The 53,613-nt window shown below is 66.6% G+C and carries 54 protein-coding genes (2 of these 54 running past the window's edge); 27 read left to right on the top strand and 27 right to left on the bottom strand.

Annotation, left to right across the window (positions count from 1 at the left end):
* Positions 1-558 carry the 3' portion of a methylated-DNA--[protein]-cysteine S-methyltransferase gene (locus BLM15_RS16875; RefSeq protein WP_126116225.1) on the top strand. It extends 348 nt beyond the left edge of the window, so the window shows 558 of its 906 coding nt (coding positions 349-906); the start codon falls outside the window, past its left edge; it ends in the stop codon at positions 556-558.
* 8 nt (positions 559-566) lie between these two features.
* Here BLM15_RS16875 and BLM15_RS16870 read toward each other — a convergent pair whose 3' ends face one another.
* Entirely contained in the window at positions 567-1,469 is a 903-nt protein-coding gene (locus tag BLM15_RS16870) for a hypothetical protein (protein ID WP_126113839.1), read from the bottom strand.
* A 458-nt stretch (positions 1,470-1,927) separates the two neighbouring features.
* Here BLM15_RS16870 and dnaK point away from each other — a divergent pair, with 458 nt between their 5' ends.
* Entirely contained in the window at positions 1,928-3,850 is a 1,923-nt protein-coding gene (dnaK, locus tag BLM15_RS16865) for a molecular chaperone DnaK (protein WP_126113838.1), read from the top strand.
* A 131-nt stretch (positions 3,851-3,981) separates the two neighbouring features.
* On the top strand, positions 3,982-5,112 hold the full coding sequence (gene dnaJ, locus BLM15_RS16860; protein ID WP_126113837.1) for a molecular chaperone DnaJ: 1,131 nt from the start codon (positions 3,982-3,984) through the stop codon (positions 5,110-5,112).
* A 59-nt stretch (positions 5,113-5,171) separates the two neighbouring features.
* Here dnaJ and BLM15_RS16855 read toward each other — a convergent pair whose 3' ends face one another.
* Both BLM15_RS16855 and BLM15_RS16850 read right to left on the bottom strand, forming a co-directional pair.
* On the bottom strand, positions 5,172-5,363 hold the full coding sequence (locus BLM15_RS16855) for a CsbD family protein (protein WP_126113836.1): 192 nt from the start codon (positions 5,361-5,363) through the stop codon (positions 5,172-5,174).
* An 88-nt stretch (positions 5,364-5,451) separates the two neighbouring features.
* Complete coding sequence (locus BLM15_RS16850; RefSeq protein ID WP_126113835.1) at positions 5,452-6,273, bottom strand: helix-turn-helix domain-containing protein; 822 nt, start codon at positions 6,271-6,273, stop codon at positions 5,452-5,454.
* 134 nt (positions 6,274-6,407) lie between these two features.
* Here BLM15_RS16850 and BLM15_RS16845 point away from each other — a divergent pair, with 134 nt between their 5' ends.
* Both BLM15_RS16845 and BLM15_RS16840 read left to right on the top strand, forming a co-directional pair.
* Positions 6,408-6,827, top strand: a complete 420-nt coding sequence (locus BLM15_RS16845) for a hypothetical protein (RefSeq protein WP_126113834.1) — start codon at positions 6,408-6,410, stop codon at positions 6,825-6,827.
* A gap of 135 nt (positions 6,828-6,962) precedes the next feature.
* Entirely contained in the window at positions 6,963-9,164 is a 2,202-nt protein-coding gene (locus BLM15_RS16840) for an esterase-like activity of phytase family protein (protein ID WP_126113833.1), read from the top strand.
* A 101-nt stretch (positions 9,165-9,265) separates the two neighbouring features.
* On the opposite strand, the gene BLM15_RS16835 is transcribed toward BLM15_RS16840, so the two are convergent.
* On the bottom strand, positions 9,266-10,498 hold the full coding sequence (locus BLM15_RS16835; protein ID WP_126113832.1) for an argininosuccinate synthase: 1,233 nt from the start codon (positions 10,496-10,498) through the stop codon (positions 9,266-9,268).
* A 255-nt stretch (positions 10,499-10,753) separates the two neighbouring features.
* Here BLM15_RS16835 and BLM15_RS16830 point away from each other — a divergent pair, with 255 nt between their 5' ends.
* On the top strand, positions 10,754-11,362 hold the full coding sequence (locus tag BLM15_RS16830; protein ID WP_126113831.1) for a 2-hydroxychromene-2-carboxylate isomerase: 609 nt from the start codon (positions 10,754-10,756) through the stop codon (positions 11,360-11,362).
* Here the strand turns inward: BLM15_RS16830 and BLM15_RS16825 are convergent.
* The 5 genes from BLM15_RS16825 to BLM15_RS16805 form a co-directional block, all read right to left on the bottom strand.
* Complete coding sequence (locus BLM15_RS16825; RefSeq protein WP_126113830.1) at positions 11,359-12,429, bottom strand: M48 family metallopeptidase; 1,071 nt, start codon at positions 12,427-12,429, stop codon at positions 11,359-11,361. The two genes, BLM15_RS16830 and BLM15_RS16825, sit on opposite strands and share 4 nt — an antisense overlap.
* Positions 12,430-12,466: 37 nt before the next feature.
* Positions 12,467-13,024 carry a LemA family protein gene (locus BLM15_RS16820; protein WP_126113829.1) on the bottom strand — a complete coding sequence of 186 codons (558 nt, stop codon included), beginning with the start codon at positions 13,022-13,024 and terminating at the stop codon, positions 12,467-12,469.
* 97 nt (positions 13,025-13,121) lie between these two features.
* Entirely contained in the window at positions 13,122-14,363 is a 1,242-nt protein-coding gene (locus BLM15_RS16815; RefSeq protein ID WP_126113828.1) for an MFS transporter, read from the bottom strand.
* Positions 14,360-14,731, bottom strand: a complete 372-nt coding sequence (locus tag BLM15_RS16810; protein WP_126113827.1) for a hypothetical protein — start codon at positions 14,729-14,731, stop codon at positions 14,360-14,362. Before BLM15_RS16810 ends, BLM15_RS16815 begins: the two co-directional genes overlap by 4 nt.
* A gap of 2 nt (positions 14,732-14,733) precedes the next feature.
* Entirely contained in the window at positions 14,734-16,974 is a 2,241-nt protein-coding gene (locus tag BLM15_RS16805; protein ID WP_126113826.1) for a TonB-dependent receptor, read from the bottom strand.
* Positions 16,975-17,243: 269 nt separating this feature from the next.
* Between BLM15_RS16805 and BLM15_RS16800 the strand changes: the two genes are divergently transcribed.
* Positions 17,244-18,227, top strand: a complete 984-nt coding sequence (locus tag BLM15_RS16800) for a helix-turn-helix transcriptional regulator (RefSeq protein ID WP_164547543.1) — start codon at positions 17,244-17,246, stop codon at positions 18,225-18,227.
* 6 nt (positions 18,228-18,233) lie between these two features.
* Here BLM15_RS16800 and maiA read toward each other — a convergent pair whose 3' ends face one another.
* The 3 genes from maiA to BLM15_RS16785 are packed head-to-tail and all read right to left on the bottom strand — an operon-like array spanning position 18,234 to position 20,851.
* Positions 18,234-18,869, bottom strand: coding sequence for a maleylacetoacetate isomerase (gene maiA, locus BLM15_RS16795; RefSeq protein ID WP_126113824.1), 636 nt, complete (start codon positions 18,867-18,869; stop codon positions 18,234-18,236).
* Between the two features lie 38 nt (positions 18,870-18,907).
* Entirely contained in the window at positions 18,908-20,620 is a 1,713-nt protein-coding gene (locus BLM15_RS16790) for a cytochrome c biogenesis protein DipZ (RefSeq protein ID WP_126113823.1), read from the bottom strand.
* A 21-nt stretch (positions 20,621-20,641) separates the two neighbouring features.
* Positions 20,642-20,851: a hypothetical protein gene (locus tag BLM15_RS16785; RefSeq protein WP_126113822.1), complete on the bottom strand. Its 210-nt coding sequence runs from the start codon at positions 20,849-20,851 to the stop codon at positions 20,642-20,644.
* Positions 20,852-20,985: 134 nt separating this feature from the next.
* On the opposite strand from BLM15_RS16785, the gene BLM15_RS16780 reads away from it, so the two are divergent.
* From BLM15_RS16780 to BLM15_RS16760, 5 genes are all read left to right on the top strand, one after another.
* Positions 20,986-21,465 carry a MarR family winged helix-turn-helix transcriptional regulator gene (locus BLM15_RS16780; RefSeq protein ID WP_126116224.1) on the top strand — a complete coding sequence of 160 codons (480 nt, stop codon included), beginning with the start codon at positions 20,986-20,988 and terminating at the stop codon, positions 21,463-21,465.
* An 80-nt stretch (positions 21,466-21,545) separates the two neighbouring features.
* Entirely contained in the window at positions 21,546-23,075 is a 1,530-nt protein-coding gene (locus tag BLM15_RS16775; protein WP_126113821.1) for an ATP-binding protein, read from the top strand.
* Complete coding sequence (locus BLM15_RS16770) at positions 23,068-23,811, top strand: response regulator (protein ID WP_126113820.1); 744 nt, start codon at positions 23,068-23,070, stop codon at positions 23,809-23,811. The genes BLM15_RS16775 and BLM15_RS16770 overlap by 8 nt, the downstream gene beginning before the upstream one ends.
* Before the next feature lie 199 nt (positions 23,812-24,010).
* On the top strand, positions 24,011-24,583 hold the full coding sequence (locus BLM15_RS16765; protein ID WP_126116223.1) for a TRAP transporter small permease subunit: 573 nt from the start codon (positions 24,011-24,013) through the stop codon (positions 24,581-24,583).
* A complete protein-coding gene (locus tag BLM15_RS16760; RefSeq protein ID WP_126113819.1) occupies positions 24,580-26,004 on the top strand; it encodes a TRAP transporter large permease in 1,425 nt (474 codons plus the stop codon). The genes BLM15_RS16765 and BLM15_RS16760 overlap by 4 nt, the downstream gene beginning before the upstream one ends.
* Positions 26,005-26,084: 80 nt before the next feature.
* Here the strand turns inward: BLM15_RS16760 and BLM15_RS16755 are convergent, their stop codons facing one another.
* Entirely contained in the window at positions 26,085-27,092 is a 1,008-nt protein-coding gene (locus BLM15_RS16755; RefSeq protein ID WP_126113818.1) for an LLM class flavin-dependent oxidoreductase, read from the bottom strand.
* A 394-nt stretch (positions 27,093-27,486) separates the two neighbouring features.
* Between BLM15_RS16755 and rpsA the strand changes: the two genes are divergently transcribed.
* Together rpsA and BLM15_RS16745 are read left to right on the top strand one after the other, a co-directional pair.
* Positions 27,487-29,193 carry a 30S ribosomal protein S1 gene (rpsA, locus tag BLM15_RS16750; protein ID WP_126113817.1) on the top strand — a complete coding sequence of 569 codons (1,707 nt, stop codon included), beginning with the start codon at positions 27,487-27,489 and terminating at the stop codon, positions 29,191-29,193.
* Positions 29,194-29,282: 89 nt separating this feature from the next.
* Positions 29,283-30,572: an Hsp70 family protein gene (locus tag BLM15_RS16745; protein ID WP_236846329.1), complete on the top strand. Its 1,290-nt coding sequence runs from the start codon at positions 29,283-29,285 to the stop codon at positions 30,570-30,572.
* Between the two features lie 6 nt (positions 30,573-30,578).
* On the opposite strand, the gene BLM15_RS16740 is transcribed toward BLM15_RS16745, so the two are convergent.
* A complete protein-coding gene (locus BLM15_RS16740; RefSeq protein WP_126113816.1) occupies positions 30,579-30,953 on the bottom strand; it encodes a cupin domain-containing protein in 375 nt (124 codons plus the stop codon).
* Between the two features lie 163 nt (positions 30,954-31,116).
* Here BLM15_RS16740 and sppA point away from each other — a divergent pair, with 163 nt between their 5' ends.
* The 4 genes from sppA to lhpI are packed head-to-tail and all read left to right on the top strand — an operon-like array spanning position 31,117 to position 33,710.
* A complete protein-coding gene (gene sppA, locus BLM15_RS16735; RefSeq protein WP_126113815.1) occupies positions 31,117-32,085 on the top strand; it encodes a signal peptide peptidase SppA in 969 nt (322 codons plus the stop codon).
* A 28-nt stretch (positions 32,086-32,113) separates the two neighbouring features.
* Positions 32,114-32,401, top strand: coding sequence for an integration host factor subunit beta (gene ihfB / locus BLM15_RS16730; RefSeq protein ID WP_126113814.1), 288 nt, complete (start codon positions 32,114-32,116; stop codon positions 32,399-32,401).
* 18 nt (positions 32,402-32,419) lie between these two features.
* The gene (locus BLM15_RS16725) at positions 32,420-32,755 is read left to right on the top strand and encodes a LapA family protein (RefSeq protein ID WP_126113813.1); all 336 of its coding nucleotides are present in this window, start codon (positions 32,420-32,422) and stop codon (positions 32,753-32,755) included.
* A gap of 10 nt (positions 32,756-32,765) precedes the next feature.
* The gene (gene lhpI / locus BLM15_RS16720) at positions 32,766-33,710 is read left to right on the top strand and encodes a bifunctional Delta(1)-pyrroline-2-carboxylate/Delta(1)-piperideine-2-carboxylate reductase (protein ID WP_126113812.1); all 945 of its coding nucleotides are present in this window, start codon (positions 32,766-32,768) and stop codon (positions 33,708-33,710) included.
* A gap of 33 nt (positions 33,711-33,743) precedes the next feature.
* On the opposite strand, the gene BLM15_RS16715 is transcribed toward lhpI, so the two are convergent.
* Entirely contained in the window at positions 33,744-33,917 is a 174-nt protein-coding gene (locus BLM15_RS16715) for a DUF3309 family protein (RefSeq protein ID WP_126113811.1), read from the bottom strand.
* 87 nt (positions 33,918-34,004) lie between these two features.
* Positions 34,005-34,991 carry a Bug family tripartite tricarboxylate transporter substrate binding protein gene (locus tag BLM15_RS16710; protein ID WP_164547542.1) on the bottom strand — a complete coding sequence of 329 codons (987 nt, stop codon included), beginning with the start codon at positions 34,989-34,991 and terminating at the stop codon, positions 34,005-34,007.
* A 149-nt stretch (positions 34,992-35,140) separates the two neighbouring features.
* Here BLM15_RS16710 and mepA point away from each other — a divergent pair, with 149 nt between their 5' ends.
* A complete protein-coding gene (gene mepA / locus BLM15_RS16705) occupies positions 35,141-36,082 on the top strand; it encodes a penicillin-insensitive murein endopeptidase (protein WP_126113809.1) in 942 nt (313 codons plus the stop codon).
* A gap of 104 nt (positions 36,083-36,186) precedes the next feature.
* Complete coding sequence (locus BLM15_RS16700; RefSeq protein WP_126113808.1) at positions 36,187-36,885, top strand: alpha/beta hydrolase; 699 nt, start codon at positions 36,187-36,189, stop codon at positions 36,883-36,885.
* Between the two features lie 57 nt (positions 36,886-36,942).
* On the opposite strand, the gene BLM15_RS16695 is transcribed toward BLM15_RS16700, so the two are convergent.
* Both BLM15_RS16695 and BLM15_RS16690 read right to left on the bottom strand, forming a co-directional pair.
* Positions 36,943-38,076 (bottom strand): extensin-like domain-containing protein, encoded by a 1,134-nt coding sequence (locus BLM15_RS16695; protein WP_126113807.1) that lies wholly within the window; start codon positions 38,074-38,076, stop codon positions 36,943-36,945.
* 118 nt (positions 38,077-38,194) lie between these two features.
* Positions 38,195-38,644, bottom strand: coding sequence for a DUF2306 domain-containing protein (locus BLM15_RS16690; RefSeq protein WP_206438529.1), 450 nt, complete (start codon positions 38,642-38,644; stop codon positions 38,195-38,197).
* A gap of 178 nt (positions 38,645-38,822) precedes the next feature.
* On the opposite strand from BLM15_RS16690, the gene BLM15_RS16685 reads away from it, so the two are divergent.
* Positions 38,823-39,527: a glutathione S-transferase N-terminal domain-containing protein gene (locus BLM15_RS16685; protein ID WP_126113806.1), complete on the top strand. Its 705-nt coding sequence runs from the start codon at positions 38,823-38,825 to the stop codon at positions 39,525-39,527.
* A 21-nt stretch (positions 39,528-39,548) separates the two neighbouring features.
* Here the strand turns inward: BLM15_RS16685 and BLM15_RS16680 are convergent, their stop codons facing one another.
* Genes BLM15_RS16680 through BLM15_RS16660 form a run of 5 tightly spaced genes read right to left on the bottom strand, consistent with a single transcriptional unit; the run spans position 39,549 to position 43,951 of the window.
* On the bottom strand, positions 39,549-40,439 hold the full coding sequence (locus BLM15_RS16680; RefSeq protein ID WP_164547541.1) for an NAD-dependent epimerase/dehydratase family protein: 891 nt from the start codon (positions 40,437-40,439) through the stop codon (positions 39,549-39,551).
* 4 nt (positions 40,440-40,443) lie between these two features.
* Positions 40,444-41,226: an ABC transporter ATP-binding protein gene (locus tag BLM15_RS16675; protein ID WP_126113804.1), complete on the bottom strand. Its 783-nt coding sequence runs from the start codon at positions 41,224-41,226 to the stop codon at positions 40,444-40,446.
* A gap of 16 nt (positions 41,227-41,242) precedes the next feature.
* Complete coding sequence (locus BLM15_RS16670) at positions 41,243-42,235, bottom strand: ABC transporter substrate-binding protein (RefSeq protein ID WP_126113803.1); 993 nt, start codon at positions 42,233-42,235, stop codon at positions 41,243-41,245.
* Positions 42,236-42,290: 55 nt separating this feature from the next.
* A complete protein-coding gene (locus BLM15_RS16665) occupies positions 42,291-43,106 on the bottom strand; it encodes an ABC transporter permease (RefSeq protein WP_126113802.1) in 816 nt (271 codons plus the stop codon).
* Positions 43,103-43,951, bottom strand: coding sequence for an IclR family transcriptional regulator (locus BLM15_RS16660; protein WP_126113801.1), 849 nt, complete (start codon positions 43,949-43,951; stop codon positions 43,103-43,105). Before BLM15_RS16660 ends, BLM15_RS16665 begins: the two co-directional genes overlap by 4 nt.
* A gap of 120 nt (positions 43,952-44,071) precedes the next feature.
* Between BLM15_RS16660 and BLM15_RS16655 the strand changes: the two genes are divergently transcribed.
* The 3 genes from BLM15_RS16655 (at position 44,072) to BLM15_RS16645 (ending at position 46,917) form a co-directional block, all read left to right on the top strand.
* Complete coding sequence (locus BLM15_RS16655; protein ID WP_126113800.1) at positions 44,072-44,770, top strand: hypothetical protein; 699 nt, start codon at positions 44,072-44,074, stop codon at positions 44,768-44,770.
* A complete protein-coding gene (locus BLM15_RS16650; protein ID WP_126113799.1) occupies positions 44,770-45,549 on the top strand; it encodes an SDR family NAD(P)-dependent oxidoreductase in 780 nt (259 codons plus the stop codon). Before BLM15_RS16655 ends, BLM15_RS16650 begins: the two co-directional genes overlap by 1 nt.
* A 123-nt stretch (positions 45,550-45,672) precedes the next feature.
* Entirely contained in the window at positions 45,673-46,917 is a 1,245-nt protein-coding gene (locus BLM15_RS16645) for an amidase (protein WP_126113798.1), read from the top strand.
* Between the two features lie 466 nt (positions 46,918-47,383).
* Here the strand turns inward: BLM15_RS16645 and BLM15_RS16640 are convergent, their stop codons facing one another.
* Positions 47,384-47,692, bottom strand: a complete 309-nt coding sequence (locus BLM15_RS16640; RefSeq protein ID WP_126113797.1) for a hypothetical protein — start codon at positions 47,690-47,692, stop codon at positions 47,384-47,386.
* A gap of 182 nt (positions 47,693-47,874) precedes the next feature.
* Here BLM15_RS16640 and BLM15_RS16635 point away from each other — a divergent pair, with 182 nt between their 5' ends.
* The 3 genes from BLM15_RS16635 to BLM15_RS16625 all read left to right on the top strand — a co-directional run bounded on the left by BLM15_RS16635 (position 47,875) and on the right by BLM15_RS16625 (position 50,422).
* Positions 47,875-48,846, top strand: a complete 972-nt coding sequence (locus BLM15_RS16635; protein ID WP_126113796.1) for a TIM44-like domain-containing protein — start codon at positions 47,875-47,877, stop codon at positions 48,844-48,846.
* 143 nt (positions 48,847-48,989) lie between these two features.
* Positions 48,990-49,796 carry a 4-hydroxy-tetrahydrodipicolinate reductase gene (gene dapB / locus BLM15_RS16630; protein WP_126116220.1) on the top strand — a complete coding sequence of 269 codons (807 nt, stop codon included), beginning with the start codon at positions 48,990-48,992 and terminating at the stop codon, positions 49,794-49,796.
* On the top strand, positions 49,796-50,422 hold the full coding sequence (locus BLM15_RS16625; protein ID WP_206438528.1) for an alpha-ketoglutarate-dependent dioxygenase AlkB: 627 nt from the start codon (positions 49,796-49,798) through the stop codon (positions 50,420-50,422). The genes dapB and BLM15_RS16625 overlap by 1 nt, the downstream gene beginning before the upstream one ends.
* Here BLM15_RS16625 and BLM15_RS16620 read toward each other — a convergent pair.
* The 3 genes from BLM15_RS16620 to BLM15_RS16610 form a co-directional block, all read right to left on the bottom strand.
* Positions 50,414-51,046 (bottom strand): trimeric intracellular cation channel family protein, encoded by a 633-nt coding sequence (locus BLM15_RS16620; RefSeq protein ID WP_126113794.1) that lies wholly within the window; start codon positions 51,044-51,046, stop codon positions 50,414-50,416. The two genes, BLM15_RS16625 and BLM15_RS16620, sit on opposite strands and share 9 nt — an antisense overlap.
* Before the next feature lie 3 nt (positions 51,047-51,049).
* Positions 51,050-51,673 (bottom strand): nucleotide exchange factor GrpE, encoded by a 624-nt coding sequence (gene grpE, locus BLM15_RS16615; RefSeq protein ID WP_126113793.1) that lies wholly within the window; start codon positions 51,671-51,673, stop codon positions 51,050-51,052.
* A 95-nt stretch (positions 51,674-51,768) separates the two neighbouring features.
* Positions 51,769-53,613 carry the 3' portion of a [protein-PII] uridylyltransferase gene (locus BLM15_RS16610; protein ID WP_442859462.1) on the bottom strand. The gene runs 921 nt beyond the window's last position, so 1,845 of the gene's 2,766 nt are visible here — the last part of the coding sequence; the start codon falls outside the window, past its right edge; its stop codon occupies positions 51,769-51,771.

The raw sequence follows: 53,613 nt of genomic DNA, 5'->3' as shown, positions 1-53,613 counted from the left end.
GGCGGCGAGGGTTTGCGACTGTCCTATGGCTTCCACACCTCGCCCTTCGGCGAAGCGCTGATCGTGGTGACAGAGCGTGGCCTCGCCGGTCTCGGCTGGGTCTCGAACAGCCTCGACGGCGGCAAGGTCATCGGCGGCCGGGCCGAGGCACTGGCCGACATGATGCGGCGCTGGCCGCATGCGGATTACCGTTTCGATCCGCAGGCGACGAAACCCTATGCCGCCCGCATCTTCGAGCCGGGTAGCTGGTCGCCGCAGACGCCGCTGCGCGTCGTGTTGATCGGCACCGATTTCGAAGTTCGTGTCTGGGAGACGCTGCTGCGGATTCCGGTTGGCTGCGCCACCACCTATGGCGACGTCGCCGGTCATATCGGCAAGCCCTCGGCGGCCCGCGCGGTCGGCGCGGCGGTCGGCAAGAACCCGATCTCGTTTGTCGTTCCTTGCCACCGCGTCATCGGCAAGTCGGGTGCGCTCACCGGCTATCATTGGGGCCTGACGCGCAAGCGCGCCATCCTCGGCTGGGAAGCCGGGCAGGTCGCAAGCGGCCAGGCCGCCTGAGCCGAAATCTACTGAATGGCTGGAGCGGGTGCCGCAGCAGGTGGGGGCGCCCGTCTCGCCGTGGCCGGACGCGGTTTCGCCGTCTCGGGCTTCGGCTCGGGCAGGCCGAGCCGGGAGCGGATCGAGGCGGCCCGAGCCTCGGTCACGCGAGCGCCGCAGAAACCATGCGAGCCCTCGCGCTGGAAGTCGCGGCAGATCTGCTCGCGCTCCGAGGAGAAGCCGGCCTGCTCGCGCGCGATGGACCTCTGCTCCGGCAGATCAGCCTTGGCCGAGAGCGCGCGAAAACCCTCTCGGACAGCTGTCTCCGCCTTGCTGCGCTCGCCGTCGATCTCCTTGGCGCGGGCGGGAAGCGTGCGCACATCCGGTCCCCAGACGCCGCGAGGATCGATACGGCAGGCGGCAGCTTCAATCACGCAGGGCTGCTCGGGCTCGACCACCAGGAAAGCGCCCTCGAGCACGTCGAAGACGATCGGGCAGGCGGGGGCCTCGAGCTTGTAGCGCGCCAGCCCCGCCGGCTTGCCGAGCGAGGTCACCGGCACAGGCGCGTCGCCGAACGAGATCGCACAGGGTTCGGTGAGGTTGCTCGACTGGAAGCCCTCGGCACGCAGTTTCAGGCCATAGCCACTGCCGGTCTTCTCCAGCGTTGCTTCGCCGAAACCGCCATTACGGCGCAAGGTCTTGCCAAGGATTGAGTCTTCGCCTGGGATCTTGATCGCCGGCATGGTGCGCGGGCGCGGCGTTGCCGGCCCGCTGGTGGAAGCTGGTGCCGACTGCTGGGCGCCGGGCGCATTGAAGGGCTGGGCACCCGGCAACTGCAGCGGCTGCGCCAGAGCCCCGCTCGCAAGGCCGAGCCAGGCCAGCGCTGCGCCGGCGGCGAGACGATGGGCGGTCGGGCGGCGAGTCGTGGTCACGGCTGGTTCCCGTTGGCGCAAGGTTCTTTTGAATGAATTGGCCGAGCTTGCTGCGCAAGAGCACGAAGGCAACACTTATCCAGAATGGTCAGTCCTGCGAATTCTGTGCAGGACATCGCTCAAAGCCGATTCTTAATCCGGCTCCGTGCCTTGCAAGCAGGGCGTCACCCTCCCTATATACGCCGCCAAGCGGTGGTTTTGATGACCATCGGGGCCGGATTGCGCCAGGCACGAGCATTGACATGCGAGCGCTGAAACGCGGGACCGGTCGATCTTTATTCTAACCGGCGGCCGAACCGGGCCGGGGCCAGCGCCTCGTTCCGTCACTTCGCTGCCAGACGTGGATATCCCGGGTTCGTTCGCCGCGGAAGGTGGGGGCGACCTGGGGCCATGGGCCGGAGGACGGCGCCTCGTGCGCGGGCTTCCGGCGATCTGCTAAATCGAAAGGGATCCCATCCATGGGTAAAGTAATCGGTATCGACCTCGGAACGACCAATTCCTGCGTTGCAGTGATGGAAGGGTCGACGCCCAAGGTCATCGAGAATTCGGAAGGCGCCCGCACCACGCCGTCCATCGTCGCCATCACGGATGACGGCGAGCGTCTGGTCGGCCAGCCGGCGAAGCGCCAGGCGGTCACCAATCCGGAGCGCACCTTTTTTGCCATCAAGCGCCTGATCGGGCGCACTTTCGACGATCCGATGACCAAGAAGGACATCGATCTCGTCCCCTACAAGATCAAGAAGGCCCCCTCTGGCGACGCCTGGGTCGAGGCCGACGGCAAGGACTATTCGCCCTCGCAGATCTCCGCCTTCACGCTGACGAAGATGAAGGAGACCGCGGAGGCCTATCTCGGCCAGCCGGTCACCCAGGCGGTCATCACCGTCCCTGCCTATTTCAACGACGCCCAGCGCCAGGCCACCAAGGATGCCGGCCGCATCGCCGGCCTTGAGGTGCTGCGCATCATCAACGAGCCGACCGCGGCTGCGCTCGCCTACGGCCTCGACAAGAAGCAGGCCGGCACCATCGCGGTTTATGACCTCGGCGGCGGCACCTTCGACGTCTCGGTCCTCGAGATCGGCGACGGCGTCTTCGAGGTGAAGTCGACCAATGGCGACACCTTCCTCGGCGGCGAGGACTTCGACATGCGCCTGGTCGAGTACCTGGCGGAGGAGTTCAAGCGCGAGCAGGGCATCGACCTGAAGAAGGACAAGCTTGCTCTGCAGCGCCTGAAGGAAGCTGCCGAAAAGGCCAAGATCGAGCTCTCGACCACCGCGCAGACCGAGATCAACCTGCCCTACATCACGGCGGATGCCTCTGGTCCCAAGCACCTCGCCATCAAGCTTTCGCGCGCCAAGTTCGAGAGCCTGGTCGATGACCTGATCCAGCGCACCATCGAGCCTTGCCGCAAGGCGCTCAAGGATGCCGGACTGTCGGCGGGCCAGATCGACGAGGTCGTCCTGGTCGGCGGCATGACCCGCATGCCGAAGGTCCAGGAGGTGGTGAAGCAGTTCTTCGGCAAGGAGCCGCACAAGGGCGTCAACCCTGACGAGGTCGTCGCCATCGGCGCCGCGATCCAGGCCGGCGTGCTGCAGGGCGATGTCAAGGACGTGCTGCTGCTCGACGTGACTCCGCTGTCGCTCGGCATCGAGACGCTGGGTGGCGTGTTCACGCGCCTGATCGACCGTAACACCACGATCCCGACCAAGAAGAGCCAGGTCTTCTCCACCGCCGAGGACAATCAGGGCGCGGTGACGATCCGGGTCTTCCAGGGCGAGCGCGAGATGGCGGCCGACAACAAGATGCTCGGCCAGTTCGACCTGATGGGCATTCCGCCGGCTCCGCGCGGCATGCCGCAGATCGAGGTGACCTTCGACATCGACGCCAACGGCATCGTCTCGGTGACGGCGAAGGACAAGGCCACCAACAAGGAGCAGCAGATCAAGATCCAGGCTTCGGGCGGTCTCTCCGAGGCCGAGATCCAGAAGATGGTCAAGGACGCCGAGGCGAACGCTGCCGACGACAAGAAGCGTCGCGAGGTGGTCGAGGCCAAGAACCAGGGCGAGAGCCTCGTGCATTCGACCGAGAAGTCGCTGAAGGACTATGGCGACAAGGTTTCGGAAGCCGACAGGGGCGCGATCGAGACCGCGCTCGAAGCCCTCAGGACTGCGTTGACCGGTGAGGACGTCGAGGCGATCTCGTCGCGTACCAACGAGGTGATGCAGGCGTCGATGAAGCTCGGCGAGGCGATGTATGCCGCCAGCCAGGCCGAAGCGAACGCTCCCGAGGGCGCCGCTGCCGAGGAGCCGAAGAAGGACGACGTCATCGACGCCGACTTCAAGGACGTCAGCGACGACAAGGGCGACAAGAAGAAGAGCGCCTGAACGCGCTCGTCATCGACCGTGACGGAATGGCCGGGCTTGACCCGGCCATTCCATTAAGGCGATGGCGTCGGCAGGACATGACTCGCCGGCCTGTGCAGAAGGCGCAGGGCGGCGCAGGGGCAGCTGGTTGAATGTCGAAGCGCGACTATTACGAGATACTCGGGGTCTCCCGGACAGTGACGGAAGTCGAGCTCAAGGGCTCCTTCCGCAAGCTCGCCATGCAGCATCACCCGGACAAGAATCCGGGCGACAAGCAGGCCGAGATCAAGTTCAAGGAGATCAACGAGGCTTATCAGATCCTCTCGGATGGCCAGAAGCGCGCGGCCTATGACCGCTATGGTCATCAGGCCTTCGAGAACGGCGGCGGGGGCGGCGGCCCGGCGGACATGTCGGATTTCATGTCCGACATCTTCGAATCCTTCTTCGGCGAGGGTCGTGGCCGCGGCCCGCGCGGCGCCAATGCCCGCGAGCGCGGCGCCGATCTGCGCTATAATCTCGAGATCGGCCTCGAAGACGCCTATGCCGGCAAGAACGAGACCATCCGTGTGCCGACTTCGATGGCCTGCGAGGTCTGCTCCGGCACCGGCGCCAAGGCGGGCTCGAAGTCGCGCCAGTGCCCGACCTGCGGCGGCCATGGCCGCGTTCGCGCCAGCCAGGGTTTCTTCTCGGTCGAGCGCACCTGCCCGACCTGCAATGGCCGCGGCGAGATCATCGACGATCCCTGCACCGGCTGCCAGGGTGCCGGCCGCGTCACGCGCGAGCGTACGCTCTCAGTCAACATCCCGGCCGGCGTCGAGGACGGCACCCGCATTCGCCTCGCCGGCGAAGGCGAGGCGGGCTTGCGCGGTGGGCCAGCGGGCGACCTCTACATCTTCCTTTCGATCAAGCCGCACGCGATCTTCCAGCGCGACGGCGCCGATCTGTTCTGCCGCGTGCCGATCGGCCTGACCTCGGCCGCGCTCGGCGGCGAGATCGAGGTCCCGACGCTGAACGGTGAAAAGGCCCGGGTGAAAATCCCCGAGGGCACCCAGACCGGCAAGCAGTTCCGCCTCAAGGCCAAGGGCATGAGTGTGCTGCGCTCGCGCGAGATGGGCGATCTCTACATCCAGGTCCTGGTCGAGACGCCGCAGAAGCTGACCGCCCGCCAGCGCGAACTGCTGATGGAGTTCGAGCGTGAGAGTTCGGGCGCCACCCATCCCGAGACCGCCGGCTTCTTCGGCCGGGTCAAGGATTTCCTCGGCGGCCTAGGCGGCGCGGCCTGATACGAAAAAACGGGCGCCTTGCGGCGCCCGCCTTTTTCTGATCGTGGCCGACCTTGCGGTCAGGCCTTGTCGATCACTTTCTTGACGGCGTCTTTGGTCTTGCCGATCGCCTGCTGGGCTTCGCCCTTGCGTTCCTGCGCGATGCCCTCGGCCTGCAGCCCGGGCTTGTTCAGCGCCTTGCCGGCGGCCTGCTTGACGTTGCCGGCGGTTTCGTTGGCCATGCCCTTGATCTTGTCGGCGGTGCTGCCCATGGACGTTTTCCTTTTCGAATGACGCGAATTCGGCGCGGTAGCGCCGGTTCGGTGGAAGAACGTTGCCGCCAACTTTTGGTTCCGCCGCTCAGGCGGGCGCATTTGCCTCCGCGATTGCCCGCAGAGCTTGGCCTGTCGCCTCGTCTGCCGGGAAGAACGTCTCCAGCGCCAGCTCGGACAGTGTGACATCGACCGGCGTGCCGAACACGGTCGTGGTCGAGATCAGCGAGAGCACGGTCTCGCCCAGCCGCAGCTTCAAAGGCACGACGATTGGCGGTTCCGCCTCATCATGCGCCTTGCCCTTTGTCGTCGGCGCGGCCGGGACGGGATAGCTCAGCAACTCAGTCAGCAGCTCGGCGAGCAGCGGGTCGGCCGTGGCGCGGATCTGCTGGCGCAGCCTTGCGATGAGATGGCCGCGCCATTCGGTGAGGTTGATGATCGCCGGGGCGAGCCCGCGCGGATGCAGGCTGAGCCTGAGCACATTGACCGGCGGGTGCAGCAGGTCGGCGTCCTCGACCAGCGTCAGCAGCGGCGCGATCATCGCGTTCGCCGCGAGCAGGGTCCAATGCCTGTCGACCGCCACCGCAGGGTAAGGCTCGTGCCCCTTGAGCAGGAGATCGATCGCGCTACGCGCCGCCTGCAGGCTCGGGTCCTCCAGCGAGCGTTCGAGATAGACCGGCGCATAGCCGGCCGAGAGCAGGAGCGCGTTGCGCTCGCGCAATGGCACGCCGAGATGCTCGGCGAGGAGCAGGACCATGTCCCGGCTCGGGACCGAGCGGCCGCTCTCGACGAAGCTGAGATGCTTCTGCGAGATCTCGGCTTCGAGCGCGAGGTCGAGCTGGCTGAGACGGCGCAGCTGGCGCCAATCGCGGATGAGATGCCCGATCGCGGGCTGCTGGTGCTTGTTCATGGCAGGCAAGCTAGCCGCAGCCGGGGCGCCTTCCAATTACCTCTCGCTTAATCGACGGGCCGCTCAGGCTTCGTCAGCATGGCTCCCATCAGCAACCGCCCCGGACAAGACGGGGCCTGAACCGGAGAACAGTCATGGCTTTCATCCAGTCCTCGCGTTTCCTGCGCAACGCCCTCGCTCTCGATGCCGCCGCCTGCGCCGGAACCGGCCTGCTGCTCAGCGTTGGCGCCGGCTCGCTCTCCGGCCTGCTCGGCTTCCCCGCCGAGTTCCTGCGTGGTGCAGGCCTGGTGCTCCTGCCCTGCGCTGTGCTGCTTGCGTTCTTCGCCAGCCGGACGAGCCTGCCGCGGCTCGCGGTCTACGCCGTGATCGGCGTCAACATCCTCTGGGTCGCCGACAGCGTGCTGATCCTGGTCGCCGGCTGGTTTGCGCCGACCACGCTCGGCATCGCCTTCGTCCTGGCCCAGGCCGCGGCGGTGGCCGTCGTCACCGAGCTCGAGGTGATCGGCCTGAAGAAGTCGGTCGTCGATGCGGAGAATGTCCAAACCGCACACTGACTGCTCGGGCCCCTTTGTCACGCCGCTGCGGAACGGTCCGCAGCGGCGTTTGCTTTGCGACGGCTTGTCACGAAACTGTCGCCTGTGCTCACTAGCCGGAAGGCCTGCCTCCTCCCTGCGGAACAGGACCGTCCCATGCGCAAACCTCTCGTCCTTGCGGCTCTCGCGACGCTCCTTGCTGGCGGCACGGCGCTCGCCGAGCCGAACTTCAACCGCATCGCTACCTTCCAGGTGCCGCTGAACCTGCCGGCTGACCGCGACGCGAAAAAGAAGACGGTCTCGGAGATCATCACCGCCAACGAGGCCGGAACGCTGCTCGCCTATACCGACGCCGAGCAAAAGGCGATCGGCCTCATCGACATCACCACGGCGAGCGCTCCCAAGCCCGCCGGCTTCATCCCGGTCGGTGGCGAGCCGACCTCGGTCGTCATCCTCGGCGAGCGCGCCTTCGCCGTCGTCGTCTCGTCCGGCGACAACTTCAAGGAGCCGGCCGGCCATCTTGCCACCATCGACCTGAAGACCAGGCAGGTCGCGGCGACATGCGAACTCGGCGGCCAGCCCGACTCGATTACCCTGACCAAGGACAAGGGCAAGCTCGCCATCGTTATCGAGAACGAGCGGGACGAGAAGCTCAACAAGGGCGACCTGCCGCAGCTTCCCGTCGGCAACCTCACGCTGATCGGCATCAAGGGTGGCGAGGCGGATTGCGCCTCGAAGCAGGTCGTCGATCTCACCGGCATCGCCGCGGTCGAACCGACCGATCCGGAGCCGGAATTCGTCGACGTCAACCAGGACGGCCTCGCCGTGGTGACGCTGCAGGAGAACAACCACCTTGCCGTAGTCGATACGAAGACGGGCAAGCTCGTTGCGCATTTCCCGGCAGGCACCGTCGATTTAAAAAATATCGACAAGACCCGCGACGGCCAGATCAAGCCGACCGAGGAATTGAAGGGCGTGGCGCGCGAGCCTGACGCGGTGCGTTGGTTGGACAATGACCGCTTCGTCACCGCCAATGAGGGCGACTGGAAGGGCGGCTCGCGCGGCTTCACCATTTTCCGCAGGGACGGCACGGTTGAGTTCGATTCAGGCAACATGGTCGACCAGATCGCCATCCGCCTCGGCCACTATCCGGAGCGCCGCTCGGCCGCCAAGGGCAGCGAGCCCGAGGGTATCGAGGTCGGTACCTATAATGGCGAGCGTCTGTTCTTCGTCGGGCTGGAGCGTGCCTCACTCGTACTCGTCTTCAAGGACGAAGGGTCGGGCAAGGCTCCACGCTACCTGCAGGCGCTGGCCGGTGCGATCGCGCCGGAAGGCCTACTCGCCATCCCGCAGCGCAATCTCTTCGTCAGCGCCTCCGAAGCCGATCTCGGCGAGAAGGGCGGGCCGCGCTCGGCCGTGACCATCTATGAGCGCAGCGAGGGCCCGGCCACCTACCCGACCATCGTCTCGGCCGATGTCGACGGCGTCCCGCTGGGCTGGGGTGCGCTTTCCGCTCTCGCCGCCCATCCCGAGCTGCCGGGCCGGCTCTTCAGCGTCACCGACAGCGCCTATACGCCTTCGCGCATCCTTGAGATCGACGCGACCAAGAAGCCGGCGACGATCACCGGCGCGCTCACCGTGACCAAGGACGGCAAGCCCGCCGCCTATGATCTCGAGGGGGTTGCGACCCGCCCCGGCGGCGGCTTCTGGCTCGCTTCGGAAGGCGCGCCGGAGCGCAAGGAGAAGCCGACCCAGAACCTGCTGCTGCGTGCCTCGGCCAAGGGCGAGATCGAGGAGGAGATCGCCCTGCCGGAGGAGTTCGCCGCCAAGGCGACCAATCAGGGCTATGAGGGCGTCGCCGTCACCGGCACCGGTCAGGACGAGACGGTCTGGATCGCTGTCCAGCGCGAGTGGAAGGACGACCCCAAGGGCAAGGTCAAGATCCTGACCTACAAGCCCTTCACCAAGAGCTGGAGCATCCTCTACTATCCGCTAACGGCTCCCGCTGCCGGCGCCTGGATGGGCCTCTCGGAATTGACCTATCTCGGCGACGAGACTTTCGCGGTGATCGAGCGCGACAACCTCTTCGGCGCCAAGGCGGTGAAGACGCTGGCGACCTTCTCGGTCAAGGGCCTGAAGCCGGCGCCGTTCGGTTCGTCAGAGGTCCCGACGGTCGAGAAGAAGCTGCTGCGCGACCTGACGCCGGAGCTGATGAAGCTCGGCGGCTACGGGCTCGACAAGGTCGAGGGCATGGCAGTCGACAAGGCCGGCGAGCTCTTCGTCGTCACCGACAATGACGGCGTCGACGATTCATCCGGCGAGACCCAGTTCTTCGCCTTCGGCAAGATCGCGAAGTAGGCAGCCCGTCCAAGAAAAAGCCGGCGAGCTTGGCTCGCCGGCTTTCTGTTTGAAACCTCACAGCGAGCCCAGGCTCGCTGTGAGGTCGAAGTTCAAGAGCCTTACAGCCCGAGCTTCTTCTTGCGCTGGCCGAGCGTGCGCAGGCGCAGCGCGTTGAGCTTGATGAAGCCGGCGGCGTCGCGATGGTCGTAGGCGACCGCGCCTTCCTCGAAGGTGACGAGGTCCTGGTCGTAGAGCGAATAGGGGCTGGAGCGGCCGATGACGTGGACGCCGCCCTTGTAGAGCTTGAGCCGCACCTGGCCGGCGACGAACTCCTGGCTCTTGTCGATCAGCGCCTGCAGCATCTCGCGCTCCGGCGAGAACCAGAAGCCGTTATAGATCAGCTCGGCATATTGCGGCATGATCTGGTCCTTGAGATGGGCGGCGCCGCGGTCGAGCGTGATCGACTCGATGGCGCGGTGCGCGACGGCGAGGATCGTGCCGCCGGGCGTCTCGTACATGCCGCGGCTCTTCATGCCGACGAAGCGGTTCTCGACCAGGTCGAGCCGGCCGATGCCATTGGCGCGGCCGAGTTCGTTGAGCTTGGCCAGCAACGTCGCCGGCGAGAGCTTGACGCCGTCGATCGCGGTCGCATCGCCCTTCTCGAAATCGATCGAGATCACCGTCGGCTTGTCGGGCGCGTCCTCCGGCGAGATCGTGCGCGAATAGACGTAATCCGGCACTTCCTGGGCGGGGTCTTCCAGCACCTTGCCCTCCGAGGAGGCGTGCAGCAGGTTGGCGTCCACCGAGAACGGCGCCTCGCCGCGCTTGTCCTTGGCGATCGGGATCTGGTGCTGCTCGGCGAAGGCAAGAAGCTGCTCGCGCGAGCGCAGGTCCCATTCGCGCCAGGGCGCGATGACGACGACGTCGGGCTTCAGCGCATAGGCGGTCAGCTCGAACCGGACCTGGTCGTTGCCCTTGCCGGTCGCGCCGTGCGAGATCGCGTCGGCGCCGACCTTCTCGGCGATCTCGATCAGCTTCTGGCCGATCAGCGGGCGGGCGATCGAGGTTCCCAGCAGATAGACGCCTTCATAGGCGGCATTGGCCCGAAACATCGGGAAGACGTAGTCGCGCACGAATTCCTCGCGCAGGTCCTCGATATAGATGTTCTCTGGCTTGATGCCGAGCAGCAGCGCCTTGTCGCGGGCCGGGCCGAGCTCCTCGCCCTGGCCGAGATCGGCCGTGAAGGTCACGACCTCGCAATTATAGGTGGTCTGCAGCCACTTCAGGATGATCGAGGTGTCGAGCCCGCCGGAATAGGCGAGCACGACCTTGTTGACGCGCTTGTCGGCCATGGACTTCAGTTCCTGCAGTGGCGGCACGACGGATCGTGCACAGTGTGAGAATGCGGCTTAGCCGGCCGCATTTCGGACGTAACCGGGCACTATCGCAGGGTTTGGGGCGACGCAATCGGAACCTTCTGATCGATTACGCGTCGTCGTTTGATGGATCGCTGTCGGTAACGCGTTTGCGGCTTCTGGCTTGCGGGTCGATTCGCGGGGGCGGAGAATCGATCCAGTTTTTTTAAGCCGCTCCCGCGCGGAGGTTTGATGCCGAATCGTCCTGTTCTGGATTTCTGGTACGAGTTCGCATCGACCTATTCCTGCCTGAGTGCTTTGCGGATCGAAGAGCTGGCCGATGCAGCCGGCGTCAGCGTGCGCTGGCGGCCCTTCCTGCTCGGCCCGATCTTCGCCGCACAGGGCTGGACCAACTCACCGTTCAACCTCTACCCCAACAAGGGCCGCTATATGTGGCGCGACGTGGCGCGCCGTGCGGCCCGTAGCGGGCTGACGATCACGCGCCCGGAGACCTTCCCGCAGAACTCGCTGATTGCAGCGCGGTTGGCGCTCGCCGGCCGCGAGGCCGGCTGGATGCCTACTTTTTCCAGGGCACTGTTCCGTTCCGAGTTCTGCGAAGGCCGCAACATTGCCGAGGAGGCAGTGCTGAGTGCTGCCCTCCGTGAGGCGGGTGCCGACCCCTCCGCCGCCTTTGCCACCTCGCGCAGCGAGGAGGTCAAGGGCCGGCTCAAGGCCGAGACCGAGCTCGCCAAGTCGCTCGGCATCTTCGGTGCACCGACCTTCGTCACCGGCGATGGCGAATTGTTCTGGGGCGACGACAGGCTGGAGGAAGCACTCGCCTGGGCGAAGGACGGGCGCTAGCTGCCCGCAGGCGGCGCTGGCCGCGACCATGGGCCGTGTGCGGCCGAAGTCTCGGCGATCTCCGGCAGCGTCTGGCGCTCGCTGATCTTCGGCGGACCGGGGGGCGCTTCCGGCGGCAGGCGCCCGCCTGCGGTCTGCACCAGCGCCTGCACCCGCTTGGTGACGGAGGGGTGGGTCGAGAACAGGTCGGCGAAGTCGTCCGGGTCGTTCTCGAAGCACATGTCCATCACGCCAGACGGGACATTGTCGATATCGGCACGGCCCGAGATCTTGAGCAGCGCCGAGATCATCGCGTCCGGATTCTTGGTCAGTTCGACCGCCCCGGCATCGGCCAGGTATTCGCGGGCCCGCGACAGCGACAGCCGGATCAGCACGGCGAGCAGCCAGGCGACGGCGATCACTGCGAAGCCGAGGATGATCGCGAAGGCGCTGCCCTTCTTGTCGCCATCCGAGGAGATACGAACCCGCCCGAGATTGCGGAACAGCACCTCGCCGACGAAGGAGATGATGCCGGCGATCACCACGGCGATCACCATCAGCCTGACGTCGCCATTGCGGATATGGGTCAGCTCATGGGCGATCACCGCTTCGATCTCGGCGTCGTTGAGCTGTTCGATCAGGCCGGTGGTCAGCGTCACCGTGAACTGCTTGTCGTTGACGCCGCTGGCGAAGGCGTTGAGCGCGTCGCTCTGGATGATGGCGAGCTTCGGCGTCACCATGCCGCGCGAGATGCAGAGATTCTCCAGCATCCGGTAGAGCTTGGGCTGCGCCTCCCGCGTCACGCCCTCGGCGCCCGAGACCGCCTCGATCAGTCCGACATTGATCCTGAAGCCGATGAAGACCCAGGCGGCGGTGCCCAGCGTGATGAAGGGCAGCCAGGCCCAGAAGCGCTGGCCGACGAAGTTCAGCACCGTGCGTCCGCGCGGCACGCCGACATAGCCGTAGCCGACCAGCATCACGCCCCAGACGGTGAGATAGACCATCAGGAAGAGCCCGATGATCAGGGCGATCGACCGGGTCCGGTTGTTGCGCTGATGGGTATAGAGCCCGAAGGCTTCCCCCGGCATCGCCGCAGCTCCGCTGTGACGCCCGTTGCAGGCGCGATCAGAACTTCACGGTCGGCGCGACTTCGATCTGCGCCCGCGTCTCTTCGCCGACATCGAAGAATTCGCGCGGAGAAAAACCCATCTGCGGCGCGAAGAACACGGCCGGGAAGGCCTGGATCGCCGCGTTGAACTCGCTGACCGCGTTGTTGAAGAAGCGCCGCGCCGCCGCCAGCTTGTCCTCGACATTGCCGAGGTCCTGCTGGAGCTGCTGGAAGTTCGCGCTCGCCTTGAGGTCGGGATAGGCCTCGCCCAGCGCCAGCAGGCGCCCGACCGCGCCGGTCAATTGCTGCTCGGCCGCCGCCTGGTCGTGCGGGCCGGATGCGGCCTGCGCCTGGTTGCGCGCCTTGATCACCGCGTCGAAGGTTTCCTTCTCGTGGCTGGCATAGCCCTTCACGGTCTCGACCAGGTTCGGGATCAGGTCGTGGCGCTGCTTCAATTGCACGTCGATGTCGGCGAAGGCCTGGTTGACGCGCTGGCGCATCGCGACGAGGCCGTTATAGGTCATGATCAGCCAGACCACGACGACGACGATCAGTCCAAGGACGACCCAACCCATGGTGTTCTCCTTCGGCACAGGCGATCTCGCCGGCAACCTTGCATGAAGGACGACGCTAGGGAAGGCGCCGCCGCTCGCAGCGAGCGCTTTGCGCTGGTCAGGCCGGCTTTCCGACGCTGCTGCGCGCGATCATCCTGACCGTGGCGATCACCGCGATCCCCGAGATCGCGGTCGCCAGCGAGAACAGCGCGCCATAGCCCAGCGTATCGGCGAGCTTGCCGGCCAGCATCGAGCCGGCGAGGTAGACCAGCAATTGCGCGCAGGCGAGGATGGTGAAGTCGGTTCCCGGCTGGTCCGAGGTCGTCACTGCCATGAACAGCGAATAGAGCGCGACGATCTCCATATAGCGGATCAGGGTCTGGAAGCCGGCGGCGCCGAACAGCGGCCAGGCCCCGACGACGGCGCCCAGCGCATGGCAGGCAAAGAGGAGGAAACAGAGCGTGCGCATGCCGCCGAGCAGGGCCAGCACAAAGGCGATGCCCTGCCGCTTGACCAGCCAGGCGGCGATCGCCGAGCCGGCGAGGCCTGCCGTCGTCGCCGATATCCCGGAGAGATAGCCGATCTGGTTGAGCGGCACGCCGGCATCGACCAGATACGAACCCTCCATCGCCTTCACCAGCCCCTCGCTCGCCCGGTAGATCAGCGCGATCCAGAGGATCTGGCGCGCCTCCGGCCGGCGCAGGAAGGCGCGGATCGAGGGGCGCTTGCCCGCTTCGCTCGGCGTCGGATCGCCCTCGCGCATCATCGCCGCCGCGACGAGCGGCAAGAGCGAGATCGCCGCGATGGTGACCAGCATGCCGGTCCAGCCGATATAATGGTGCAGCACGAGGCCGAGCGTGCCGCCAATCACGACGCCGAAGGCGATCGAGCCGCCCTGGATGGCGTTGCCGATGGCGCGGTCGGCCTCCGGCAGGTATTTCGCGGCATAGCCGTCGGTGGCGATGTCCTGCGTCGAGATCAGCAGCGATGCGACAAAGCCGATCGCGATGATCTTGCCGACATCGAGCGGCCCGACCGCGATCAGCGCGAGCATGCACAGGATCGTGCCGGTCTGGGTGATGAAGACCCAGCCGGCCCGGTGCGCCCGCGCGAACGGCCTTATCCGGTCGATCCAAGGCGCCCAGACGAATTTGATCACCAGCGGCAGGAGCAGGATGCTCATGTAACCGATGGCGGTGCGCGAGACGCCGGCCTCGCGCATGATCGGCGGCAGCGCCGCGACGAAGAGATAGGACGGGATCGCCTGCGCGAGATAAAGCCCGCCGAGCACGGCGAAGAGCCGGTAGCGTGCCGCATTGCTGACCGGCACTGCGCCGACCGTCGCCTCGCTCGCGCTCATGCCGCTCTCCGGTGCTTCAGCAGGAAGGCGCGGGCCGCCACTTCGTCGGTCTCCAGGCTGATCGGAAAGGGCCAGAGCCGGCGGAAGACATCGGCCATCGCCTTGGTCGCGCCCGGGCGCACGATGGCGCAGGCGCCGCAGAGCGTGCCGAACTGCGCCCGCGTCCGCTTGAACCAGAGCGCCTGCTCGCGCTCGCCGGCCTGGGACAGCTTGCCGCCGCCGCCGAAGACGGTCAGCAGCAGGAACGGCTCCTGCCGACGGCCGAGCTCGGCGAGCGCGTCCAGATAGGCGCGCTCGTCATTGTCGGCATAGGGCGGCGCGAAGCGCAGGGTGACGATGCCGTCGGCGTCGCTGTCGAGGCTGACCATGGTCAGAAGGTCTTGCGGAAGCCGAGCGTCACGGTGCGGCCCCAGGCGTAGTTGGCGAGGTTGCGCACCGAGGTCGCGGTCGGGTTCTGGTAAGCCCGGTCGAACAGGTTGTTGACCGCGACATAGGCCTCGCCTTCGAGCACCGGGGCGGTGAAGGCGACGTTCATGGTCGCCGCGCCCTTCAGTCTGTTGCGGGTGCCGCGCAGGTCGGTCGCGACGTCGCGATCGGAGAAGGCCTCGCCCTCGAGCCGGAGCTGCATGCCGTTGGTGAAGCGGTAGCTGCCATAGAGCATGCCGCGATAGGGCGAGCCGATCCGGTTGTTCGGCAGGGCGCTGTCGAGCTTACGGTCGCCATTGGTGTCGTAGCGGCCCTCGCGATAGGACAGCACGCTGCCGAGGGTGAACTGCTCGGTGACGGCGACGTCGCCGGTCGCCTCGACGCCCCAGATCCGCTCCCGCTGCTGTGAGATCGTGTTGCTCGCCTGGTCGAAGGTCACGCCCTTGCTGGAGGTGCTGATGAAGCCGGTCAGCGAGCCCTTGAAGATGCCGTGGCTGCCGCGGATGCCGAGCTCGTAATTGTTGACGATCTGCGCTTCCGGCGCGATCGAGGCATAGCTGACATTGCGCCGGTTGGCCGGCAGGCAGTTCGGGGTCGCGACCGGGCAGGCGAAGGCGGTGGAGATGCCGGCGCGGCGGGTGAAGGCGCCGACATCGGGCAGGGCGAAGCCCTGCGAGAAGCCGCCGAAGATCTCGCTGCTCTCGGAGAGCTTGACCGTCGCGCCGAGATTGCCGGTCCAGGCCTTGTAGTCGAACTTGCCGCCGGTGACGTTGAGCGCCGGCAGCACGAAGCTCTGGAAGCCCTGGGCGTTGTTGGCTGCGACCGCTGCATAGGCGGCTGGGCGGGTATAGTCGCTGACATCAAGCGAGAAGTACTCGTAGCGCAGGCCGCCGCGGAGGGTGATGCGCTCGCCGATCGGTATCTGCAGCTGGCCGAAGGCGGCGCTGGTCGTCTGCTTCAATGGCGTGAACACGTCCTGGCCATTGGTCAGCGTCTGCCAGGTCTTCTCTTGGCTGAGGTCGCCGCCCCAAGTGAACTTTGCGCCGGGCAGAATGCGATCGAGCGGCGTGTCGATCGTCAGGTTCACACCGCCGCGCTGCGAATAGAGCGTGGTCTGGTTGTCCGGGCTCGTCGGCGAAGCCGGGTTGAAGGAGTAGTAGACCTGGCTGTTGTAGGGGTAGGAGAAGGTCGAATAATTGAAGCGCTTCTTGATGTCGTTGTAGTAGCCGAGGAGGCTGAGCTTGCCGAGGGCGAAGTCGCTGTCGCTATAGCGCAGCGAGACCGACTTGGTGTCCTCGATGACGTTCTGCCCGGTATAGAGCTGCGTTCGGTCCGGCCGGGCGAAGGGCGCGGCGTAGTTGGTCAGGTATTTCGGATCCTGGTCGAAGGCGATCAGCGAACCCTGCAGTTCGATGCGCTTGCTGGCGTCTAAATCATAGCCGAGCTTGGCCAGGAGGTTGCCGGCCTTGTAACGGTCGCCGCCACCCTGGCCGAGCAAACCGTCGGACGGCAGTTCGCGGCCGGCGCCATCATAGGTGCGGCCGGCGCCGCGGCCGCTGCCGGAGATCAGGTAGTCGAATCCATCGGGAATCTTGCCCGAGACGGTGACCGAGGCTTCCGGCGCCAGCGAGCGGCCGAGAGCCTGGGTGAAGCCGCGCACGGCAGTGTTGATCGTCACCTTCGGCTTGCCGTCCGCCGCCTTCTTGGTGATGAAATTGACCGTGCCGCCGGTCGCGCCGGCACCGTAGAGGCTGGAGGCACCGGCCACCATCTCGATGCGCTCGACCGTGTTGAGATCGATCAGCGCGAGGATGCGCGAGACGTCGCGCAGCGGCGTGTTCATCGGCACACCGTCGATCAGCACGAGCAGGTCGCGGCCGCGATAATTCTCCGAGGCGCTCGACACGGTCTGCGTCGACATCGAGTAACCAGGCACCAGCTTGCCGAGTGCGGCCGCGGCGTTCGGGCTGAATTTCAGCTGCTCCTCGATCTGCGCCCGGTCGAGCACCTGGATCGATTGCGGCGTCTCGGCCGTGCTGCGCTCGGCGCGCGCCGCCGTGACGGTGATCGTGTCGAGGTCGATCACATTGGACTGCGACGACTGGGACTGGGGCGACTGCGCGATCGCCGCCGAGGCGCAAAGCAGAGCCGGCAGGCTGATGGCGAGGGAAGCGCGCTTGCTCATGAAGACACCTGTCGTCGTCGGTCCGGATCGGCGCCTGTGCGCGAGAGTATCGCTCGCGTTCGCTCGATCTGAAGTTGTGGCGCCGTTTCGATCTTAGTTTAGAACTAGAATAAACTAGTTTTATTCATTGATCTCTGCGGCGAATGGATCGCTTTGCGTTGTGTTCTTGTGATCTCTAAAGTTATATCTAAAGCATCATCTTGGACATGCGCGAACGCGCTATGGGACAAAAGCGAACTCCAATGCGGGACGAAGCGCCTGTGGCCGCGATGTCACGGTCTGTGAGCGCCGCGGCAATCGAGGCCGAGACCTTCGCGCCATTCTGGCTGGTCTCGGGCGAGGCCGCGTCCGACGAGATCCGGACGATGGCGCACAAGATTCTCGGGCGTGTGCCCGATGGCGAAGACATTCGCGCCGATGCCGCGCTGCCCTTCGCCGCTCGCAGTGCGCTGACGACGCGGCCTGATATCGGGCTGATGTCCTGCTTTGCTCCGGCGACGCCGTGGACTTGGCCGGCGCGCCGGGACGGGCAGGAGCCGCGCTATATTCTCGTGCGCCCCTCCGATGGCCGCTGCGTGATCGAGCAGGCGGGCCGCCGCATTTCGCTGCGGGCCCGAGATGCTGCGGTCGTCGATCTCGCGCAGGAGACGCGCTTCACTTTGGTCGAGCTTGGCCGCATCGACCTGATCGCGCTCGACCCGGCGCGGCTGCCGCCGCTGGCGCAGCTTGCCCCTGACGAACTGATGCAAGCGATCCCGCGCGGCAACCGCGGCCTGCAAGTGCTGGCGCATTACGGCGCTCTGCTCTTGCGCGGCCTGTTCCCGCTCAATTCGGCGCCGCTGCGCGATCTCGCCATTGGCCATGTCCACGACCTGATCGGCGTGATGCTGGCCGACCGCAGCGCGCCGCCGGTGACCGCCACGCCCCGGCGCGGCGGCCGGCTCGCCCCGATCAAGGCCGATATCGAGACCAGGCTGGAGCGGCGCGAGCTCTCGATCGACATGATCGCTGGGCTCTACGGCGTGACCCCGCGCGCCATCCAGAAGGCCTTCGGCGCGGAAGGGCGCACCTTCTCCGATTATGTGATGGAGCGTCGGCTCGAACGGGCCTGGCTCAAGCTGATGTCGGCCGAGGACGACGCGATCTCGATCAGCAGCGTCGCCTTCGAGGTCGGCTTCGGCGACCTCTCCTATTTCAACCGCAGCTTCCGCAAGCGCTTTGGCCGTTCGCCCTCGCAGGTGCGGGCCGGCTGACGCCTGCTATTTGGGCGAGACCGGCGCATTCTCGGCAAAGGCGGGAATGGCGCGGCAATGGCCGGCGATCTCGGCGATAACAGGCCATTGCGCCACATCGAGTCCGATGCGGGTGGCGCCGACCGTCTGCGGGAACAGCACGATGTCGGCGATGGACGGCCGGTCGCCGACGACGAAGCGGCCGGTGCGCCGCCGCGCGATCAGCGCTTCGACGGCGCTGAGCCCCTCGCTGACCCAGTGCCGGTTCCAGCTCGCGACCTCCTCGGGCCCGACGCCGGGAAGACTCCTGAGACGGGCGCCGACGCGCGGCGGCAGCAGCGCGTGGATCTCGGCTGCGATGGCGAGAGCGACCGAGCGCGCGAAGGCCCGCTGCTCCGGCTCCGCAGGCAGCAGCGGCGGCTCCGGAGCGATCTGGTCGAGATAGTCGATGATCGCCAATGACTGTGTGATCAGCCAGCCACTATCGGTGAGCAGTGCGGGCACCAGCCCTTGCGGATTGAGTGCGCGATACTCCGGACTTCGGCTGGCTGCGTCGTCGCCGAAGATGGTGACGAGCTCTTCCTCCACCTTGAGACCCTTCAGGGCAAGCGCGATGCGCACCCGTGCGGTCGCGGACGAGACTTTGTTGAGATAGAGCTTCATGCTGTCCTCCCGTTGTTTTTTCTGGCGAATTGCGGCGGTCAGCCGAAGGTGAAGGCGTAGGCGCGCACGCCGGGATCGAGGAACTCGATGCTGAAGTCGCGGGGCTTCACCGGTCCGTCCTGCCGGACGAGCTGGTAGAGCCGCTCGTCGCTGATCGTGCCGTAGCCGTCGGCGTCGATGTCGGCGCCATGGGCACTGCCGGGCGCGGCCCCGTCGATCGTGACGCGGAAGCGGACGGGCGGGCTGCCGGGCAGGCGGCCCATGACCAGATGCAGGTCGCGGGCATGGAAGCGATGGTTGATCCGCCCGCCTGCCTGCTGCGACGTGGCGAACTCGCCGGCGACCGTCCAGGCGCCCGACAGGCTCCACTGGTTGAGGCGCGGGGAGGTGGCGGCTGCATAGGTAGCGGGCGCATCGGCCCGGATTCCGCCCGGCGAGGCGAAGCCATTGCTGCGGGCATGGCCGAGATAGGTCTCGGGCGAGCGCAGATTGGCGAAGTCGGGCGCCCCTTGCGCGCCTTCGCCCGAGACCTTGGCGATGCCGGGCTCGACCTTGCCGCCGGCCTCGGCGAGCAGCGATTGGATCAGCCGCTCGGAGGCGGCATAGTCGCCCTCGCCGAACTCGTGGTGGCGGGTGCGGCCCTGTGCGTCGATGAAGTAGCGCGCCGGCCAGGCCTGGTTGCTGAAGGCGCGCCAGACCGCATAATCGTTGTCGATCGCGACCGGATAGGTCACGCCGAGCGCGGTGACGGCCTTGCGCACATTGGCCGGGTCCTTCTCGAAGGCGAATTCCGGCGTGTGCACGCCGACCACGACAAGGCCGCGGTCTTTGTACTTCTCGGCCCAGGCCCGGACATAAGGCAGCGTGCGCAGGCAGTTGATACAGGAATAGGTCCAGAAATTCACCAGCACGACCTTGCCGCGCACGCTCTCGACGGTGAGCGGCTCGCGGTCGAGCCATTGCTTTGCGACGAACAGCGGCTTTGCGGCAGGCTGCGCCTGCGCGGTCGTGACGAGGCCGGGCATGCTCGGCGAAGCCAGGTCGATCAGTCGCTGCTCGATCGCGGCGGTGGTCGGCGCCGACAGTCGGGTAAGGACGCTGGTGTCGAAGCCGAAGGCGATCGCGATCGTGCTCGCGACCACCGCGACACCGAGGCCGCGCCTGACGGGTTCGAGCAGGGCGGCGGGACGCCGGGCGCCCCTGAGCAGCCGGTTGCCCAGGAGCAGCACGGCGGCCAGCGCCGTTGCCGCGCCGGCGGCATAGGCGAAGAGCAGGAGCGCGGTAGTCAGGCTCGGCCCGCCGAGAACGGCCCCAGCCAGGATCAGGCCGAGCACCGGCCCGGCGCAGGGCGTCCACAAAAGGCCGGTGGCGACGCCGAGCAAAGCGGACGATGCCGGCCGCAGATCGGTGCGGCCATCCGCTCCCGCCACGCGCGTCAGCTTCTCGCCGAGCGCGGTCAATGGCCCGGCGAGGCGTGTCGCCAAAGCTGGGAACAACAGGGCCAGCCCGAACAGGGCGGCGAAGCCGAGTGCGATGCTGCGGCCATGGCTGTTGAGCGCAATCGCCCAGCTGCCGGCGACGGCGGCGAGGCTCGCCACGCCTGCGAACGCCAGCGCCATGCCGAGCAGCATCGGCAAGGTGCTGCTGCGGAAGGGCTGGCCGGCGCGCGTCAGGACGAAGGGCAGGACCGGCAGGATGCAGGGGCTGGCGATGGTCAGGACGCCGGCGAGATAGGCCAGAACGAAGTTCATCGAAGCGTCTCCTCGGGGGCGTCAGGAGCGGGCTGCGCCGCGCCGTGGCGGCGGGTTCGATGACACGACCGGGACGGAGCCGTAGCTGCGTGGGCCGGTGAAGGCGCTGCAGGCCATGGCGAAGCTCGTAGCCGCCGCCAGCATCGCCGCCAGCAACAGGCGACGCGGGGCGGGAATGGCCTCGGGCTGGGCTTGTGCGAGCGCCTTGGCGGCCGGTTGAGTGCGGATCACGGCAAGCTCCATCATTTATATGCCAAGCGATTAGATCGCTCGACAAATAACCGGGCGCGAAGCGTTGATCAATCGCTTGAAAATAAATCGCGCATCAAATATCTGTGAGCGATCCTTTGCCGGAGGCGGATGCGATGGGCGATTCAGGGCAGGCGGCTCAGCAGGCCGGCGCCGACAGGCTGCCGGGGCTCGACGAGTTCCTCTGCTTTGCGGTCTATTCGACCAATCTCGCCTTCAACCGCGTCTACAAGCCGCTGCTCGATGAGCTCGGGATCACCTATCCGCAATATATCGCGCTGGTCGCGCTCTATGAGGAGGCGGACCAGACCGTCGGCCAACTCGGCGAGAAACTTTTCCTCGATTCGAGCACGCTGACGCCGCTGCTGAAGCGCTTGGAGGCGATGGGCGCGGTGACACGCCAGCGCGACCCGCAGGACGAGCGGCAGGTCCGCATCAATCTGACGGCGCAGGGCCGCGCTCTGCGCGAGCGGGGCAGGGCGGTCCGGGTCAGCATGCAGCGCGCTACCGGCCTCGCTCCCGAGGAGCAGCGCCACCTCCGCGAGGAGATGGTGCGTCTGCGCGGCAATCTCATCGCAGCCGAGCACACTGACTAAGCGCTGCGCGAAACCGCATCCTAGCCGGATGAGTTTCCTGTGCGGCAGGCGGCACGGGACCTGCTAAAGCAGCCAGCATCGTGATCTTGCGCATCGATCCTCTTGCCTATCTGAAGGCCGCTGGTCTGGTCGCCGTGGCGACGGTGCCTGCCGTCATCCTGGTCGTGCTGACGCCGCTGGAAAGCGTCTCGGCGATCTACATGCTGCCGGGATTGGTTGCGGCGGTCTGGTACGGCACCGGCCCCGCTGTCGCGGCCGCCCTGCTCGGCGCGGTGATGACCTCGCTGTTTTACCCACCGCTCTTCAGCGTCATGGTGGTGCGACCCTCGCAGATCGTCGACCTCGTCATCTCGCTGATCGTCGCCCTGACGATCGGGCGACTTGCCGGGCAGCTGCGCGCCCAGATGCTGCGGGTGCGCGAGGACGAGCGGCGCGTGCGCCAGCTCTACGACCTTAGCAGCGAGATCGCCGGGGCAGCCGATGTCGCTGCGATCTACAACATCGTCGCCGCCCATATGGCTGATGCCTTCGAGCGCGAGGTCGTGTTGTTTGCCGCAAGCGAAGGTCAGGGCTGGCACGCGATCCGCCGATCGGCCGCGGCCGTGCCCGCAACTGCGCTGATCGAAGCGGCGCGCCAGTTCGCCGAGGGTCGCGGCCGCCCTGACAGTCCCGATGTCTCGGTCGCCGATCTACCGGCGGGCGGGCGTTGGCTGCTCTGCAGGCTGGGCCGGCCGGGTCCGCTCCAGGCGGTCCTGGCAGTCGCGATGGGCAGCGACAGTCATGATCTGAGCGGTGAGATCGTCGCCAGCGCCCGCTCCATCCTGGAGGAGGGAGCACGCTCGCTGGAACGGCTGGGGCTGACACGCGCGCTCGAGGAGCGGCAGCTGCGCCAACGCACCGACGCGCTGCGCGACATCCTCATGGAATCGGTCTCGCACGAATTGCGCACGCCGCTGGCGAGCATTCTCGGCTCTGCCAGCGTGCTGTCGACGGCGCCGGCGATCTCGTCCGAGCCGCGCCTGTCCGATCTGTCGAAAGCCATCGCCTCGGAAGCTGGCCGCCTCGACCGGCGCATCCAGAACCTGCTCGACGTTACCCGTATTCGCGCCGGTGCCTTGCAGCCGCGCTTCGACGAGGTGGACCCGGCTGATATCGTCAACGGCGCGCTGGACAGTACCGCTGAGCGGCTTGCCGGTCGCAAGGTTACGCTGGCGCTGGCGCGCGATCTCCCCTTTGTCCGGGTCGATCCGGTGCTCGTCGAGCAGGCGCTGATCAACATCCTGGAGAACGCCGCCAAGTTCGCGCCGGGCGACGCACCAATCACCATCAGTGCCAGCGAGCGCGACGGAAGGCTGATCATCGCGGTCCAGGACGAGGGTCCCGGGCTCGACCAGCATGAGGCGCAGCAGATCTTCGAGCGCTTCCATCGCGGCGAGCGTCATGCCGATATTGCGGGCGGAAGCGGTCTGGGGCTCGCCATCGCGAAGACTTTCGTCGAGGCGAATGGCGGCAGCATCGAGCCGCTGAGTGAGGGACCGGGTAAAGGCACGACGATGCGGCTGTGGCTGCCGCTTGCAGTGTTGCGAGCAGGAGAACCGGACGATGACTGAACCGAGGCAGCAAGCTGGCCCGCTCGTGCTCGTGATCGATGACGAGCCGCAGATTCGGCGCTTCCTGAGGACGGGCTTCGAGATGCAGGGCTTCCGTATCGCCGAGGCCGAGACCGCCAGGCAGGCGCTCGAGCTCGCGGTAATGCGCCGGCCCGATCTCGTTGTACTCGATCTCGGCCTGCCCGATGCGGACGGCGCCTCGGTACTCGAAGCATTGCGCGGCTGGTTCCCCGGCCCGGTCATCGTGCTCTCGGTCCGCAGCTCGGAGGAAGAGAAGGTCTCGCTGCTCGAAAAGGGCGCCGATGACTATGTGGTGAAGCCTTTCGGCATGGCCGAGCTGCTCGCCCGGGCGCGCGTGGTCCTCAGGCGCGTCGCCCAGCCTGGCGCTGCCGAGCCGGTGCTGCGCGTCGGCAAGCTCATGCTCGATTTCGCCCAACGCATGGTCAGCCTGGACGGCGTCCCGGTCGTCCTGTCGCCAAAGCAGTTCGCCCTGCTGCGGGTGCTCGGCATTCACCACGGCAAGGTCCTCACCCATCGCCAGCTGATGAAGGAACTCTGGCCGCAGGATCCGGACGAGGACGTGCAGTATCTGCGCATCCTGATGAAGAAGCTGCGCGACAAGATCGAGCCCGATCCGGCGCGACCGGCCTATCTGGTGACCGAACTTTCCGTAGGCTACCGGCTTCGCACGCAGGAACAGCTCGACGCCGCCGGCTATGCCGAGGCTATGCGATAGCTCAGTTCCAGACATGGAACGGCTAAGCGCGTAACTGCTAGCGACGAGGTCCGAGAAGCGCGCGGGGACGCGCCCGGAACCGGGAGCAGAAGCAATGGTGGGCCTGAAGGGCGTCCGGCTGCGCTGCCGCGCGGCGCAGCGCGACGCCGGGGAATCCTGAATGTTCAAGCTTTGGTTGGCGCTCGCCGCGGTCGGCGGGATGGCAGCGGCGGTCTGGATCGCCTGGACCTTCTGTCGTCCGCTCATGCCCTTGGCGCGCGCGATTGATAAACTTGGCAGCTCCCTTGGCGTGATCGCGAGCTGGCTCGTTCTGCTCGCCTGCCTGATCAGCGCCGGCAACGCCACGATCCGCTATCTCTTCTCCTCCAGCTCGAACGCCTGGCTCGAGCTGCAATGGTACATGTTCGCCGGCATGGTGCTCTTGGGCTCGGCCTATACGCTGCGGGTCAACGAGCATGTCCGCGTCGACCTGTTTTACGGGATCGTTTCCGATCGGGCTCGCCACTGGATCGACCTCGTCGGTGGCGCCGTCTTCCTGATGCCGATGTGCCTGGTGATGATCTGGTTCACCTGGCCCTGGTTCGTGCAGTCCTGGACGCTGAACGAGGCCTCCAACAATGCCGGCGGCCTGATCCGCTGGCCGGTGATTCTGCTCCTGCCGGTCGGCTTCACGCTGATCCTGCTGCAGGGCATCTCCGAGATGATCAAGCGTGCGGCGGCGCTGCGCGGCTTCCACCAGCACGAATACGCGTACGAGAAGCCGCTGCAATGATCGATGCCATCCGCGCCAATCTCGGCCCCATGATGTTTGGGGGCCTGATCGTCTTCCTGCTGATCGGCTATCCGGCCGCCTTCTCGCTCGCGGCGGTCGGGCTGTTCTTCAGCTTCATCGCGATCGAGATGGGGGTGATCGCGCCCCAATACATGGGCAATCTCACCTTCCAGCTTTACGCGATCATCTCGAACGACCTTTTGCTCTCCATCCCGTTCTTCACCTTCATGGGGGCGGTGCTGGAGCGCTGCGGCCTCGCCGAGGATCTGCTCGATTCGATCGGCCAGCTTTTCGGCAGCGTCCGCGGCGGGCTCTCCTATGCCGTGATCTTCGTCGGCGCGATCCTGGGTGCGATCACGGGCACGGTCGCTGCCTCGGTGATCGCCATGGGCGTGATCTCGCTGCCGGTGATGATGCGCTATGGCTACAACATGCAGCACGCCACCGGCGTCATCGCGGCGTCGGGCACGATCACCCAGCTGATCCCGCCCTCGCTCGTCCTCGTCGTGCTCGCCGACGTGATGGGCAAGTCGGTCGGCGACATGTATGCTGGCGCGATCGGCCCCAGCATCGTTCAGGTCGTGCTGTTCTGCATCTGGGTGGCCATCCTCAGCGTCATCAAGCCGGCGCATATCCCGGCGCTGCCGCCCGAGGCGCGCACGCTCAAGGGCTGGGCGCTCGCAATCAAATGCGTTCGTGGCATCGTTCCCTCGGCGGCGCTGATCTTCCTCGTCCTCGGCACGATCTTCATGGGCCTCGCCACGCCGACGGAAGCGGGCGCCATGGGCGCGGTCGGCGCACTCGCGCTGGCTGCGATGTATCGCACGCTGACCTGGAAGCTGACCTACCAGGCGATGTCCTCGACCATGCGCATCACCGCCATGGTGACGATGATCCTGATCGGCGCGCGCGTCTTCAGCCTGGTCTTCCAGGGCGTCGGCGGCGGGCTCTGGATCGAGCACATGCTGACCGGGCTGCCCGGCGGTCAGGTCGGCTTCCTGGCCTTCACCATGGTGTTCGTCTTCTTCATCGCCTTCTTCCTCGACTTCTTCGAGATCGCCTTCATCATCATCCCGCTGCTGACGCCGGCGGCAGCGAAGCTCGACATCAACCTGATCTGGTTCGGCCTCTTGATCTGCGCCAACATCCAGACCTCGTTCATGCATCCGCCCTTCGGCTTCGCGCTGTTCTATCTGCGTGGCATCGCGCCGCCGACGGTGAAGAGCCGCGACATCTATCTCGGCTCGATCCCGTGGATCGTGCTGCAGCTCATCCTGGTCGCGCTGATGATCGCCTTCCCGGAGATGGTGACCTACTGGCTCGACAAGCCGAGGGCGATCGATCCGGCTGCGATCGAGCGCCAGTTCCAGAGCCTGCCCGGGCTGGACGGACTCAACCTGCCTGCACCGGGGCTGAACTGACGCATTGGATCGCCGTGTGTCGCATAGGACGCACGGCGATCTATCTCCTTGTCAAAGCATAGGCGCCGGCCGATCCAGGATCAGGCCGCGACCGCCGCTAGCCCGAGCGCCGGCTGGATCTCGGCCAGGATTTCGTAGGAGCGCTTGCGCGCGGCGTGGTCGAAGATGGCGGAGGCGACGATCAGCTCGTCGGCCTTCGTCTTCTCGATGAAGGCCTGCAGCTGCGTCCGCACGCTCTCGCGCGAGCCGACGAAGGAGCAGGCCAGCATCCGCTGGGCCTGCACCTTCTCCGGGCCGGACCAGTAATCCTCGATGTCGTCGATCGGCCTCGGCAACAGGCCGCGTCGGCCACGTAGCATATCGGCGAAGCGCTGTTGCACCGAAGTGAAGAGGTGCTGCGCTTCGGCATCGGTCTCGGCGGCGATGACGTTGCAACCGACCATGGCATAAGCCTTGTCGAGCTGCGCCGAGGGCTGGAAGCGCTCGCGATAAACGGCGAGGGCGTCCATCAGCGCGTCCGGCGAGAAATGCGAGGCGAAGGCATAGGGCAGGCCGAGCACGGCGGCGAGCTGCGAGCCGAACAGGCTGGAGCCGAGGATCCAGAGCGGGACATTGGTATTGGTGCCCGGCACGGACTGGATCACCTGGTCCGGCTGCAGCGGTCCGAGCAGCGCCTGTAGTTCGAGCACGTCCTGCGGGAAGCGCTCGGAGGCGTCGGCCTCGCGTCGTAGTGCTCGCCAGGTGCGCTGATCGGTGCCGGGCGCGCGCCCGAGCCCGAGATCGATGCGGCCGGGATAGAGCGTCTCCAGCGTGCCGAACTGCTCGGCGATCACCAGCGGCGAATGGTTGGGCAGCATGATCCCGCCGGCGCCGACGCGGATCGTCCTGGTGCCCTCGGCGACATAGCCGATCGCGACCGACGTCGCCGCGCTGGCAATGCCGGTCATGTTGTGATGCTCGGCCAGCCAGAAGCGGGTGTAGCCGAGCCTTTCGGCATGTTGGGCGAGATCACGGCTGTTATGGAGGGCGTTTGCTGCGGTCGAACCTTCGGCGATGAAGGCGAGGTCGAGAATGGAGAGCGGGAACATATGGGACTTCCCTTGCATCGCGCCGGCTCGCGGCCGGGCTTCGCGGGGAAAGATCGGCAGCCTTCCGGCGGCTCGCAAGGCCGCTTCACGCATGCGCGACCGGCATTTCGCGCCGCAATCCGCTTGCGAAACGCTACGAAAATCGCTAGGTCAGCCTCGTCCGAAGGGCCGTGATCGATCACAGCCGGGGGCGGCCGGTCGGCTTGCTCCCGTTTCGTGTTTGGAAAACGGCCTGTCGGATGCGGATCGGCCCCTGCGGCGAGGCGCCGCCGTCCTGAGGGACGGCAAGCTCCGTGAGCGGAGCACCGCGCGGATCGATCCGGTGTGCAACACCAACCCAATCGGCGCCATGCCGGACATCCGCGGGATACGCGGCCGGCGTTCAGGAGCATTTATGTCAGCTGTCGAAAGCTATCACGCGGGTCGCGAGGATTTCGCCGCCCTGCTCGAGGAATCGTTCACCCGTAACGAGGCCCTCGAAGGTACCGTCATCAAGGGCAAGGTCGTTGCCATTGAGAAGGACATGGCGATCATCGACGTCGGTCTGAAGACCGAAGGTCGCGTCGCGCTCAAGGAATTCACCGGCCCGGGCCGGGATGAGGAGCTCAAGGTCGGCGACGAGGTCGAGGTCTATCTCGACCGGATCGAGAACGCGCTCGGCGAAGCCGTCATCTCGCGCGACAAGGCCCGCCGCGAAGAGAGCTGGGTCAAGCTCGAGAAGGCGTTCGAGGCCCGCGAGAAGGTCATGGGCAACATCTTCAACACGGTTAAGGGTGGCTACACCGTCGATCTCGACGGCGCCGTCGCCTTCCTGCCGCGTTCGCAGGTCGACATCCGCCCGATCCGCGACGTCGGCCCGCTGATGGGCCAGCCGCAGCCCTTCGAGATCCTCAAGATGGATCGTCGCCGCGGCAACATCGTCGTCTCGCGTCGTACCGTGCTCGAAGAGACCCGCGCCGAGGCGCGCTCCGAGCTCGTCGCCTCGCTCGAAGAGGGCCAGGTCATCGACGGCGTCGTCAAGAACATCACCGAATACGGTGCGTTCGTTGATCTCGGCGGCATTGACGGCCTGCTGCACGTGACCGACATGGCCTGGCGCCGCGTCAACCATCCGTCCGAGGTCGTGACCATCGGCCAGACGGTCAAGGTCAAGATCATCAAGATCAACCAGGAGACGCACCGCATCTCGCTGGGCATCAAGCAGCTGCTGGCCGATCCGTGGGATGGCATCGCCGCCCGCTACCCGGTCGGTACCCGCCTGAAGGGTCGCGTCACCAACATCACGGACTACGGCGCGTTCGTCGAAGTGGAGCCGGGCATCGAAGGCCTGATCCACGTCTCCGAGATGTCTTGGACCAAGAAGAACGTCCACCCCGGCAAGATCGTCTCGACCTCGCAGGAAGTCGACGTCGCGATCCTCGAGGTCGATCAGGTCAAGCGCCGTATCTCGCTCGGCCTCAAGCAGACCCTCCGCAACCCGTGGGAGGTCTTCGCCGAGCAGCATCCGTCGGGTGCCGTGGTCGAGGGCGAGGTCAAGAACAAGACCGAGTTCGGTCTGTTCCTCGGCCTGGAAGGCGACATCGACGGCATGATCCATCTGTCGGACCTGGACTGGAACCGTCCGGGCGAGCAGGTGATCGAGGAGTACAAGAAGGGCGACATGCTCCAGGCGGTCGTTCTCGATGTCGACGTCGAGAAGGAGCGCATCTCGCTCGGCCTGAAGCAGCTCGGCGGCGATCCCTTCGTGGATGCCGGCGAGTTCAAGAAGGGCCAGGTCGTGACCTGCGAGATCGTCGACGTCAAGGACGGTGGTCTCGACGTCAAGATCGCCGGCACGGACATGACGACCTTCATCAAGCGCGCCGAAATCGCGCGTGATCGTGCCGAGCAGCGCCCCGAGCGCTTCGCGGCCGGCGAGAAGGTCGACGCCCGCGTCATCCTCTTCGACAAGAAGGCCCGCAAGATCCAGGTCTCGATCAAGGCTCTGGAAATGGCCGAGGAGAAGGAGGCGATGGCCCAGTACGGCTCCGCCGACTCCGGCGCCTCGCTCGGCGACATCCTCGGCGCGGCCCTCAAGAAGGCTGGCACCGACAAGAAGTGATCATCAGGCCGCGTCTTGCGGCCTGACCAATCCATCGGCCCGCGCGGAGAAATCCGCGCGGGCTTTTGTTTCGGCTAATGGAGGCGAGCGTGCAGGACGCGGCGATCGGGATCGATTTCGGCACCACCAACAGCGTGGTCGCGCTCGCACGTCCTGATGGTTCGGTGACGACCCGCAGCTTCGCCACGAAGCAGGGCGCCGTCGACGCCTATCGCTCGGCCCTGATGTTCTGGCGCGAGGGCAGGCCGCCCAATTCCCACGTCACCCATGTCAGTGGCCCCGACGCGCTCGACATGGCGCTCGGCATGACGACCGAGCACCGCTTCCTGCAATCGCTGAAGACCTATCTGTCGAGCCGTGCCTTCCAGGAGACGAGGCTGTTCGGCAAGCTCTTCCGGCTGGAAGACCTGATCGCGGTCTTCCTGAAGGACCTCTCCGCCGGCCTCGACGATCTCGGCGAGCGCGCCGTCCTCTCCGGCCGCCCGGTCGTCTTCGCCGGCGATCGCCCTGACGAGGCGTTGGCCCTCTCGCGCCTCTCGGCCGCCTACGGCAAGGCCGGCATGCCGACGGTCGACTTTGCCTATGAGCCGCTCGGCGCCGCGTACTGGTATGCCCGCGAGCTGAAGACGCCGCAGACCATGCTGGTCGCCGATTTCGGCGGCGGCACCAGCGACTTTTCGGTGATGCGTTTCGAACCCGGTGGCGCGGGCCGGTTCCAGGCGATTCCGCTCTCCCATGCCGGCGTCGGCATCGCTGGCGACAGTTTCGACTACCGCATTATCGAGCATGCGGTCTCGCCGCTGCTCGGCAAGGGCTCGGACTATCTGTCCTTCGGCAAGCGCCTGCCGATTCCGGCGCACTACCACGCCGCCTTCGCGCAATGGCATCGGCTCTCGCTGATGAAGAGCCGCGAGACCATGACCGAGCTCAAGGCGCTGATCCGCGATGCGGTCGAGCCTGACAGGCTCGAGGATCTGATGACGGTGATCGAATATGATCTCGGCTACGAGCTCTACCGCGCCGTTTCCGCGACCAAGATTGCGCTCTCCTCGCAGGATGAGGCGCAGCTCAGCTTCGACCAGATGGGCGTGCGTATCGACCGCACGGTGACGCGCACCCTGTTCGAGCGCTGGATCGCCGAGGATGTCGCGGCGATCGAGGGCGCGCTTGACGAGGCGCTGTCAGCCGCCGGGGTCGAGGCGGATCGGATCGAGGCGGTGTTCATGACTGGTGGCACCTCCTATGTCCCGGCGGTGCGCGCCCTGTTCGATCGCCGCTTCAGCCCGCAGCGCATCCATATCGGCGACGCCTTCCGCTCGGTCGCGAGCGGGCTCGCCTTGCTTGCGCTCGACCGGCAGCAGGCGCTCGCCGCCGCCTGAGACCGCTCAGATCCAGCGATCGTTCTGCGCCGTCCGCGCGCCGCCCTCATGGCCGGTGTTGAGTGTACCGCGAGGCTCGATCAGCAGCATGCGGACCTCCTTCTCGGCGAAGGGTTTGTGCTCTTTGCCCTTGGGCACGACGAACATTTCACCGGGGCCGACACTGACCGAACCATCGCGGAAATCGATCCGCAACGAGCCCTCGAGCACGATGAAGGCTTCATCGGTCTCGGGATGGTCGTGCCAGATGAAGTCGCCTTCGATCCTGACGATCTTGATCTGGTAGTCGTTGAGCTCCGCCAGGACGCGCGGCTGCCATTGCTCGTGAATTTGGCCGAGCTTCTCGGCGAAGTTGATGGCGCGATAGGTGGTTTCGGACATCTTGGCTGGGCTCCGGTCAAGGTGTCGGTATGCTCGGCGCTCGTCGTCGCCGTGTCTTGAACGATCGTGCGGAGCCCGCCACGGCTGTCGGCGCGACAACTGCCGCCTTGCCGCCCCGGCACCGCGGAGCTACACCACAGGCCCGTCAACCGGAGCCGCCGAGATGTCGTCCGATGCCGATCTGCTCGCCGATCGCCGCAGCCTGCGGCGCAAGCTCTCGCTCTGGCGGTTGCTCGCGCTTGCCGGCGTCGTCGTTCTGGCCGTCGCCGGCGCGCTTGTCTGGAGCGGGCGGCTGCCGGGCAGCACCGCGCAGGCGCACATCGCCCGCGTCACCATTTCCGGCTTCATCTCCGGCGACCGTCGCACGCTCGATCTGATCAAGTCGCTCGAGGACAGCCGCGCCAGCGCCGTGCTCCTCAGTATCGACAGCCCCGGCGGCACAGTGACCGGCTCGGAAGCGCTGTATGAGGCGATTCGCCGGCTTGCCGCGAAGAAGCCCGTCGTCGCGGTGGTCGACGGGATGGCTGCGTCCGGCGGCTACATCGTCGCGCTCGGCGGCGAACGCATCGTCGCGCGCCAGACCTCTCCCGTCGGCTCGATCGGCGTGATCGCCCAGATTCCCAATGTCGCCAGACTGCTCGACACGATCGGCGTCAAGTTCGAGATCACACGCTCGAGCCCTTTGAAGGCTGCTCCGAGCGGCCTTGAGCCGACCTCGCCTGAAGCTGCCGCCGAGATTGCGCGCGTCATCGCGGATAATTACGACTGGTTCAAGCGGCTGGTGGGCGAGCGCCGCAAGCTCGCCGAGACCGAGGTCGCCAAGGTTGCCGACGGGCGCGTCCATTCAGGCCGCCAGGCGGTTACGCTCAAGCTCGTCGACGAGATCGGTGGCGAGTTGGAGGCGATCGCCTGGCTCGAGCGCGAGAAGGGCGTCGGCAAGTCGCTGCCGGTGCGTGACTGGCGCCGCCGTAGCGAATCCTCCTCTTACGGCCTGTGGAGCGCGGGCGAGGCGCTGGCGCGTGCGGCAGGCCTGGAGGCGGCTGCCGCGCTATTCGCGCGCGCGGCTGAAATCCCGGTCGGACTGCGGCTTGACGCGCCCTTGGCGCTCTGGCAGCCTGCCGTCGAAAAGTGACGATGTTACAAGCGGTTATATTGGACCCATGATAAAATCAGAACTCGTCCAGCGCATCGCCGAGCGCAACACTCACCTCTATCAGCGCGACATCGAGAACATTGTCGGCTCGATCCTCGACGAGATCGTCAAGGCGCTCTCGCGCGGCGATCGTGTCGAGCTGCGAGGCTTCGGCGCTTTCTCGACCAAGGAACGCGCCGCCCGTGTCGGTCGCAATCCGCGCACCGGCGATTCCGTAAAGGTCGATCAGAAGTTCGTGCCGGTCTTCAAGACCGGCAAGGAGCTGCGCATGCGGCTGAACGGCAAGGCCGGCTGAGCCGGCTGGAGGAGCGGAATGAAGGCTTTCTTCAAGGCGCTGGTGCTCGTCCCGGTCGCACTTCTCGTGGTGCTGTTCTCGGTGGCGAACCGCGCCCCTGTCCGGGTCTCGCTCGATCCGGTCAGCCGCGACGCTCCGGCGCTCGCTTTCGATCTGCCGCTCTTCGCCGTGGTCCTCGCCGCCATCGCCATCGGCATCCTGATCGGCGGCTTCGCCTCCTGGCTGGCCCAGGGCAAGCATCGCAGGGCTGCCAGGGTCAATCGCCGCGAGGCCGACAAGCTGCGCGGCGAAGCGCAGTCGCTGCGCGCCGCGGTGCCGGATTCGGCGCTTCCGGCGCTGACCAGCCGCATCTGAAGCTGCGGCCATGCGGTTCTTCTCTGCGGCCGAGATCGACGGCCTGCTCAACTTTCCTGCCCTCATCGATGCGCTCGCCGACGCCTTCCGTGGCGATATCGTCACGCCGGTGCGCCATCACCACGAGATCGAGCGGCCGGATGCGGCAGCGACGCTTCTACTGATGCCGGCCTGGACGGCGCCGGAGGCAAGCCCGGCCTTTCTCGGCACCAAGGTGGTCACGGTCTTCCCGGGCAATGCCGCGCTGAGCCAGCCGAGCGTGATGGGGACCTACCTTCTGATGGATGGAGCGACCGGTGCGCCACTCGCCGCATTGGATGGCGCGCGGCTGACGCTCTGGCGTACTGCGGCGGCGTCCGCGCTCGCCTCGCGCATGCTGGAGCGGCCGGATACCAAGCGCATGCTGATGGTGGGAGCCGGGGCGCTCTCGACCTTCCTGGTCAAGGCGCATCGCAGCGTGCGTGCCTTCGAGGATATCGCAATCTGGGCGCGTCGCCCTGACGCGGCGGCCGAAGTGGTGGCCGAACTGGCGCGTGACGGCATCGAGACGCGAGTTGCGGAAAATCTGGAAGCCGAGGCGCGGCAGGCCGACCTCATCTCCTGCGCAACGCTGTCGCGCGAGCCGTTGATCCACGGCCGCTGGCTGAAGCGCACCGCCCATCTCGATCTGGTCGGCGCTTTCAACCTGTCGATGCGCGAGGCCGATGACGAGGCGCTGCAACGCGCCCATGTCTTCGTCGATACGCAGGCCGCACTGCATGAGGGCGGTGATGTCGCTGTCGCGATCAAGGCGGGCGCCTACACGGCGGAGCAGGTTTCCGGAACGCTGGCCGGTCTCTGCCGCGGGCAATACGATCCCGCGGTCGAGCGCGATGACGTGACCCTGTTCAAATCGGTCGGCACCGCGCTCGAGGATCTCGCCGCCGCCATGCTGGTCTGGAAGCTGGCCAGCTGAAGCGCGGGGCCCGGCCCTGCGCTCGCCGCAGCATCAGACCCTGACGACGGGGCCGCCGAGCGCTCCGAGTAGCCACAGCACGATCACGATCGTCAGCACGAGGCCGACCACGCCGCCGAGTCCGGCGCCGCCATAGCTGCGATGTCCGTAATATCCGCCGCCACCGAGCAGGACGATGAGCAGGATGATGATGAGGAGTGTGGACATGGTTCGCGCCCCTTCTTCGTCTGCCGCCTTGTCGGTATCGACGGGCGAGCGTTCAAAGAACGTCGGGCGCGAACGGTAAGTTCCCGGTCACTCCGCCTTGATGCCGGCCTCGCGGATCAGATCGCCCCAGCGCTTCATCTCCGCCTGCAGGAAAGTGGCGAGCTCCGCCGGCTTATCGCCGACCGGTTCGGCGGCGAGCAGATCCATCTTGGCGCGCACGTTCGGGTCGGCGATAGCCTTGCTGGTGTCGGCCTGAATCTTGTCGATGATCGCCTGCGGCGTCTTCGCCGGAGCAAACAGGGCGAACCAGGACGAGACATCGAAGCCCGGGACCGTCTCGGCGATCGGAGTGAACTCCTGCGCTGTCGGGGAGCGCTTGGCGGTGGTGATTCCCAGCCCGCGGATCGAGCTGGCACGCACATGCGGCAGCGCCTGGGTGATGTTGTCGAAGATCAGGTCGATGCGTCCGCCGATCAGGTCCTGCGTCGCCTGCGCCGTGCCTCGATAGGGCACATGCACCATCTTCGTGCCGGAGAGCTTCTGGAAAAGCTCTCCGGAGAGGTGCACCGAGGTCCCGATCCCGGAGGAGCCGTAAGTCAGCTTGCCGGGATTGGCCTTGGCGTAGGCGACGAGCTCGGCCACGCTCTGCACGGGCAGGTGCTTTCCGACGACCAACAGGTTCGGCACCATCGCGACCGTGGTGATGGGCGCGAGATCCTTGACCGGATCGTAGTTCAGCTTGGCATAGAGGTATTGGTTGGTCGCAAGGCCGACCGAGACGATCAGCAGCGTGTCACCATTGGGCTCCGCCTTGGCGACGGCATCGGTCCCGAGATTGCCGCCCGCGCCCGCCCGGTTCTCCACGACGAAATGGGTACCCCAGCTCTGGCCGAGCCTGTCGGCGACAAGCCGGGCTAGCACATCGGTCGCACCGGCCGGCGGAAAGGGGACGACCAGCTTGAGCGTGCGCCCCTGCGGCCAGGCGCCCTGGGCCTGGCCGGCGCCTGGCCGCAAGGCAAGCGTGGCGCCGAGGCCGCCGAGCAATGTGCGGCGGTCGAGGGTGAAACAGCTCATCGTCAGGTATCTCCTCCACTTGTGGTTGCCGGAGGGCTTGCCACCCGTGCTTCGGCACTGCCGACGCTGCCGGCTCTCCTTCCCGCTGTCCAGCCCATTGATCGGGCACCGGCTTGACCTGAGCGCGAGCAGCCTGCGATTCTGCATCTATGCAGCCCCTTCGTCGCTTCGCCTGCCTGATTCTCCTGCCGATGCTGATCGTGGCCGGTACGGCCCAGGCGCAGTCCACGGCCGAGGCGGAAGCGAAGACCCGCGCCGCCAACATCGCGGCCTACCCCGATGCGGCTCGCGCTTTGTTCGGGCAGAAGACCGCACCTGCCGCGCTGCGGGCCCGCGCCATCGGTTCCTATGCCCGCGGCTGCCTGGCGGGCGCGACCGCGCTGCCCGTCGATGGCGAGAACTGGCAGGTGATGCGGCTCGCTCGCAACCGCAATTGGGGCCATCCCGAGCTGATCTCCTTCCTTGAGCGCTTCGCGCGCGAGGTGCCCAAGATCACGGGCTGGTCCGGGTTGCTCGTCGGCGATCTCTCGCAGCCGCGCGGCGGACCGATGCTGACCGGGCATGCCTCGCACCAGATCGGGCTCGATGCCGATATCTGGCTCACACCGATGCCGAGGAAGCGTGTCGACAGCGACGATCGCGAAAACATGGCGGCGACAAACATGGCCCGCTCCGACTGGCGCGATGTCGACCCGAAGAACTGGACGCCGGCGCATAGCCGCCTGATCAGGGCCGCCGCCAGCGAGCCAAGGGTCGAGCGCATCTTCGTCAACCCGGCACTCAAGGTGGCGCTCTGCCGCGAGGCCGGTGCTGACCGGGGCTGGCTGGGCAAGGTTCGGCCGATCTGGGGCCACAACTACCATTTCCACATTAGGCTGAGCTGTCCGCCCGGCGTCGAGGGCTGCGACGGCCAAGAGCCGCCCAATTTCGGCGATGGCTGCGGCGAGGAGCTCAGCGGCTGGGTCGAGCGCCAGCACCAGGCGATCTTCAACCCGCCCAAGCCAAAGCCCGGCCCGAAGCCGAAGCCCAAGCCGCCGATGTCGCTCGACGCACTGCCGGCCGAGTGCCGGCAGGTGCTGGTGTCGCGCTAAGGGGCGCGGATCGGCGGTCGCTTCTTCCGTTTTCGCGTCCTAACCTGACAGCGCGCGAGGCTCCGCATTTTGCGAGGCCGCGTCGCTGATCAGTGGAGGACGCGATGAGTGCCAAGCCGACCATCGTTCTCGTTCATGGCTTCTGGGGTGGGGCCGCGCATTGGAGCAAGGTCATCGTTGAGCTGGCGCGCAAGAGCCACGTCGACCTGCGCGCCGTCGAGATGCCGCTGACCTCGCTTGCCGACGATGCCGAGCGCACGCGCAAGATGGTGAAGCAGCAAGCGGGGCCGGTGCTGCTCGTCGGCCATTCCTATGGTGGCGCCGTCATCAGCGAGGCCGGTGACCTCCCGAACGTCGTCGGCCTAGTCTATATCGCTGCCTTCGCGCCGGATGCCGGGGAAAGCCCCGGCGGCATCAGCCAGCAAACGCCGCCGGCGGCGATCGCCAATCTCGCCCCCGACAGCGATGGCTATCTCTGGATCAACTACGACAAGTTCCATGAGAGCTTCTGCCAGGATCTGAGCGCCGACGAGGCCCTCGCCATGGCGGTCGCGCAGAAAGCACCGCTGGCGAGCACCTTCGGCGATACGATCACGGCCCCGGCCTGGAAGAAGAAGCCTTGCTGGTACCAGCTCTCCACCGATGACCGGATGATCCATCCCGACAATCAATACCGCATGTCCGAGCGGATGAAGCCGCGCCGTATCCTGGCGCTCGACGCAAGCCACGCCTCCCTGGCCTCGCGCGCGGGTGAGGTTGCGGCACTGATCGATGAAGCTTCCCAGGAAGTAGCGAAGGCCTGAAGGCCGTTTGCCTGAGAGATGATGGCGGCGCTCCACTTCGGGTCGCCGCCATTATTTTTACCGCCGGAGTCCCGTCGGCTGGCCGGGCCGATAGGCGAACGGGTCGTTGCGCGGGTTGATCGGCGGCTCGTTCTCGCCCGCCTCGTCGATGATGCCATTGCCCTCGTCGTCGCCGACGATCAGTTCCTCGGTCGGCGGCGTGGCACCGGGCAACTGCAACGGGCCGCGCATCTCGCTCGGCGCCGGCTGCGGCTGGTAGCGCGGGCTCGCCTGCTGCGGGCCTTCTTCGATGTAGCGCCGCTGGCCGTCGAGCCCGCCCTGGCCGGAGCGATGCGCAACCGAGTAGCCACCATCGACGGCGCCAGGCGGACGCAAGCCGCCGCTCGGCTGGCGCAACAGCCCGCCCGAGCCGCTGGCCACCATCGGCGGCGGTAGCGTCTGACGCGTATCCTGCTGCTGTTGCAGTGCCATGCGGTCCGGCCGCGCCGGATCCGGTGGCGGCAGGTTGTAGTTGGGCTCGTATTTGATCACCGGCTTGCAGATGTGCCGGCCCTTGGAATGGCGCGCCAGGTCGATGTGGAAATGGTCGTAGTGGAAGGCGTCGGCGCCGGGGCCGAGCACCGTCGAGAAGTGCTCGCAGGCGCCGACGAAGATCTCGCGCAGGAAAGCCTGCTCCTCCGGAGACCCGCGCCAGCCATCCTTGACCGTGACGACGCGATTGTCGTTCAGCCGGAAGGAGAAGACGTCGACGGCATTGCCGAAGGCGTGCTCGGAGGTGCGGCTGGTGCCGGTGCCGTTGTTCATAGCGCGGCAGGAATAGGAGCCGGCGCGGATCTCGATTACCTGCGCACCGAGCACGTTCATCGCCGCCGGCTGCACCACTTCGGTGAACCATTTGTCGGTGGTCGCGACCACGGGGCAGGCGAGGGTGGCATTGCTGGTCAGCGCGACGCTGCCATTGGCGAAAGCCGCGACCTTGAGCGGCTTTTCCATGCCGCAGGTTCCCGGCCCGTCGATCGCCTTGTCGCGCAGGCTGACATAGGCCGAGAGCTGCACCTGGCGCGAGGCCAGGCACTGGGCTTCGGCCTGGTCACGCCAGGCAGCGCGCTGCGGCTTCTGGAACTTGCCGCAGCCGGCAAGGCCGACGCCGATGACGCCGAGCGCGATAAGGGTGAGATGAACGCGACGCATGACAGATCAAATGCGAGGCGTTGGGTGAACGGTTTGTTGACCGGCTGCGTCCTGGAAGCCACGGACGGATTAACTTTGCCGATGGCGTTAAATGGCCGTTAACGCAACACCGAGCGCGTTAACGTATTGGGGCCGTGGTGTCGCCGAAGGCGAGCTTGTTCATCAGGCGGCCCGGCACGAGCGTGAAGGCGCCAGCCACGACGAGGCCGGCGAACAGCCAGAGCATTGCGGAGCGGTGGGCGACGATGTTGCCGCGGCGGCGCATGATGATGGCATAGGGCAGGTTCACGATCGTCAACACGCTGAGCAGATGGATCGCGCTGTAGCGTCCATTGCTGGTGATGAAGGCCGAGCTCGCCGCTGTCAGCGCCATCGCCACGACGAAGACCCAGCCGATGAGGCGATGGCGCGCCGTGCCCTTGCGCAGGACGAGGACGGTCAGGCCTGCCGCCAGCGAGATCAGTGCCGAAAGGACATGCACCTGCATGATGGTCGGCGCGGCGAGCAGCGGGGCAAGCGTCATCGCGATGTCCTTGCAGTCGCAGGAGGCGAGAGTGGCGCCGAGCATAGCATCGACATGTGATTCCTGCCCGAGCTGGTCGGCATTTCCGCAAGCTCCGCGCGGTTGCGCCGCCCCCATCGGCGCCCCAAATTACGCCGCAACGTCGTGGCCCCGCGCCACTGGCGTCCCGCCTATGGGGCGAGCCGGCAATGTCGGCGCCAAGCCCACCATCCGAGGATTCCCGATGTCCGATCTCTCCGGTTTTCCGATCATGAAGCTTTGGCCGGCCCAGCATCCCGACCGGCTGCAGCTCTATTCGCTGCCGACGCCAAATGGCGTGAAAGTCTCGATCATGCTGGAGGAGACCGGCATCCCCTACGAGCCGCACACCATCGACATCGGCAAGAACGAGACCTGGACGCCGGAATTCCTCTCGCTCAACCCGAACGGCAAGATCCCGTCGATCCTCGATCCCAACGGCCCGGGCGGCAAGCCTTTCGCCTTGTTCGAATCCGGCGCGATCCTGGTCTATCTCGCCGACAAGGCCGGCAAATTCCTCCCCGTCGATCCCGCCCGCCGTTACGAGACCCTGCAATGGGTCTTCTTCCAGATGGCGGCGATCGGCCCGATGTTCGGACAGGTCGGCTTCTTCCATAAGTTCGCCGGCCGCGAATACGAGGACAAGCGCCCGCGCGACCGCTACGCCAACGAGAGCAAGCGCCTGCTCGGCGTGCTCGAGACCAGGCTTGCCGGCCGCGACTGGCTGATGGGCGACGAGTACACCATCGCCGACATCGCCACGCTCGGCTGGGTCCGCAACCTCGTCGGCTTCTACGGCGCCGGCGAGCTGGTCGAATACGACAAGCTCAAGCTGGTGCCGAAATGGCTGGAGCGCGGGCTCGCACGTCCGGCGGTGCAGCGCGGGCTGGAAATTCCGAAGCGGCCTTGATCGCTGCAGGCGGCGGCACGCTCAGCGCCCGGCCGCCGCCAGCATCCGGTCTATGCCCTCTTCCATCTGCGTCTGCGGCACATAGCCAATGGCGGTCGCGAGGCCATCATTGGCAAAATTCCAGGCAGCGGGCGGGGTCGTATCCGGTTGCGCGATGAAGCTGGAATCGGGGCAGCGCCTCGCAAGATGCGCTGCGGCCTCCCGCATCATCCGCTTGTCCCCGGCGACGTTGAAGACACGATGTTCTGTCAGTGGCGCGACCACCGCTCGCGCCGCGACCTCCGCGGCGTCCTCGATCCATGTCCAGTCGATCGGTTCGGCAAAGTCGGGATAGACGATCGACGGCTCTCCGGCGGCGGCCTGTTCGACGAGGGTCTGGATCGCCCGCCAGCCGCGTTCCCGCCCCGGCCCGTAGACGGAACCGAAGCGCAATCCGATCAGAGTCATGCCGGGTTCGTCGGCCGCAAAGGCGCGAGCAAGGTGCTCGCCATAGGCCTTGGTCGCACCATAGACACTCGCCGGTCGCGGCACGCTGGCGTCGCCAGGCCCGATATCGGCGTCACCTAGGGCGGCGACGGAGCTGGCATAGATCACCCGCTCTGCGCCGCACGCCTTCGCCGCGGCAAAGACATGCGCGGTGCCGAGCGCGTTGACGCGTGTGGCCGCGACGATGTCGGCCTTGGAATCCAGCGTCAGCATCGCGGCAAGGTGGATCACCGCCTGCGGGCGAAAGGCGGCGAAGGCCGCGGTGACGTCGTCCTGCTCGGTGACGTCGCAGGCCCGGAAGGCGAGATCCGGCGGCGAGTGCGCCGCGCTTCGATCGAGCGCTAGGACCGAATGCCCGCGCTCGATGAGAATTCTGACGGTCGCAAGGCCGAGAAAGCCGGCTCCGCCTGTGATCGCAATCTTCACCGGCTCAATACTTGATCACCCCGAAGCGCCGGAAGGCGTCGTGGATGCGGTCGGCATAGGCGTTGAAGCTCGGATAATCGCCGAGATGCGCCGGTCGCGGCCGCGGCAGCTCGATCTTGATCTCGTCGACGACCCTGCCCGGCGTCGGCGACATCACCAGCACCCGGTCGGAGAGGCCGATCGCCTCATCGATCGAATGGGTGATGAAGACGACAGTCTTGGCCGTCTCCAGCCAGAGCATTTCGAGGTCGTGCCGGATCTGCGTGCGCGTGATCGCGTCGAGCGCACCGAAGGGCTCATCCATCATCAGCACGGACGGGTTGTGGATCAGCGCGCGGGCGATCGAGACGCGCTGGCGCATGCCGCCGGAAAGCTGCTTCGGATAGCGGTCGGCCGCATGGCTGATGCCGAGCTTCGCGAACAGCTCGAGCGCCCGCTCCTTCGCCGGCGCCAGCGGCAGGCCGCGGATCTCGGCCTGGAGCATGACGTTCTCCAGCGCCGTCCGGAACTCGAGTAGCAGATGGTCCTGGAAGACGATGCCGATATCAGTCAGCGGCTCGCTCAGTGGCTTGCCGTTGACCAGCAGTTCGCCGCCGCTGGTCGGGATCAGCCCGGCCGCCATCAGCATGAACGTGCTCTTGCCGCAGCCTGACGGGCCGATCAGGCTGACGAACTCGCCGCTCCTGATGTCGAGCGTCAGCCCATCGACGGCCGTGAAGCCGCCGAAGCTCTTGACGATCCCGCGCCCCTGGATCGAGGCGGCGGGAGAGGCGGCTGCTGCGATCATGCCTTGTCCTCGTCGACTACGAGCAGGCCGGCGCCGACGCCGGAAGCAGCTCGGTCGTGTAGTAGTCGGTGATCGGCTTGTCCTTGGGCAGGCCGAGATACTGCGTCAGCAGGTCGTAGCTCACGGCCCAGTTCGTCTCCGGCACCTTGCCGAGCGAGGCGGCGCCGGGCGCGCAGAGCAGCTTGTTGACGACGTCGAACTGCGCCAGCACCTGCGCCTTCTTCACGGAAGGGAATTGCGCGACGACCGCGTCGGCTGCTGCATCCGGGTTCTTGCGGGCGGCGTCCCAGCCCTGCAGGCTGGCCTCGACGAACTTCTTGAACAGCTCGGCATCGGCCTTGATCCGGTCGTCGCGGGCAATGATCGAGAGGCCGACCGTCGGCACTCCGACATCGCGGTAGAAGAGGTCGCGGACCTTGAAGCCGCGCTCGCGGATCTGCACCGAGTGGAAATCGGCGCCGCCGAGAATGGCGTCGACCTTCTTCTCCAGCAGCGCGCCGACGAAGGCGCCGGGGTCGATGTTGATGACGTCGACCTTGCTCTTGTCGATCTGGTTCGAGGCGAGGATGGCGTCGAGCAGAATGGTCTGCGCCGTGCCGGGCTGGACCGCCAGCTTCTTGCCGACGAGGTCCTTCGGCGAGGCGATGCCGCTCTCCTCCAGCGCGATGATGGCGAAGCCGTTGGTCTGCAGCACGGGGGCGACGATCTTCACCGGCGCGCCCTTGGTGCGCAGCTGCATGGCGGCGGGCGCATCGGCGAAGCCGACATCGGTCTGCCCGGTCGCGACCATCTGCGCGGTCGTGCCTGAGCCCTTGCCCTCTTCGATCGTCAGGTTGATCCCGGCCTTCTCATAGAGGCCCATCTGCTTGGCCATCATGAAGCCGGCATTGGGCGCGGCCGCAAGGAAGTTCAGCGTGATCTTCATCGGCTTGCCGCCAGCCTGGGCGAGCGCGCCGCTCGTGCCGAGCGCCAGCATGGCGGCGGCGGTGAGCAATGTCCTTCTCAGCATGATCGTTCTCCCTGTGGTTCCGGTTTGCCCGGATTGATGGTCGATTTCGTAAGTTTCAGCCCCTGCGCTGCCAGGGCATCAGCAGCACCTCGAGTCCGTCGACGAGATAGCTGAACAGGATGCCGACGACGCTGAGCGCCACTAGGCAGGCGAAGATCAGCGGCATGTCGAGGAAGCTCGTGCCGCGCAGCAAGAGATAGCCGAGGCCGGCATTGGCGCCGACGAATTCGCCGACGATCGCGCCCGTCGCCGCGAACACGGCCGAGACCTTGAGGCCCGAGAAGATGTAGGTCAGCGCCGCTGGCACCCGGACATAACGGAAGGTCTGCCAGGCCGAGGCGCCCATCGAACGGGTCAGATAGAGCACGCGCTCGTCCAGCGCCCGAAAGCCCGTCATGCTCGCGACCAGCGTCGGGAAGAAGCAGAGCAGGAAGGTCAGCAGCACCTTCGGAAACAGGCCGAAGCCGAACCAAACGACGAAGAGCGGCGCGATCGCGATTTTCGGCACGAGCTGGAAGAAGACGATGACCGGGTAGATCGCCTTTTCCAGCAGCCTGACCGAGACGATGACGTAACCCAGCGGGATCGAGATCACCGCCGCCATCAGGAAGCCGAGCACGATCTCGTTCGCCGTCACCAGCGTGTGCTGGAAGATCAGTGCCCGGTCGATCCAGAGCCGCTCGAAGAAGGCGCTCGGCACGGGCAGGATGTATTCGGGGATGCCGGCCATCGGCACCAGCAGCTGCCAGGCGACGAGCAGCACGGCGAAGCTCGCCAGGGGCCAGGCAATGGCTGAAACCCAGGCGGCGGCATTGCCGGAGGCCTGCGGCTTCGTCCCTGTGGTCGCGCTGGTTGCGCTGTCGCTGCTCATGCTGATGTCTCTGTCGGCATCGTTCGTCCGGATAGCCCTGTTGGAACGGCTGGCAGGGGCCCGATCTGTCGCCGCCTCAGCGGCCAGATCTCGGCCATGTTCCGGGCGGCGGTGGCGAGCGCCGCCGCGATCTCGCTGCGACGCGCCTCCTGCATGCGTGGCAATGGCCCGGCGACGCTGAGCGTGCCTGCAATCGGCGCCCCTGCATCGGGCCCGGCGCGGAAGGTCGTCGCCAGCGCGACGGTACCGATCTCGCCCTCCTCGATGGCGAGCGCGAAGCCGCGGCTGCGGGTTTCGGCGAGATGCTTGCGCAGAGCATCGACGTCCCCGAGCGCGTTCGGACCGGCGCGGCCCTCCGCGTCGAAACCGCGCGCGCAGACGATGCGCAGCGCCTCTGCCTCCGGCAATGAAGCGAGCCAGGCCTTGCCGGTCGCAGTGGCGTGCAGGACGATGCCCATGCCCATGGGTGGCTCGTAGCGCAGGCCGGCGGTGGCGCCTTGCGCGCGCGCGATCCAGGTCAGGCTCTCGCCCTCGACCACGGCGAGGCGGCAATACTCACGGGTGACACGGGCGAGCTCGTCGAGGACGATCTGGCCGGCATCGGGCAGACCGCGCAGGTCGAGATTGCGGAAGGCGAGCTGCGACAGTTTCAACGTCAGCCCATAGGCGCCCGATTGCGCATCCTGGGTGACGAAGCCGCGCTCGGCGAGGGTCGCGAGCAGCCGATGGGTCGCGCTGACCGGCAGGTCGAGTCGCTCGGCAAGCACGGTCAGATCAGCGCCATCGGCCTCGTCCGCCAGCGCCTCCAGCAGCTTGAATGCGCGCTCGACCGCCGCGATCGTCACTCGTCCCCACCCTCGTTTTGATTAAGATTGGAAATCATTTCCAATTTGGATTTGATTTTCGTATAGAGACGAGGTGAGGCCAAGTCAACGCGCCTCGCAGGGTGAGCCCACGGAGGAACGATGAGCCTGGCAGGTGAGGGAGCGGTCGCGATCTGGCATGATATCGCGCCGGAAGGCAGGTCGGAGTTCTATGCCTGGCATGGCGAGGAGCACATGCCGGAGCGGGTCGGCATTCCCGGCTTTCTGCGTGGGCGCCGCTATGTCGCGATCGACGCCGATCTCGAATTCTTCAATCTCTACGAGGCGCAGAGCCTCGAGGTGCTGAAAAGCCAGGACTATACGGCCAGGGTCAATGCGCCGACGCCCTGGACGGTGTCGACGGTGAAGCACTTCCGCTCGGTGGCGCGTGCGATCTGCCGCGTCTCTCACACCAGCGGTCCAGCCCAGGGCGGACTGATCGCGACCTTTCGCTACGATGTGCCTGATAACATCGCCTCGGCCCACAAGGCGGCGCTGTTGCGCGGGCTGGTGCCGGACCTGCTCGCCACCCGCGGCGTCGCCGGCGTCCACGTGCTGGCGGCGGATGCCGAGGCGAGCGGCGTTGCCACGGCCGAGCAGAAAGTGCGCGGCATCGCCAACGCCGTGCCGCGCTGGGTACTGCTGGTCGAAGGCTGGGGCGACGAGGCCGAGTTCATCGCGCTGGCGCGCGATCAGCTCGCCGCTGAGGAATTCGAAGTTCTCGGCGGCCAAGGTCCTTTCTCTCTTGGCCTCTACCGTCACCAGGTCACCCGGACCAAGACCTCCTGGACTGCCGGCTGATGAGTGCGCGTTATGATCTCTCCGGCCGGCATGCGATCGTCACTGGTGGTGCCGGTGGACTCGGTCGTGGGATCGCGCACGCCCTGATCGCGGCAGGCGCGAGCGTCGAGCTCTGGGATCAGGATGCCGACGGCCTGGCGCAGGCCGTCACCGAGCTCGGGCGTCGCGCCAGCCAGCGCCAGCTCGATATCCGCGACGTCAACGCGGTCGAGGCCGCTGCCGATGCTGCTGTCGGCACTCATGGTCGCATCGACATCCTGATCAACAATGCCGGCGTGCTGGGCGAAGTGAAGCCGATCTGGGAGACGACGCCGGAAAATTTTCAGCGCGTGCTGCAGGTCAACCTGTTCGGGGCCTATCTGGTTACCCGTGCCGTCGTTGGCCGAATGTTGCGTCAGGAATCGCGGCGCTCGCCGGACGGTCACCCGCTGCGCGGTCATGTCGTCAACATCGCCTCGATCCAGGGCAAGGAGGGCATGGCGCAAGCCGCGGCCTATTCCGCCTCGAAGGCGGGGCTGATCGCATTGACCAAGAGCGTCGCCAAGGAGACGGCGAAGGAAGGCATCATCGTCACGGCGGTGACGCCGGCCGCGGCCGAGACCGCCATGGCCAGGGAAATCTCGGCCGAGCGGCGCGCCGATATCATGTCGCGCATTCCGATGGGGCGTTTCGTCGAGGTGCCGGAGGTGGCACGCATGGTGCTCTGGCTCTCGTCCGACGACTGTTCCTTCTCGACCGGAGGAATCTTCGACCTGTCGGGTGGTCGCGCGACCTATTGAGCGCGGCGCCGCGCGGGGTGCATACCCCGTCTGCAAGGGCACGCTCATGGCTTCCTTCGAGCGTCGGGCTTGTGTCAGCATGGCCGCATCGGCCGTTCGGCTGCGGATTCCAGGGACAGGTTCATGCTTTCGGTTCGCGATATCGCTCGCCGCGTCGCCAATGGCGAGATGTCGGCTCAGGCTGCCCTTGCTGACAGCGAGCGGCGAATCGAGGAGCGGGATGTGGATCTCAGGGCCTTCGCGGCTCGTCCCGAAAGACTGTCCGCAGGCGAAGGGCCGCTCTCCGGCGTTGCGGTCGGCGTCAAGGACATCATCGACACCGCCGACCTGCCGACCGGCATGGGCTCGTCGATCTATGACGGCCATCGGCCCAAGGCCGACGCGCCGATCGTGATGGCGCTGAAGGCGGCAGGTGCGACCGTCGCCGGCAAGACCCAGACCACGGCCTTTGCCTTCCTCGACCCGGCCCCGACCCGTAATCCGCACGATCCCTCTGCCAGCCCGGGCGGATCCTCCGCCGGCTCGGCCGCGGCGGTCGCTGCCAGCCTCGTCCCGCTCGCCATCGGCACGCAGACGGGCGGCTCGGTGATCCGTCCCGCCGCCTATTGCGGCGTCGCCGCGATCAAGCCGTCCTATGGGCTCTTGCCGACGGTTGGGGTGAAACCCTTCTCCTGGTCGCTCGATACGCTCGGCCTGATGGCAGCCAGCGCCAGCGATCTCGGCTTCGCTTTGGCGGCGCTGACCGGCCGCGCCGATCTCGACGCTCCCGAGGCGGCTCTGGACGGGTTGAAGCTCGGCCTCTGCCGGCAGGAATTCGCCGACAAGCCCGAACCAGCTTGCGAGGGGGCGCTGCAGCGCATCTCCGAACTCGCCCGGCAAGGCGGCGCGCAGGTCCTCGAGCTGGCGACGCCGACCGAACTCGCCGAGACCTTCCATGCTCACGGCCCGCTGCAGAACTGGGAGGCGACGCAGGCGCTCGCCTGGGAATATGGCAATCATCGCGACGAGCTGCCGCCGAAGCTGCGTGCCTATCTCGACGAGGTCCGCGCCACCACGCCGCGGGACTACGACGCGGCACGCGCCACGTCCCGGCGCGGGCGCCAGGCAGTCCAGCGCTGGTTCGGCGAGGCCGATCTCGTCCTGACCTATGCCGCGCCGGGCGAGGCGCCGGAGACGCTCGCCTCGACCGGCGATTCCAAGTTCAACCGGCTCTGGACGCTGCTCGGCACGCCCTGCCTGACCGTGCCGTTGATGCGTGGCCCGCGCGGGCTGCCGGTCTCCTTCCAGCTCGTCGGACGCTTCGGTGACGATGCGCGGATCATCGCGGTGGCACGTGCGCTCGAGCGCCTGATCCTGATGCCGGGATGACGACAACTGGGCTAAATCTGGGCGCTGGTCCCGCTTGGGACAATATTGCGCTGCAACAACTCAGACTCGATTGTGGCGGTAGGGATTTATACTGCTCTTTGGAATACTAAAAACCTCTGTCGAGAAGGTCTTGTTCGAAACTATCCACAAAGCAGTTCAATGCTTTAACCGCTGATTAAGAATGCTTCTCTGGTGCGGTGCTCGCTGCGGCGGTGTTGCCACTTGCGGTGGCCGCTGTTTCTGCTAGCTTCCATGTCAGGTCAATGACAAAGGAGGGTTCACATGAACCTCGCGCTAAGTCTCGACCGGTTGGCCATGGGTGCGGCATTTGCGCTGGTTCTGGCGATCGTGATCGGAGCGTTCTGACGGGGAAGTCAGTCTCAAGTCGAAAGACCACAAGCCAATTGGGAAGCGTCGCGGGAGAGGCCCTGCGGCGCTTTTCCTTTGAATCCGGTACGATGTCAGCTCAGCTTTCCGGGCAGGGATTCTCGGTCACTTCCCAGGACATCATGTTGATGACGCGCCCGCAGGTAGCGAGGCGGCGGCCCATGGTGGTGCGGATGCAGGCCATGCTGCCTTCCGCGATCTTCTTGCCGTCGTTCCAGCAGAAGCAATAGGGCTCTGGCGCCTGTGCCAGGCGCGGGCGATCGAGGGCGGTCGCGCGCTCCTGCGCAAAGGCAGAAGTCTGAAACAGTAGCGCGATTGTCGCAAAGAGCGCCCAGAAGGGCGGCGCCGCGGCGCCTGAGCAGGGTAGCCTCCGAAGGGATCGGACCATGGCTCGCTCCTGTCGTTCGCCCGATCAGCGTAACGTAGCGGGAACGATAACATATTGGAGCCGGCAACCCAATATTGTCAGGGCTCGTCCGCCGAAGGTAGGAGGCCATTCCCTCCTTGCGAAAGTCGTACGACCCAACCATATTTCGGGTCCAGAGAGCCAATCCGGCTCCGGGAGGAACCATGTCTCTGATTTCGCTCGCCCGTCGTGGCCGTGCCGTCGCTCTCATCGCCGGCGCACTTCTGCTGGTGCCGATCATCGCCGAGGCCGCTCCGGGCGGCCGGAGCATGGGCAGCCGCGGCTCGCGTAGCCAGTCGCAGGTCGCGCCGACGCCGACCGCGCCCGGCTCATCGTTCCAGCGCAGCCCGACGCAGGCACCCGGCCCGTCGGCCGCGGCTCCGGCCGCTGGCGCGGCAGGCGCTGCCGCGCAGGCGGCCCGCCCGTCCATGGCGCGCAGCCTGATGATGGGCGTCGCCGGCGGTCTGCTCGGCGCCGGCCTGTTCGGCCTGCTTTCGGGCGCCGGTTTCGGCGGCCTTGCTGGCATGCTCGGCCTGCTCTTCCAGATCGCGCTGATCGGTGGTCTGATCTGGCTGGCGTTGCGCCTGTTCCGTCGTCGCAGCGAGCCGCAGCTCGCCAGCGCCGGTGGCCCGCTCGGCCGTGAGGCCTATCAGCCGCAGCCGGCTGCTCCGGCCATGGGTGGTCTCGGTGGCGGCGCTGCCGCGGCTGCTGCTGCTGCCAAGCCGGTCGAGTTCGAGCTGGTCGGCGCCGACTATGGCTCCTTCGAACGCCTGCTCACCGAGGTGCAGACGTCCATCTCCGATGAGAACATTGCACGCCTGCGTCAGATCGCGACGCCGGAGATATCGGGCGCACTCGAGGACGAGTTTGCAGACAACGCCCGCAAGGGCCTCATCGAGAAGGCTGCCGACGTCAAGCTGCTGCAGGGCGACCTCGCCGAATCCTGGCGCGAGGATGGCTACGACTATGCCACCGTCGCGATGCGCTTCAGCCTGCTCACCGCCATGGTCGAGCGCAATGGCGGCAAGGTCGTCGAGGGCCACGCCACGATCCCGCGCGAGGTCACCGAGCACTGGACCTTCGTGCGTTCGCGCGGCGGCGAGTGGAAGGTCGCGGCGATCCAGCCGATCGACTAAATCCACGACGACACCCGAAATCTGCACGGCCGGGCTTTGCCCGGCCGTTTTTCGTTTCAGCATGAAGCGAAGCGGCTTATAGCCATGCGCTGCCCGGCCTGCGCCGGTCTGGATACTGACTGGAGCGTTTCACCATGAGCGACATGCGTCTCGTCGTCGTCGGCGCCGCCGGCCGGATGGGCCGCTCGCTGGTCAAAGCTATCCACGACGCGCAAGGTTGCGTGCTCTCCGCTGCGATCGAGCGACCGGGCTCGCCCGTGCTCGGCCAGGATGCCGCCGTGCTCGCCGGCCTGCCCGCCAGCGGCGTTCTGGTCAGCGATGACGCGCTCGCCGCCTTCGTCGAGGCCGAGGGCGTGCTCGATTTCACCACCCCAGATGCCACCGTCGCCTTCGCCGGCCTCGCGGCCCAGGCCCGCATCGTCCATGTCGCCGGCACGACCGGCATGGAGCCGGAGCATCTGGCCAAGCTCGAGGCGGCGGCGCGTCATGCCGCCATCATCCGCTCCGGCAATATGAGCCTCGGCGTCAACCTGCTGGCGGCACTGGTGCGCAAGGTCGCGGCGACGCTCGGCACCGACTGGGACATCGAGATCGTCGAGATGCACCATCGCATGAAGGTCGATGCACCCTCGGGCACGGCCGTCCTGCTCGGCGAAGCAGCGGCCCAGGGCCGCAGCGTCGATCTCGCCGAGTCCCGCGTCGCGGTGCGCGACGGCCAGGTCGGGGCGCGTCAGCCCGGCACGATCGGCTTTGCCGCTTTGCGCGGCGGCACGGTCGTCGGCGACCACAAGGTGATCTTCGCTGGCGCCGGCGAGCGGCTCGAACTCGCCCATGTCGCCGAGGATCGCAGCCTGTTCGCGCAAGGGGCGGTCAAGGCGGCGCTCTGGGGTCGTGGCCGCAAGCCCGGACTCTATTCGATGGCCGACGTGCTCGGCCTCGACAAGTTCTGATGACCGCGCTCGCCGTTGCGCCTGGCGTGACGCATTGGCCGGGCTATCTCGATCCGGCCGAGCAGGCGGCGCTGGTCGCCGAACTGCGCGAGGCGGCGCGGCAGGCGCCGTTCTATGTGCCGTGCATGCCGAAGACCGGAAAACCATTCTCGGTCAAAATGACCAATTGCGGCGCGCTCGGCTGGGTCTCGGACGAGCGCGGCTATCGCTACCAGCCGCTTCACCCTGAGACCGGCGCGCCCTGGCCGCCGATCCCGACCCGGTTGCTGCGTGCCTGGCAGGAGCTCGCAGGCTATCCGCATCTGCCTGAGGCGTGCCTCGTCAATTTCTACGAGCCGACCGCGAAGATGGGCCTGCATCAGGACCGCGACGAGCAGGATTTCGACGCGCCGGTGCTGTCGCTGTCGCTCGGCGACACCGCCATCTTCCGCATTGGCGGCACCAGCCGCGGCGGCAAGACGATCTCACTGAAGCTGGCCTCGGGCGATGCGCTCGCCTTCGGCGGCGAGGCGCGGCTCGCTTTTCACGGCATCGACCGCATCCTCACGGGATCGTCGAACCTGCTGCCGCAGGCAGGGCGGATCAACCTGACCTTGCGGCGGGTGACGAAGCCGTCATCAGCTTGACTGTTTGGGGGTGTCGTCGCCCGGCAGCTTCGGGAACGACCAGCCGAACAGGAGCGAGCCGGCGCGCAGGCCAAAGCCTGCGGCGAGTCCGCCCAGCATGACGAGCCTCGCGTCCAGCCCCATTTGCGCGAGGCCGACTGTGGCGCCGGCACCGGCTGCCGCGGCAGTGACGTAAAAATCGCGGCTCCACAGCACCATCGGCCGATCGCCGGCGAGGATATCGCGAATGATGCCGCCGAAGGTCGCGGTCATCGCACCGAACGCGATCGCGGAGGCGATCGGAACGCCTGATGCCAGCCCCTTCTGCGCCCCGACCACGGCAAAGAGCGCGAGCCCGGCAGCATCGGCCCAGATCAGCAGGCGCTTGGCGCCCCAGCCGTCGAGCATGCCGGGCTTGGCATAAGCGATCGCCCAGGCCGCAAGGGCGACGGCCGTGCACAGCATCACGTCGGATGGCGCCTCGATCCAGAACACGCGCCGGTCGAGCAGGAGGTCGCGCAAGGTGCCGCCGCCGACGCCGGTGACGGTGGCGAGCAGGATGAAGCCGAACGGGTCCATCCGCTTGCGGGCGGCGACGAGTGCCCCGGTCAGGGCGAAGACGACGACGCCCGCAGCTTCGAGCACCTGTCAGTTCACAGGCTTGTCGCCGGCATCCGCGGCCGGGCTGTCCGAGCCGTTGGCGGCGGGCTTGGGCGCGCCGGCCGAGACACCGACCAGCGCCGGGCGCAGCACGCGCTCGCCGATCTTGTAGCCGGTCTGCACCACCTTCGAGACGAGGCCCTTGGCGATCGCGGCATCGGGCGCCTCGAACATGGCCTGGTGCAGGTTCGGGTCGAATTTCTCGCCCTGCGGATCGATCTTGCGCACACCATGGCGCTCGAGCGTCTTCAGCAGCTCGCGCTCGGTCAGCTCGACGCCTTCGACCAGGGCGTTCAGCGCAGTATCGGCGGTGGCGCGGGCCGCCTCCGGCAAGCTTTCGAGCGCGCGGCGCAGATTATCGGCCGAACCGAGCAGGTCGCGGGCGAAGCTCGTCACCGCATAGGCCTTGGCGTCGGCGATCTCGCGCTCGGTGCGCCGGCGCAGGTTCTCCATCTCGGCGAGGGTGCGCAGCAGCTTGTCCTTGAAGTCGTCGCGCTCGGCCTCGGCCGTGGCGAGCGGATCGGGCGTCTGCGTCTCGACCGCCTGAGTCTCTGCCGTGTCCTGGCTCTCGGTTTCCGGCTTCGGATCGTCCTTCGCAGGGTTCTGCGTCATTCCATCATCCCAATCGTTGATCGTCATGGATCATTGCGGCGTAACCTTGAGGCACACCGGCTTCGTCGCCGATATCGGGCTTCGGCGGGGCGAAATCAAGCGCGGGCCATGGCCTTGGCCTTGCCTGCGGCTGGTTTGTCGAGCTCCTGGCTGAACACGGCGAGCAGCGCCTGGCGGATCAGCAACTGCCGGCCGGTCGAGGTGATCTTCGCCCCGGTCAGGTCGGTGACGTAGAAGACGTCGACCGCTTTCTCGCCGAAGGTCGCGATATGGGCCGAGGCGATGTTGAGGTTGAGCTTCCCGATCGCGGTGGTGAGGTCATAGAGCAGGCCGGGCCGGTCGAGGCCCGAGACCTCCAGCACCGTGTAGCGCGACGACAGGACATTATCGATGATCACCTCGGGCGCGACCTGGAAAGTCCCGCCGCGCGGTGGCGGGGCGCGGCGCTGGGCGACGAGGTCGGCGATCTTGATCTCGCCCTTGAGCGCGCGCTCGATCGCCGCCGCGATCCGCTCGGCCCGGCGCAACTCGTCGTCGTCGCGCTCGAAGGCGCGCGAGACGAAGATCGTGTCGAGCACCAGCCCGTCGGTGGTGGTGAAGATCTGCGCGTCGACGATGTTGCCGCCGGCCGCCGCGCAGGCGCCGGTGACGATGGCGAGCAGGCGCGGATGGTCGGGCGCCAGCACGGTGAGCTCGGTCACGCCGCGGAACTGGTCGGTCTCGACCTTTGTCGCGGTGGTGCGGCCGGCGATCTCGGCCTCGCGCAGGAAGCGCGCGTGCTGCTCCTGCCGCTCGGGCTCGACCTTGAGCCAGTAGGCGGGGTAATGCCGGGCGAGATAGGCATCCCGCTCCTCCGCCGTCCAGTCGGCGAGACGTGCCTCCAGCGCCTCCTGCTTGCGCTCGACCCTGGCCTTGCGCTCGATGCCGGAATGGCCGCCGGCGAGCACCACTTCGGTTTCGTAATAGAGTGTGCGCAAGAGCTGGCCCTTCCAGCCGTTCCAGACGCCGGGTCCGACCGCCTTGATGTCGGCGACGGTCAGCACCAGCAGCAGCTTCAGCCGCTCCAGTGTCTGCACGATTCCCGCGAAGCTCTCGATCGTCTTGGGATCGCCGAGATCGCGGCTCTGGGCGACGGTCGACATCACCAGATGGTTCTCGATCAGCCAGACCACCGTTTCGGTCTGCGCCTCGGTGAGGCTGAGCCGTGGGCAGAGCTTGCGGGCGATGCGGGCGCCGGCGACCGAGTGATCCTCCGGCCGGCCCTTGGCGATGTCGTGCAGGAACAGCGCGACATAGAGCGCACGCCGGTTGGTGATCGTCGCGAAGATCGAATTCGCTAGCGGATGCTCCGCTTCGAGCTTGCCGGCATCGATCTCGGCCAAAATGCCGATCGAGCGGATCAGGTGCTCGTCGACCGTGTAGTGATGATACATGTTGAACTGCATCATCGCGACGATGCGGCCGAAATCCGGGACGAAGCGGCCGAGCAGCCCGGATTCGTTCATCCGCCGCAGCACAGCTTCCGGCGAGCGCCGCGCCGTCAGGATCTCCAGGAAGATGCGGTTGGCCTCGCGATCCAACCGCAATTGCGGGGTGACGAGGCGCAGCGACTGCGTCACCAGCCGGCTGGTGTCGGGATGGATGGCGAGATCGTCGCGGCTGGCGATCTCGTAGAGCCGCAGCAGGTTGACCGGATCGCGCTTGAAGGCGTCGTCGTCGATCACGGCGAGGCGCTGGCCCTGCAGGGTGAAATCGGGATGGCCGAGCGCGCGCACGCGCCTGCGCTTGGTGAAGGTGCCGATCAGGCTGGTCAGGCTGGCGCGCGGCTTCTGCTGGCGCGCCTCGAGCGCAGCGCAGACGATCGCGGTGAGGTCGCCGACATCCTTGGCGACGAGGAAGTAGGCCTTCATGAAGCGCTCGACCGGGGCCTGGCCGCTGCG

Origin of the sequence: Bosea sp. Tri-49 (assembly GCF_003952665.1) — a bacterium.
In the GTDB taxonomy this organism is placed as follows: domain Bacteria; phylum Pseudomonadota; class Alphaproteobacteria; order Rhizobiales; family Beijerinckiaceae; genus Allobosea.
The sequence above is the reverse complement of the archived record's forward strand: the minus strand, read 5'-3'. Positions and strand labels throughout refer to the sequence as shown.

What these genes read in the sequence shown, in the direction of transcription:
- BLM15_RS16715 (WP_126113811.1), bottom strand. Translation starts at nt 33,917, where the DNA reads ATGTCCACACTCCTCATCATCATCCTGCTCATCGTCCTGCTCGGTGGC.
- BLM15_RS16695 (WP_126113807.1), bottom strand. Translation starts at nt 38,076, where the DNA reads ATGCGTCGCGTTCATCTCACCCTTATCGCGCTCGGCGTCATCGGCGTC.
- BLM15_RS16625 (WP_206438528.1), top strand. Translation starts at nt 49,796, where the DNA reads ATGACCGCGCTCGCCGTTGCGCCTGGCGTGACGCATTGGCCGGGCTAT.
- BLM15_RS16835 (WP_126113832.1), bottom strand. Translation starts at nt 10,498, where the DNA reads ATGGCCGACAAGCGCGTCAACAAGGTCGTGCTCGCCTATTCCGGCGGG.
- mepA (WP_126113809.1), top strand. Translation starts at nt 35,141, where the DNA reads ATGCAGCCCCTTCGTCGCTTCGCCTGCCTGATTCTCCTGCCGATGCTG.
- BLM15_RS16800 (WP_164547543.1), top strand. Translation starts at nt 17,244, where the DNA reads ATGTCACGGTCTGTGAGCGCCGCGGCAATCGAGGCCGAGACCTTCGCG.
- BLM15_RS16810 (WP_126113827.1), bottom strand. Translation starts at nt 14,731, where the DNA reads ATGGTCAGCCTCGACAGCGACGCCGACGGCATCGTCACCCTGCGCTTC.
- dnaJ (WP_126113837.1), top strand. Translation starts at nt 3,982, where the DNA reads ATGTCGAAGCGCGACTATTACGAGATACTCGGGGTCTCCCGGACAGTG.
- BLM15_RS16685 (WP_126113806.1), top strand. Translation starts at nt 38,823, where the DNA reads ATGTCCGATCTCTCCGGTTTTCCGATCATGAAGCTTTGGCCGGCCCAG.
- BLM15_RS16655 (WP_126113800.1), top strand. Translation starts at nt 44,072, where the DNA reads ATGAGCCTGGCAGGTGAGGGAGCGGTCGCGATCTGGCATGATATCGCG.
- maiA (WP_126113824.1), bottom strand. Translation starts at nt 18,869, where the DNA reads ATGAAGCTCTATCTCAACAAAGTCTCGTCCGCGACCGCACGGGTGCGC.
- BLM15_RS16645 (WP_126113798.1), top strand. Translation starts at nt 45,673, where the DNA reads ATGCTTTCGGTTCGCGATATCGCTCGCCGCGTCGCCAATGGCGAGATG.
- BLM15_RS16675 (WP_126113804.1), bottom strand. Translation starts at nt 41,226, where the DNA reads ATGATCGCAGCAGCCGCCTCTCCCGCCGCCTCGATCCAGGGGCGCGGG.
- BLM15_RS16650 (WP_126113799.1), top strand. Translation starts at nt 44,770, where the DNA reads ATGAGTGCGCGTTATGATCTCTCCGGCCGGCATGCGATCGTCACTGGT.
- BLM15_RS16665 (WP_126113802.1), bottom strand. Translation starts at nt 43,106, where the DNA reads ATGAGCAGCGACAGCGCAACCAGCGCGACCACAGGGACGAAGCCGCAG.
- dnaK (WP_126113838.1), top strand. Translation starts at nt 1,928, where the DNA reads ATGGGTAAAGTAATCGGTATCGACCTCGGAACGACCAATTCCTGCGTT.
- BLM15_RS16770 (WP_126113820.1), top strand. Translation starts at nt 23,068, where the DNA reads ATGACTGAACCGAGGCAGCAAGCTGGCCCGCTCGTGCTCGTGATCGAT.
- dapB (WP_126116220.1), top strand. Translation starts at nt 48,990, where the DNA reads ATGCGTCTCGTCGTCGTCGGCGCCGCCGGCCGGATGGGCCGCTCGCTG.
- BLM15_RS16850 (WP_126113835.1), bottom strand. Translation starts at nt 6,273, where the DNA reads ATGAACAAGCACCAGCAGCCCGCGATCGGGCATCTCATCCGCGATTGG.
- BLM15_RS16845 (WP_126113834.1), top strand. Translation starts at nt 6,408, where the DNA reads ATGGCTTTCATCCAGTCCTCGCGTTTCCTGCGCAACGCCCTCGCTCTC.
- sppA (WP_126113815.1), top strand. Translation starts at nt 31,117, where the DNA reads ATGTCGTCCGATGCCGATCTGCTCGCCGATCGCCGCAGCCTGCGGCGC.
- lhpI (WP_126113812.1), top strand. Translation starts at nt 32,766, where the DNA reads ATGCGGTTCTTCTCTGCGGCCGAGATCGACGGCCTGCTCAACTTTCCT.
- BLM15_RS16640 (WP_126113797.1), bottom strand. Translation starts at nt 47,692, where the DNA reads ATGGTCCGATCCCTTCGGAGGCTACCCTGCTCAGGCGCCGCGGCGCCG.
- BLM15_RS16710 (WP_164547542.1), bottom strand. Translation starts at nt 34,991, where the DNA reads ATGAGCTGTTTCACCCTCGACCGCCGCACATTGCTCGGCGGCCTCGGC.
- grpE (WP_126113793.1), bottom strand. Translation starts at nt 51,673, where the DNA reads ATGACGCAGAACCCTGCGAAGGACGATCCGAAGCCGGAAACCGAGAGC.
- BLM15_RS16780 (WP_126116224.1), top strand. Translation starts at nt 20,986, where the DNA reads ATGGGCGATTCAGGGCAGGCGGCTCAGCAGGCCGGCGCCGACAGGCTG.
- BLM15_RS16760 (WP_126113819.1), top strand. Translation starts at nt 24,580, where the DNA reads ATGATCGATGCCATCCGCGCCAATCTCGGCCCCATGATGTTTGGGGGC.
- BLM15_RS16790 (WP_126113823.1), bottom strand. Translation starts at nt 20,620, where the DNA reads ATGAACTTCGTTCTGGCCTATCTCGCCGGCGTCCTGACCATCGCCAGC.
- BLM15_RS16740 (WP_126113816.1), bottom strand. Translation starts at nt 30,953, where the DNA reads ATGTCCGAAACCACCTATCGCGCCATCAACTTCGCCGAGAAGCTCGGC.
- BLM15_RS16815 (WP_126113828.1), bottom strand. Translation starts at nt 14,363, where the DNA reads ATGAGCGCGAGCGAGGCGACGGTCGGCGCAGTGCCGGTCAGCAATGCG.
- ihfB (WP_126113814.1), top strand. Translation starts at nt 32,114, where the DNA reads ATGATAAAATCAGAACTCGTCCAGCGCATCGCCGAGCGCAACACTCAC.
- BLM15_RS16830 (WP_126113831.1), top strand. Translation starts at nt 10,754, where the DNA reads ATGCCGAATCGTCCTGTTCTGGATTTCTGGTACGAGTTCGCATCGACC.
- BLM15_RS16820 (WP_126113829.1), bottom strand. Translation starts at nt 13,024, where the DNA reads ATGGGTTGGGTCGTCCTTGGACTGATCGTCGTCGTCGTGGTCTGGCTG.
- BLM15_RS16690 (WP_206438529.1), bottom strand. Translation starts at nt 38,644, where the DNA reads ATGCTCGGCGCCACTCTCGCCTCCTGCGACTGCAAGGACATCGCGATG.
- BLM15_RS16765 (WP_126116223.1), top strand. Translation starts at nt 24,011, where the DNA reads ATGGCAGCGGCGGTCTGGATCGCCTGGACCTTCTGTCGTCCGCTCATG.
- BLM15_RS16700 (WP_126113808.1), top strand. Translation starts at nt 36,187, where the DNA reads ATGAGTGCCAAGCCGACCATCGTTCTCGTTCATGGCTTCTGGGGTGGG.
- rpsA (WP_126113817.1), top strand. Translation starts at nt 27,487, where the DNA reads ATGTCAGCTGTCGAAAGCTATCACGCGGGTCGCGAGGATTTCGCCGCC.
- BLM15_RS16840 (WP_126113833.1), top strand. Translation starts at nt 6,963, where the DNA reads ATGCGCAAACCTCTCGTCCTTGCGGCTCTCGCGACGCTCCTTGCTGGC.
- BLM15_RS16635 (WP_126113796.1), top strand. Translation starts at nt 47,875, where the DNA reads ATGTCTCTGATTTCGCTCGCCCGTCGTGGCCGTGCCGTCGCTCTCATC.
- BLM15_RS16825 (WP_126113830.1), bottom strand. Translation starts at nt 12,429, where the DNA reads ATGCCGGGGGAAGCCTTCGGGCTCTATACCCATCAGCGCAACAACCGG.
- BLM15_RS16755 (WP_126113818.1), bottom strand. Translation starts at nt 27,092, where the DNA reads ATGTTCCCGCTCTCCATTCTCGACCTCGCCTTCATCGCCGAAGGTTCG.
- BLM15_RS16670 (WP_126113803.1), bottom strand. Translation starts at nt 42,235, where the DNA reads ATGCTGAGAAGGACATTGCTCACCGCCGCCGCCATGCTGGCGCTCGGC.
- BLM15_RS16725 (WP_126113813.1), top strand. Translation starts at nt 32,420, where the DNA reads ATGAAGGCTTTCTTCAAGGCGCTGGTGCTCGTCCCGGTCGCACTTCTC.
- BLM15_RS16855 (WP_126113836.1), bottom strand. Translation starts at nt 5,363, where the DNA reads ATGGGCAGCACCGCCGACAAGATCAAGGGCATGGCCAACGAAACCGCC.
- BLM15_RS16805 (WP_126113826.1), bottom strand. Translation starts at nt 16,974, where the DNA reads ATGAGCAAGCGCGCTTCCCTCGCCATCAGCCTGCCGGCTCTGCTTTGC.